This is a genomic window from Segatella sp. (genome assembly GCF_977051555.1).
Genome location: NZ_CDRSSE010000032.1, coordinates 1 through 41,277, shown reverse-complemented (window position 1 = coordinate 41,277; position 41,277 = coordinate 1). Strand labels below are relative to the sequence as shown.

Annotated in this window: 30 protein-coding genes and 1 pseudogene; 8 read left to right on the top strand and 23 right to left on the bottom strand. The window is 47.2% G+C overall.

Annotated features, from left to right (window positions below; genetic code table 11):
- Nucleotides 1-663: 663 nt before the first annotated feature.
- Together ACWJAO_RS08755 and ACWJAO_RS08750 are read right to left on the bottom strand one after the other, a co-directional pair.
- On the bottom strand, nt 664-867 hold the full coding sequence (locus tag ACWJAO_RS08755) for a hypothetical protein (protein ID WP_449139983.1): 204 nt from the start codon (nt 865-867) through the stop codon (nt 664-666).
- A 109-nt stretch (nt 868-976) separates the two neighbouring features.
- A complete protein-coding gene (locus ACWJAO_RS08750; RefSeq protein ID WP_449139982.1) occupies nt 977-2,185 on the bottom strand; it encodes an alpha/beta hydrolase family protein in 1,209 nt (402 codons plus the stop codon).
- 149 nt (nt 2,186-2,334) lie between these two features.
- Between ACWJAO_RS08750 and ACWJAO_RS08745 the strand changes: the two genes are divergently transcribed.
- A complete protein-coding gene (locus ACWJAO_RS08745) occupies nt 2,335-2,868 on the top strand; it encodes an LOG family protein (protein ID WP_449139981.1) in 534 nt (177 codons plus the stop codon).
- Between the two features lie 114 nt (nt 2,869-2,982).
- Here the strand turns inward: ACWJAO_RS08745 and ACWJAO_RS08740 are convergent, their stop codons facing one another.
- From ACWJAO_RS08740 to ACWJAO_RS08720, 5 genes are all read right to left on the bottom strand, one after another.
- Nucleotides 2,983-4,317 carry an ATP-binding protein gene (locus ACWJAO_RS08740; RefSeq protein ID WP_449139980.1) on the bottom strand — a complete coding sequence of 445 codons (1,335 nt, stop codon included), beginning with the start codon at nt 4,315-4,317 and terminating at the stop codon, nt 2,983-2,985.
- A gap of 208 nt (nt 4,318-4,525) precedes the next feature.
- Nucleotides 4,526-5,776 carry an ATP-binding protein gene (locus tag ACWJAO_RS08735; protein ID WP_449139985.1) on the bottom strand — a complete coding sequence of 417 codons (1,251 nt, stop codon included), beginning with the start codon at nt 5,774-5,776 and terminating at the stop codon, nt 4,526-4,528.
- A gap of 217 nt (nt 5,777-5,993) precedes the next feature.
- Nucleotides 5,994-7,244, bottom strand: a complete 1,251-nt coding sequence (locus ACWJAO_RS08730) for an ATP-binding protein (RefSeq protein ID WP_449139979.1) — start codon at nt 7,242-7,244, stop codon at nt 5,994-5,996.
- A 275-nt stretch (nt 7,245-7,519) separates the two neighbouring features.
- Complete coding sequence (locus tag ACWJAO_RS08725) at nt 7,520-8,707, bottom strand: FprA family A-type flavoprotein (RefSeq protein ID WP_449139978.1); 1,188 nt, start codon at nt 8,705-8,707, stop codon at nt 7,520-7,522.
- 254 nt (nt 8,708-8,961) lie between these two features.
- A complete protein-coding gene (locus ACWJAO_RS08720) occupies nt 8,962-9,900 on the bottom strand; it encodes a carbohydrate kinase family protein (protein ID WP_449139977.1) in 939 nt (312 codons plus the stop codon).
- Between the two features lie 119 nt (nt 9,901-10,019).
- Here ACWJAO_RS08720 and ACWJAO_RS08715 point away from each other — a divergent pair, with 119 nt between their 5' ends.
- A complete protein-coding gene (locus ACWJAO_RS08715; protein ID WP_449139976.1) occupies nt 10,020-11,369 on the top strand; it encodes a M16 family metallopeptidase in 1,350 nt (449 codons plus the stop codon).
- A gap of 1,028 nt (nt 11,370-12,397) precedes the next feature.
- Here ACWJAO_RS08715 and ACWJAO_RS08710 read toward each other — a convergent pair.
- From ACWJAO_RS08710 to dapB, 6 genes are all read right to left on the bottom strand, one after another.
- Entirely contained in the window at nt 12,398-14,971 is a 2,574-nt protein-coding gene (locus tag ACWJAO_RS08710) for a hypothetical protein (RefSeq protein WP_449139975.1), read from the bottom strand.
- 278 nt (nt 14,972-15,249) lie between these two features.
- Nucleotides 15,250-16,851 (bottom strand): hypothetical protein, encoded by a 1,602-nt coding sequence (locus tag ACWJAO_RS08705; protein WP_449139974.1) that lies wholly within the window; start codon nt 16,849-16,851, stop codon nt 15,250-15,252.
- A gap of 657 nt (nt 16,852-17,508) precedes the next feature.
- A complete protein-coding gene (locus ACWJAO_RS08700; protein ID WP_449139973.1) occupies nt 17,509-18,126 on the bottom strand; it encodes a WbqC family protein in 618 nt (205 codons plus the stop codon).
- Between the two features lie 188 nt (nt 18,127-18,314).
- Complete coding sequence (locus ACWJAO_RS08695) at nt 18,315-18,755, bottom strand: S26 family signal peptidase (RefSeq protein ID WP_317604535.1); 441 nt, start codon at nt 18,753-18,755, stop codon at nt 18,315-18,317.
- A gap of 14 nt (nt 18,756-18,769) precedes the next feature.
- Nucleotides 18,770-20,218, bottom strand: coding sequence for a signal peptidase I (gene lepB, locus ACWJAO_RS08690; protein ID WP_449139972.1), 1,449 nt, complete (start codon nt 20,216-20,218; stop codon nt 18,770-18,772).
- A 9-nt stretch (nt 20,219-20,227) separates the two neighbouring features.
- The gene (dapB, locus tag ACWJAO_RS08685; protein ID WP_449139971.1) at nt 20,228-20,989 is read right to left on the bottom strand and encodes a 4-hydroxy-tetrahydrodipicolinate reductase; all 762 of its coding nucleotides are present in this window, start codon (nt 20,987-20,989) and stop codon (nt 20,228-20,230) included.
- A 174-nt stretch (nt 20,990-21,163) separates the two neighbouring features.
- Here dapB and ACWJAO_RS08680 point away from each other — a divergent pair, with 174 nt between their 5' ends.
- The 4 genes from ACWJAO_RS08680 (at nt 21,164) to dusB (ending at nt 25,232) form a co-directional block, all read left to right on the top strand.
- Nucleotides 21,164-21,577, top strand: a complete 414-nt coding sequence (locus ACWJAO_RS08680) for an acyl-CoA thioesterase (protein ID WP_117694969.1) — start codon at nt 21,164-21,166, stop codon at nt 21,575-21,577.
- Between the two features lie 137 nt (nt 21,578-21,714).
- Nucleotides 21,715-23,007: a DUF2851 family protein gene (locus ACWJAO_RS08675; protein ID WP_449139970.1), complete on the top strand. Its 1,293-nt coding sequence runs from the start codon at nt 21,715-21,717 to the stop codon at nt 23,005-23,007.
- Between the two features lie 12 nt (nt 23,008-23,019).
- Nucleotides 23,020-24,150: a DNA-processing protein DprA gene (gene dprA / locus ACWJAO_RS08670; protein ID WP_449139969.1), complete on the top strand. Its 1,131-nt coding sequence runs from the start codon at nt 23,020-23,022 to the stop codon at nt 24,148-24,150.
- Nucleotides 24,151-24,242: 92 nt separating this feature from the next.
- Entirely contained in the window at nt 24,243-25,232 is a 990-nt protein-coding gene (dusB, locus tag ACWJAO_RS08665) for a tRNA dihydrouridine synthase DusB (protein WP_449139968.1), read from the top strand.
- A 148-nt stretch (nt 25,233-25,380) separates the two neighbouring features.
- On the opposite strand, the gene ACWJAO_RS08660 is transcribed toward dusB, so the two are convergent.
- The 5 genes from ACWJAO_RS08660 to ruvB all read right to left on the bottom strand — a co-directional run bounded on the left by ACWJAO_RS08660 (nt 25,381) and on the right by ruvB (nt 32,455).
- Nucleotides 25,381-27,414, bottom strand: a complete 2,034-nt coding sequence (locus tag ACWJAO_RS08660; protein WP_449139967.1) for a site-specific DNA-methyltransferase — start codon at nt 27,412-27,414, stop codon at nt 25,381-25,383.
- 16 nt (nt 27,415-27,430) lie between these two features.
- Nucleotides 27,431-30,235, bottom strand: coding sequence for a DEAD/DEAH box helicase family protein (locus ACWJAO_RS08655; RefSeq protein WP_449139966.1), 2,805 nt, complete (start codon nt 30,233-30,235; stop codon nt 27,431-27,433).
- 223 nt (nt 30,236-30,458) lie between these two features.
- Nucleotides 30,459-30,893: an rRNA maturation RNase YbeY gene (gene ybeY, locus ACWJAO_RS08650; RefSeq protein ID WP_006848933.1), complete on the bottom strand. Its 435-nt coding sequence runs from the start codon at nt 30,891-30,893 to the stop codon at nt 30,459-30,461.
- Nucleotides 30,894-30,912: 19 nt separating this feature from the next.
- Entirely contained in the window at nt 30,913-31,398 is a 486-nt protein-coding gene (gene coaD / locus ACWJAO_RS08645) for a pantetheine-phosphate adenylyltransferase (RefSeq protein ID WP_317576126.1), read from the bottom strand.
- Between the two features lie 22 nt (nt 31,399-31,420).
- The gene (gene ruvB, locus ACWJAO_RS08640; protein ID WP_449139965.1) at nt 31,421-32,455 is read right to left on the bottom strand and encodes a Holliday junction branch migration DNA helicase RuvB; all 1,035 of its coding nucleotides are present in this window, start codon (nt 32,453-32,455) and stop codon (nt 31,421-31,423) included.
- Between the two features lie 273 nt (nt 32,456-32,728).
- Here ruvB and ACWJAO_RS08635 point away from each other — a divergent pair, with 273 nt between their 5' ends.
- Nucleotides 32,729-33,700, top strand: coding sequence for a bile acid:sodium symporter family protein (locus tag ACWJAO_RS08635; RefSeq protein ID WP_006848929.1), 972 nt, complete (start codon nt 32,729-32,731; stop codon nt 33,698-33,700).
- Between the two features lie 182 nt (nt 33,701-33,882).
- Here the strand turns inward: ACWJAO_RS08635 and ACWJAO_RS08630 are convergent, their stop codons facing one another.
- The 5 genes and pseudogenes from ACWJAO_RS08630 to ACWJAO_RS08610 form a co-directional block, all read right to left on the bottom strand.
- A complete protein-coding gene (locus tag ACWJAO_RS08630; RefSeq protein WP_449139964.1) occupies nt 33,883-35,466 on the bottom strand; it encodes a S41 family peptidase in 1,584 nt (527 codons plus the stop codon).
- A gap of 137 nt (nt 35,467-35,603) precedes the next feature.
- Entirely contained in the window at nt 35,604-37,493 is a 1,890-nt protein-coding gene (locus ACWJAO_RS08625) for a DNA topoisomerase IV subunit B (RefSeq protein ID WP_449139984.1), read from the bottom strand.
- A 219-nt stretch (nt 37,494-37,712) separates the two neighbouring features.
- Complete coding sequence (locus ACWJAO_RS08620; RefSeq protein ID WP_449139963.1) at nt 37,713-38,864, bottom strand: N-acetyltransferase; 1,152 nt, start codon at nt 38,862-38,864, stop codon at nt 37,713-37,715.
- A 164-nt stretch (nt 38,865-39,028) separates the two neighbouring features.
- Nucleotides 39,029-40,366 carry an acetylxylan esterase gene (locus ACWJAO_RS08615; RefSeq protein ID WP_449139962.1) on the bottom strand — a complete coding sequence of 446 codons (1,338 nt, stop codon included), beginning with the start codon at nt 40,364-40,366 and terminating at the stop codon, nt 39,029-39,031.
- A gap of 243 nt (nt 40,367-40,609) precedes the next feature.
- A pseudogene (locus tag ACWJAO_RS08610) lies at nt 40,610-40,774 on the bottom strand (IS1380 family transposase); the annotation flags it as partial.
- A 154-nt stretch (nt 40,775-40,928) separates the two neighbouring features.
- Between ACWJAO_RS08610 and ACWJAO_RS08605 the strand changes: the two are divergent.
- On the top strand, nt 40,929-41,277 hold a 349-nt coding region (locus ACWJAO_RS08605; protein ID WP_449139961.1), incomplete at its 3' end, for a carboxylesterase family protein.

Below are 41,277 nucleotides of genomic sequence, written 5' to 3'. Positions count from 1 at the left end.
AATACCCCACTGGAAAAATACAGAGACTTACTTCCTGATAGATGGAAAAAGCAGTAACAGCATTTGTTTAATCAGCTGTTACTGCTTTTTTTGAATTATGCAAGGTATAAACGCGGAGCCGCTTACCTTTCTTGCTCACTTCTGAAATCCCATAGAAACAAGCATAAATTAAACGGAAAGCGTGGGATCTCCTCGTTACTCGTCCCACTGATTGAGGCCTTCGCATTGCCCAGGATTGTTGAACGAGCAACGTCGAAGCCCACGCCGATATGTGTACACTTTTCCCTATACGGATATAAGACTTATCGCTTGACGCAATAAGCCATACCAGTAAAGGGATGTGGCTAAAACACATCCCGAGGGCATCTACCGTTGCATTGCTCATGACAATCCTTGAAGTTTGCGAAGTTTCAATCAGTCTAGAACAAAGCGCCAAGTAAACGCTCTATATTATGTCATGATACACCAACCCTCCCAAGTTCTCGTCTCAACTATCTCCCCTTTAAAAAGGAAGAAAAGCATCAACTCGGCGTGAGCGAACGGGTATCTGCGTGCAAAGGTAATGAAAATAATCGAAAAGTTGCATCATTTCCGATTAATATTTTCAAGAAACATAAAAATTCTGTTGTGTGAAGGCACACAACAGCCACAAAAGCACTTTATCTATTCTACTTTGAACAAATCATCCAGCACCACCTCGTTCTGAATGTTTTGCCAACCGGCATTATGCTCTACACCATACGAAGTTATCATCGAAAGATGGAGGGTCTTCTTCGTTCCTGTTGCCTGCTTGAACAACTCCCTGCGCTTGATCAACCAAGCCGCATAATCGGGAATAATGGAATAAGTACACAAGTAAAAATACAAAAGTTTACTACACTAACGCCTTTTTTTTAGGGGTTAGCGTAGTAGACTTTTGCAAATTTATAGAAGAAAGTACAGAAAAACAGCTGTTAACTGTTAACTCTGTTAACCCCTATTTCAGATTCTTATCCAGAAACTCCAGCATTTTCTCCTGCGCCTTCAAACCACAGGAATGAGGGATTTCCCAAAGCTCCGTATCCAGCAGATTTTCAGCTCCCTGACTCTTCCAAACCTTGTGCATTTCGGCAAAAGCATCTTTTACGCCGGGTACAGGGAAGAGCTTGTCTTTCGTGCCATTGATGAAGAGCATCGGTTTCGGACAGGCGAGAGAGGCAATGTGAGGATAATCCAGATATTGGCGAAGACCGGGAATGCAATTCGCAAAACCGCCATTCTCCTTTCTTCCGAATCTCTGGGTAAGTTGCGCATCCGTGGTAATCATCCAGCAGATGGAAGCACCCGCCTTGATTCTATCCGATAATGCCGAGAGCATCCACGAGCGATAGGCTCCCATCGAACAGCCCACGCATCCGATACGCTTCGCATCTACCATTGGCAGCGAAGCCAGGAACTCGGTACAGGAAATATCATCGTAAGTCATGAAGGCAGAGAGATCTCTACCCAGCATCATCATGTTGCCGGCTATCAGGTCGTATTTGTTTCTATCCACGCCCTCCTTTCTGCCTCTTTCTCCCCACATCGGAGCATCTGCCGAAAAGACCACGTAGCCATGCTTAGCCAGGTAATCGCCCACGTACTGACTATCGTAAATCAGTTTCGCCCACGCATCCGCATCATCCAGAATCTCCTGACAGAGCGCTTGCTTCTCAGGAGTATCTTTCTCTTCCGGAGTAAAGAAAGGACGAATCATCTTCTCCTTTCCGATAAAGAGATGAGCGCCATGATCATGAAGCGCATTGACTGTTGGGAATGGACCCTTGCCATCCGGAATCAGGAGATAAGCCGTAATACGGGAATAGGCGTTGATATTAAAGGCGATTTTCTGCGCCTTATATCCGTCTCTCTGTTCCTCGCCCAATACTTCCATATCCCAAGCCGCAGCTGCTTTCGGAGGCGTCATCATGCATTCGAAGACCTTCGCCTTTGCCGCCTTCTTCCACTTCTTGAAGTTCCTGATAGGACTGTTGCCCCAAGCCATCGGATAGGTCAGTTCCTTCTTCAGCGTTTCTACATAGGTAGGAATCTCTCCCTGCCATTCATACTTCTCCCGCTTCTGAAGCTTCGGCTTCGAAGAGGTCTGAGCAAGCGCCACCGATGCCTGCAACAATGCGATGATACTATATGTGATAATCCTTTTCATTCTCTTGTATCGTTTATAAGATTAGTTATTGTTTGCAAAATTAAGAAATTATCCGCAAAAAGAGCCCAATAATCTCAATATTTTTACGTACCTTTGCCTAAAACATTCATAAACAACAGATAAACATCAATCAAATAGAAGATAAAGACATGAAAATAGCAGTATTTTGTTCAGCAAATAAGAATATCGACCCCGACTTCTTCACTTTGACTGAAGAGTTGGGAAAGTGGATGGCAGAGAACGGCCACGACCTGGTTTTCGGCGGCTGCAACTCCGGTCTGATGGATTGCATCGGCAAGGCAGTGAAAGCGAATGGCGGCAGAACCATCGGTGTAGTTCCTACGCTTGTAGAGCGAGGCGGCAGAACCTTCCCTGACCTCGACATCGAGATTCCGTGTGATAATCTCAGCGACCGCAAGGACCTGATGCTTGCCCAGAGCGACATCTTCGTAGCCCTTCCTGGCGGCATCGGCACCCTGGACGAAATCTTCACCATCGCTGCCTCCCACACCATCGGCTACCATCACAAGATGGTGATTCTCTACAACATGAAAGGCTTCTGGAACTCCACCATCGCCCTGCTGGATGACATGGCAGAGAAAAGCATGATTCGCGGCGATTGGCGAGATGTAATTGAAATAGCGGATAATCTGGAAGAACTAGCTAAGCTCTGCGAGGGATAGAAACAACTTTTTGTATATCAACCACAAAAACAAGATTTGCAAATTAAGCATGTTTCAACATGCTTAATTTGCACTAATACAAAATTCCATACAAAGAGTATGGATAAATTTCAATTATTCATTAAACGCCAGGCTCTCCACAAACATTTTCAATTTATCAACCAGATATAATGGAAGATTGAGCAAATCATCGTCCTTCCTCATGTTAAGAGCAGAAAGACGAACTGATAGTTTAGGGAGATATTGCTTGCGATAATACGCCAGGCTCTTCGCCGTAACATTCTTGTCAGCCTTCACCTCGATAGGAATGATTTTACCAGCATCCTGCAACAGGAACTCCACTTCTGCCGTATTGCCAGAAGTCCAATAATAATGCTGACTGCCATACTGGCGAACCAAAGCCTGAAGGACATAGTTTTCTGCCATCACCCCCTTGAACTCCGTAAAGAGATTGTCGCCCATCAATACAGTAGTAGCATCCAAATCAAACTTGCGCCCCAATAAGCCCACATCATTGAGATAAAGCTTGAAGGCATTGTCTTTTTTATAGGCAGAGAGCGGCAAGCGAGGAGTTTCTATCGCCGAAACCCGATGCACCAATCCAGCCAGGCACAACCATTCGATGGCTCCCTCATACTCACGTGCCCTAGCCCCTTTCTGAACATCAGCATAACGGAACTTCTTGTCCTCACGAGCAAGCTGATTCTGCAAATTGCCCCAAACCTGAAACACACGTGGGATATCCTTGTTGCTGATGTGCTTGGCAAAATCAAGAGAATAAGACTGGAGGATAGCATCCTGAACCACTTTTACTTCCGCCCACGAACGAGTGTCGATGTAGGCACTTACCGCCTCGGGCATTCCGCCTAACACAAGATACAACTTGTAAGCATCTATCAGCTGCTGGTGCAACACCTCGGGCACAGCCATCACCTCGTCTATCATCTGATAAGAATGATAGAGCTGGGCATCTGCCACCCTCAGATATTCAGCAAACGATACGGGATGAAGAGTCATGAAGTCAACCTTACCCACAGGAAAAGACGCTCCTGTACGATTAAGAGCCACACCCAGGAGTGAACCTGCGCACACAACAGCGTACTCCGGAGCATCCTCACAGAAATACTTCAAGCTATTCAATGCTTCATTGCATTCCTGAATCTCATCAAGAACAATCAGAGTGGAAGTTGGAAAAATTTTCTTCCCCGTCATCAGCTCCATCGACTTAATGAGTTTCAAAGGCTCCTTGGTACGTTTAAAATCCTCCTTCACGGCTGGCATCGTATCGAAGTTGATGTAAACCATATCCTCAAAGCATTCCCTGCCAAACTTCTTCAATGCCCACGACTTACCTACCTGGCGTGCGCCCTGCAACACCAATGGTTTGCGACGCGGATTCTCCTTCCACGCCTTCAATTTATCTAGTATTTCTCTTTGTATTTCTGCCATAATTTCTTCGTTAATATGATTTTTCGGCAAAAATACACATTTTTCATATCAAAAAGTGGCAAACTTGCACATTTTTAACATTAATTAGGATTAGAACCTATAAAACAGAGAATTCAAATAAAAAAGAAAGGGCGGAAAAACAACTGTTAACTGTTAACTCTGTTAACCCCAGTTGTTCTTCCGCCCTTGATATTTTCTTCAAGACCATCTATTCCTTATTTTCTTTCCCCAAGAGGAAATCGGAGAGGCTCATCATCAGAATGCCTTCTTCATTATAACCCGAACGATACCTATCCCCTACGATTATCAGTTTGCGGAAACCATCGTTTACATTCAATAGAGAAGCCTGCTCCTGATCTACCTTCTCCTTATCAGGCAAGGCGTAAGCCGACTGGATATAGAGACGCTCATCATGACGGTTCACCACGAAATCTATCTCAAGATTCCTACGCTGCAGCTTGCCATTTTCATCCCGCTTGAAGCTCTCCACTACGCCTACATCCACACCATAGCCTTGTTTCCGAAGCTCATTATAGATAACATTCTCCATAATATGAGTGTATTCTATCTGTCGGAAATCAAGCACAGCATTTCGAATACCTAAGTCCTCGAAATAATACTTGGTACCAGCACCTATGTACTTGCGACCTTTCACATCATAGCGCAAAGCCTCGCTGATAATGAAGGAATCCTGCAGATATTCCAAATACTTGCTGATAGTATTGCCACTTATCTCTACTCCACCAGCCGACTTAAACGTATTGGAGATTTTCAAGACATTGGTACAAGAACCTATCGTAGATGCAAGGAGACGTACCAGCTCTTTCATTCCCTCTGGATTCTTCAAGCGATTACGGTCCAAAACATCTTTCAGATAAACAGTCTCATAAATCTCTCGAAGATAGTTTTGCTTGGCTTCAGGGCTTTCCATCTGCACCACAGCAGGCAATCCACCATACAGATAATAAGTTTCCAAAGCTTGTTGCATCTCTCCTCCTACAACCTCGTAGTATTCAGAAAAACTCAATGGGTGAATACGGATTTCCCATCCTCGCCCTCTGAACTCTGTGATTACATCCTTTGACAAGAAACGGGCATTGGAACCAGTTACGTACACCTCAGCATTCTCCACATGGAGATAAGAATTGAGCACATCCTCAAACTCCTTTACCATCTGAACCTCATCAAGAAGAATGTAATACTTCTCCTTGTCAACCATCCGAACATCTATATACTCTAAGAGTGCATCCGGGTCACGGAGTCTCTTGTTTCTGCGGTCTTCAAGATTTACTTGTATGATATGATCTTCCGCAACACCTCTTTCGAGCAAATGCTTACAAAAGATGTTGAAAAGAAGAAAAGATTTACCACATCGGCGGATGCCAGTGATAATCTTAATCATCCCATTGCCTTCGGCAGAGATGAGCTTATCTAGATATTCCTTGCGCTCAAAATACATCATTTCACTGAAAATTTTTGTGTCAAGACACGTATTTTTGCAGCAAAAGTACGTTTTTTACACGACATCACCAAGTTTTATCGGGGATTACACGGAATATTTAAAGGTATTTAAACAAAGAAAGAGCGGAAAAACAACTGTTAACTGTTAACTCTGTTAACCCCCAGTTGTTCTTCCGCCCTTTCTTTTGGCAAAGCCGGCCTTCTTAATCCAGCCTTTACTTCAGCATCCATTCCCAAGCAGGAATTATATGCACCGTCTTCCCATCCACGGTAAGTTCCTCTTTCTCATTCAGCGTAATGATGTAACCCTCTGATAAATCATAGATTTCCATCGCCTCCTGCAGGCCCTCTATCTCACGCTTGCGAGTCTTCTCATCATCCATCTTCACCGTAACCTGGTAAGCCTGGGTAATCCTTACACCTTCTCTCACCACAAAGTCGCACTCTTTCTTATCGGCATGATAGAACAAGTCGCAACCCCTTCGCAGCAATTCTATGAAAACGGCATTCTCCAGTTTCACGCCATTGTTATCCGTGACATTGAACCCCATCCTGCTGATGATGGCATTATCTATAAAATACACCTTCTTCGGACTCAACATCTGGGTCTTTACCGATGGAGCATACTTCAGCAACTGGAATATCATGTAGGTTTGCTGAATATATTCCAGATAGTTCTTGATGGTTTCGGGATGGCGGATGCCCACTATCTTTCCCAGCGAGTTATAGGTAACACGCTTGGTGGCATTACTGGCAAGATAAAACGCAAGCTCTTTAATTTCCTTGTCGTTCGTAAGACCATTGCGAGCCATCACATCCCGGAAGATAATGCTCTCATAAAGTGAGGATAGGTAACTGACGGAACCCGTCTGAAGATATTTCGGGAAACCACCCCTCTCCAAGAAATCACGGAAATGCCCCAACAGCTTGGAACGACTCGCCATCAGATAGAAATCCTTCTGCGAAGGCTCAATATGCTCCAACTGCAGGTATTCGGCAAAAGAGAAAGGATAAACCTCTACAGAGATATAACGCCCTGTGAGATGAGTGCCCATCTCCTTGCTCAGCATCCGGGCATTGGAGCCAGTCACCACCACCTTATTGCCTTCATTATAAAGTCTTCTCACAAAGGTTTCCCAACCCGCAATGTTTTGAATCTCATCAAAGTAATAGGTGTGTTGCTCGCCGAAAAGTTCAAAGAAGCATTCCTGCAAGGTAGCAAAATCTTCAAGCTTAAAGTTGACGAGACGCTCATCGTCAAAATTGAAGAAGAAATCTTTCTCCTCCAACTTATCACGCAGTTGCTGCAGCAACACCGACTTTCCACATCGCCTTACACCAGTTATGATAAGGATTTCCGAGGTGGTAAGCCATTCCTCTTCTATGTGTCGAGGGATAGCATCCTGCATAAGATGCTTGCAGTTTTCCTGCTGCTCAAATATTATTTGTTTCAACAGTTCTTTCATTGCTCTACTATTTTATGATTCGTGGGCAAAAATAAGAAAAATATCTGAAAGTAGCAAGAGAAAAACAAAAATCTTTCATTCTGAATGAATAATTTTCCAAAAACCTTTCATTCGGAACGAATACTTTCGTTCAGAATCTTTCATTCTGAATGAATAGATTTCGATTAATACTTTAAAAAACAAAGAAAAGAGCGGAAAAACAGCTGTTAACTGTTAACTCTGTTAACCCCAGTTGCCTTTCCGCTCTTTTATAATAATCTCTAACAAGAAATCTTTTACTCCGCCAGCAGCTTCTCGGCCATAGCCTTACCCAGAGCCTCGCACTGCGCCTTTACCTCTGGAGTAATCGCCTGCTTCATATCTACAGGCTCGCCTACTGGCTCGTAGTGGAGCTTGGTTTCGTTCCATTCCTGAATCTTTGCTACAGCCTTGCTTGCCCAGCAATGAGAACCGTACCAGCCAAGGAGGTGGTTCTTGATGTCCTTATTGGCAAGCTCGGAGAGGAGAACCTCCATCTCGTGATAAAGACCGGCATTGTAGGTTGGAGCACCCACGATGAGACCCTTGTAGCGGAAGATGTCGCGCAGGATGTAGCTGTGGTGAGTCTTCGAGATATTATACATCACGATGTTCTTCACGCCTGCCTTGCTTGCTGCACGGGCGATGATTTCTGCCATGCGCTCGGTGTTGCCGTACATGGTGCCGTAGCAGATAACCAAGCCCGGCTCCGTCTCATACTTCGACATCTTATCATACATGCCGATAACCTTCTCGATGTGCTCGTGCCAAACAGGACCATGGGTAGAGCAGATGTAATCCAGCTCCACGCCAGCCAACTTCTTCAACGCATTCTGAACAGGAACGCCATACTTACCCACAATGTTTGAGTAGTAGCGAACCATCTCCAGCCAGAAAGTCTCGCAGTTGATTTCCGTATCGATGATTCCGCCATTCAGCGCACCGAAGCAGCCGAACGCATCGCCCGAGAAGAGCACCTTGTTCTTCGCATCCAGAGTAACCATGGTCTCTGGCCAGTGAACCATAGGGATGAGAACGAAGCTCAGCTCGTGGTTGCCGAGAGAAAGGGTTTCGCCATTCTTCACCTCTACCACATCATCAGTTACGCCATAGAAGCCTTCGAGCATTCCCAGGGTCTTCTTGTTGCCCACAATCTTGATGTTAGGGTAATATTTCTTGATGAGGGCGATGGAGCCGCTGTGGTCAGGTTCCATGTGGTTGATGATGAGGTAATCGATTTCGCGGTCACCAATCACCTCGTGAATGTTCTCGAGGAACTGGGTGAAGAAATCTACCTCTACAGTATCTACCAGCGCTACCTTCTCATCGTCAATGATATAAGAGTTGTAGCTCACTCCGTTAGGCAAAGGCCAGAGGCCCTCAAAACGATGCTTGTTGCGGTCGTTTACGCCTACGTAATAAATCTTGTTTGTAATTTCTGTCATAATCTTTATCTATTATTTATTCTTTCAAGTATTGTTTTTTGTCAAGTATTATTTTTTTGTCAAGAATTTAAGAATTAGAGAATTTTTCTTTTGAATGATTGAGAATTACAAGAGGTTGACTTTGTCAACCCAACTTCCTGAAATTCTAAACAATTCATTGGAATATCAGTTCCCAAGCAGAATGAAATTCTCTAATTCTTAAATTCTTGATTAAAAAAAATCGTCCTAAGCAGAATGAAATTCTTGATCAAAACTTATCTGAGTTCCTTCTTCTTTTCTTCTCCGAATTCCTTGGAAACATAATTGTAGATGTCCTTGCAGCATTCGGTGGAGAATTCTTGAGCCGAAACAAGGAGACTGTCCCATTGCTCCTCTGTCAATCCACGGTCGATGTCCTCGCGGGTGATTCCATCCTTGATTAATCCGAACACGAAGCCCGCGTTGAAATTATCGCCGGCTCCGATGGTACTCACCGGTTTCATCTTCTCCGAAGGATAACTCTTGGCAAAGCCGTTCTCGGCACGAACCTCTACAGGCTCAGCACCCTGGGTGCAGATAAACTTCTTGCAGTAGAAACTGATTTCAGCATTATAAACCTTATCCGCCTCCGGTTTCTTGTAGAGGATTCCAAAGTCCTCGTGGCTTCCGCGTACGAAATCAGCCATCTCCAGGTTCTCTATCAGATTAGGCGTAATCTTCATGATTTCGTTCTGATGAGAAGCACGGAAGTTGATGTCGTAATAAAGAATGGCGCCGTGCTCCTTCGCATACTCCAGGAAGCCGGCAACCTGAGGACGGACCACAGGATTCAGGGCGAAGAACGAACCGAAGAGCACGATGTCGCCAGGATTGATTTCCGGTGTGGCAAACTCCAGCTGGTCGTGAGGATGATCTTTATAAAAGATGTAGTCGGCATTGTTGTTCTCGTCGAGGAAAGCCAGCGAGAGCGGCGACTTGGAATCTGGGAAGATGCTCACATTGTCAGCATTCACCCCATTATCTCTCAAAAACTGAATCACATACTCTCCTATGCGGTCGTTGCCAGCCTCGCTGATAAACGAAGCATTCACGCCCGCACGTCCCAACGAGATGACTGCATTGAATGATGAGCCACCCGGTACTGCCTCTATCGGCTTGCCGCCCTTGAAGATGATGTCAAGCACGGTTTCTCCTATTCCTATTACTTTGCGCATTGTTTTTGTTGCCTTTTTTTGTTTTCAGGGAGCAAAGATAAGTCTTTTTGGCGATAATGCAAAATAAATGACTAATTTTTTGGATAAATTACATTTTCCATGTAACTTTGCACCTTGAAATGAAATACATTACTTATACACTCGATAATGGACTCCGCATCATCCACCTGCCTTCAGACAGCAAGGTGGTGTATTGCGGTTACCAGATTAACGCCGGCACCCGAAACGAGGAGCCAGGCGAAGAAGGACTTGCCCACTTCTGCGAGCACGTTACCTTCAAGGGCACAGAGCGCCGAAAGGCGTGGCACATTCTCAACTGTCTGGAGAGCGTGGGAGGCGACCTGAACGCCTACACCAACAAGGAGGGCACGGTTTATTACTCCGCCATCCTCAAGGAGCACATCGCAAGAGCCGTAGACCTGCTCACTGACATCGTTTTCCATTCGGTTTATCCGCAAGCGGAAATCGACAAGGAGGTAGAGGTTATCTGCGATGAAATAGAGAGTTACAACGATTCTCCTGCCGAACTGATTTATGATGAATTCGAAAACATCATCTTCAAAGGTTCGCCGCTGGGACATAATATCCTGGGAACTGCCGAGCAGGTTCGCCACTTTACCACAGAGGATGCATTGCGCTTCACCAGGAAGCTTTATCGGCCGGATAATGCGATATTCTTCGCTTACGGGGATATTGATTTCAAGAAGCTGGTGAAGCTTATCGGGAGGGCGCTCGCAGATGATGAATCGGGCAAACTTGCTGAAGAAAATCTCCCACAGATTTCACAGATTACACAAATCTCCGGGGATGAGAATTCCATTGCTGCAGAAAAATCTGTGAAATCTGTGTCATCTGTGGGACCTAAAAATTATTCATCTGTGGGACCTGAAAAATATCCATCTGTGGGGAATGAGATTGCTGGGCAAACAATCGTGAAGCAGAAGAATACGCATCAGGCTCATGTGATGATTGGAACCCGGGCTTACGATGTGAACGACGACCGCAGAATGCCGCTCTATCTGCTCAACAATATGCTGGGCGGACCGGGAATGAACGCCAAGCTGAACCTCGCCCTGCGCGAGCACAACGGACTGGTTTACACCGTAGAGAGTACGATGGTGGCTTATGGCGATACGGGCATTTGGAGCATTTATTTCGGCTGCGATGAGCACGATGTGAAGCGCTGCCTCAGACTGGTTCGCAAGGAACTGGATAAATTCATGCAGAAACCGCTGAGCGAGGCGCAGCTCAAGGCCGCCAAGAAGCAGATTAAGGGACAGGTAGGCGTGGCTTGCGACAACCGCGAGAACTTTGCCCTCGACTTCGGCAAGAGCTTCCTTCACTATGGCTGGGAGAAGAATGTAGACCGACTCTACGAGCAGGTGGATGAGATTACTGCCGAACAGATACAGGCTGTGGCCAAAGAGTTGTTTGATAAAGACAGGCTCACCACGCTGATTTTCAAATAAATAAGAAATAAAGAAGGCAACAACTTGGGTCGTCATGCGACTTCCCTTGTTGCTGCCTTCGTAATTTAATGAATTAAAACTGTTTTTTCTAAAACAACTAACAATTAACCTAAAAACTTAAACCTAAAAACCTAAAATGAAAATCTATAAAACCTAAAACGAATTCTTAACAATCTATATATGAAATCCCCAATCAGAATTTATCACGAAAACTCCCAGGGGACAAGTATGAATTTCAAATGAAAAGGAGTTTTTACTCTCCTCTCTGATTTCGGAAGCCCCTTTGGCTCCCTACTGTGTTTTTTACTCGGCCGTGCATTGCTGCCAGCCATTTTTTTAATCTCGGCTCTTTTGGAGCCCTTCGCATGGCTAATCTCCGATTAAGCCAACTTGTTGTTAATAGCACCAACTTCAGCTACACATGCAACAACTACTGCGATAATCATTCCTAATACTAACATAATTTTTTCCTTTCTTAAATTTGTTATCTTAAATATACAATCTTGTAGTTTTACCTAACAAAATCTTAACTCTCTTTATTTCTTACCTCCCGAAGGAGGATTTCTATGCTCTCTTAGCTTCGTAGCTTATTTGCCGCAGTTCATTCCGAGGTTCATACCTGCGCAAGCAACTACTGCGAATGCTACTACTGCTACTGTCATTATCCCGAACATTACCATAATCTTTTTCCTTTCTTTTAACCTCTTAATCAGTCTCTTCGAGATTTTCTAGAAGTCCTCGTCCGAATCTCAGAACCAGGTTCCGAACCGGTCTCAAACTTGTCTCGAATCGATTTCATAAGTTATCCTTACTGAATCAATCTTTTATCCTTTTTTCTTTTTCTGGTGCAAAGGTACAACTTTGTGTGCGCACACACAAGCTTTTTAAGAGAAAAGTTTCAAAAACCCTTGTTTTCTTGATTAAGGTCAAGAACATTTACATTCTCATTACAAAATCAGGCTATTTTTAAGTTTTTTGCCCTTCAGGGCGAGGGGCGTGGCATTTTACCACACCCCTCTTCACTGGCTCTATGCTGCCATTTCCGGCATTCCGTAGTGCCCGTACTTGGCGATGAAACGGGCGGTCTTGGTGTAGGTGCCGTCCTCGTTCTTCATGATGAAGCCACGCTTCTTCCAGTTGCACAGCAGGATGGCAAGCTTCGTCTTGGTGCCATGAACCTGACAGATGTTCTGAATCTCAGTCTTATCAAAGGTGTCGTGAACGAAGAGAAGAAGATTGCTCACGCCGGGAGTATGACAGATAGAACGGTTGTCTGCATCTATTGCCTCCTGCATCTGATTGCCGAAGAAACGCATCTTGCACCACAAATCATACTTCACGCTCCATACGATGAAATCCTCTATCGCCTTCTCCCACTTCTCGCCATTCGCCAGATAAAGCACCATCGCGCGGCGGAAACCATTCGCCAAACCACGCTTGGCAAACTCGGCGTAAGGCTTGTTGTAAGCCAGCTGAGCCATCTCCATGATCTCATTCTCCAGACGCTCGATGAGCTGGCGAGCCTTACGGCACTCCTTGAAACCGCTGGCTGCGTTCAGCTGCTGGATGTAAGGAGAAAGCTGCGACTTGAACTGCGCATCATAACTGCCCACCTCCGGACGCGGAGCGAAATCGGGACGGATGATGGTGGCAAGCGAAAGTCGGCTCACGGCTCCATCAGCCACCTCACGAACCGAGAAGAACTTCTGCGTAACGGCAATGGTGCTCGAAGCATTCCAGTTGAAACGGGTCTTTACGCGGGCTGTAACGCTCTTGGTTCCTACGCGCTCCTGACCGTCCTCTGAATTGTCCCAGCAGAGGCGAATCAGCTGGCTAGGGTCGTTGAACTTTCTGAGCATGTCTACCTCGTCCATCTTGCAGTAGAGATAAGCATCGCCAGCCTTCTGCACATCGTCGAGGCGCTGGATGTAGGCAGCGCGCGTCAGGTCGGGCGAAACGATGCGGATGCAGATGTCTTCAGGGCGCACAGGCTTCTTCTTGTTGTCGCCCATGGTGTTCACCTCGTCCTTCCATTCCTGCTCCTTCTGGCGGTTCACCTTATCCATCTGAACCAGATCTTCGATGATGCAGTCGATAGGTCCGTTAACCAGCGATTTGCCCGACGACATGGCTGCAATGAGCAGATTCATCATCGCCGCCTCGTGCACCTGATTATCCGTGTAGCGGAAGGTTACGCCCTTGAGATGAGCGGCAAGCGGAGGGAAGACCGCCATTGCCACAGCCGCCTTGAAATCGGCAGGCACCTTGCTGGTGAGCAGTTTGATGAGCTTAGGCAACTTGGCTGGCAACTGAGGAGGAACATCGGCGTAGATTCCCGCCTTCTCGGTGGTCTGCTTGGCAAGATGATTCTTGCGGGCAGTCTCTACTGCCAACTTCACCATATCCGGAATCACGGTAGATTGTGCCACCTTGCAGGCATTCTCTACGGTGGCGAACGCCTTCGCCTCGTCTTCTCCGAAGGTTTCTATTACCTGCTTGATCCAAGCCGCCTCACTATTACAGATGTATCTCAGCAGGCAGGCTTCGCGATAAATGAAGTTGTTGCGGTTGCCGTGGGCAGGAGCGCCGCCCATCAAATCTACCAGCACCTTCACAATCTCCTCGTAAGGAACGCCGTCGTAGGTCTGCTCATACTGCACGGCATTGGCAGCCCGTCTCGCCTTCTCCTCCTCGCTCTCTATAGGTTCGAAGTCTACGGTTGGAGCGGCAGATGCATTCTGAAATGACTGGCTCTGAGAAGATGCATTCGAAGATGCTGAGCTCTGAGAGGCTCCTGACCGGGCAGAATCAATATCCAGCGGACGGCCGTCAATATCCAGTCCTCTCTTGCGGTAAGCCTCACGGTATTCAGCCACAGCTTCCTTATCCAGGCGCTTGTACCAGTCGTTGGCAGTGTAAATCTGGCTTGCCGCATCGGTAATGAAGATGATGCGCTCAGGGGTTACGCAGCTAGAGTCTTCGGTGGCGTGGATGAGTTTGCAGAAGGCACTCTGAGCCTCAGCGATGGTCATTCCTACCGGGATGCGGATGTCGATGTGGGCCTTGTTGCGGGCTGAGCGCTCGATGTGGAGCACCTTTCCCTTCCAGAGTTCGATGTCTTCGGCTGAGAAGATTTTCTCTCTGAAGAATTTCTCTGTAGGCTCATCAAACATTCCGTTCAGCAACAGGGCGTTCTTCACCGCCGGCTCAACCTCCTCAGGGTTATCAATATCCACGGTTGTCTGGAAGGTGAAAGCCTCTGGGTCGATGAACTTCTGGGCGCGATGATCTTCGAGGAAGTGGAAGTAGTGAGGCGAGCGGAAAGGCAGCTGCTTCTTGAGGTCAGTAATCTTGCGGTCGAGCTGCTGGTAGGTTTCGCCTGCCTTCATCTCCTCCTGCTTCATCTGGTTTTGCTGGGCGGTGAGTTCACGGATCTGACCTACGAGCTGTGCGAGCCAAGGCTGCTTGGTAAGCTCGGTGTAGTAATCGAGGAGATGGGATGAAATCTGTCCCATGTTCGCTCTGCGGTTAGGGTTCATTGCGATGATGCGGCTGCTGAGCTGCTTGCATTCATCAAAGGTCATTGGTTTGTTTTCTTTCATTACACATTTTTTATTTTTAGTAGTCATTAGACAGGCTCTTTGCAGAAACCTGCCGCCTTCCAGTCTGAAAAGCGGTGCAAAGATAATAAAAAAAAGAGCCGTTTGCAAGAGTTTGCTCGAGCAAAAAAGGGCGCGGTATAATGGAAGAATGAAATGGTATAAAAGATTTAGAAAACGGTATAAAAGGGGTATAAAAGATAAGAGAAAAGGACAAATAACGGGACTTGCAAGATAACTACAACGCACGCTATATTGCAAGATTACACCCACACGCCCTTTCAGGGCGTATGGGGTAAAAGATCCTCTAAATATAAATGCTTTTTATAGGCTTGTTCATTCATAAGGTTCATGAAGGCTTCTACAATATCGCAATAATGATAGAACTTGTCGGCTCTTACCTTGCCCCAGTCCTTCTGAGTAAGAGTCGCCCACTTCAGAGCCTTATGATCGCTAAACGGAACTACATCTGTTTGCGTCAGATCCTTTCTATGACAGTGTGGAGCCAATTCTATCGGATGTAAGCCTATCCTATCATATAGACTTGACAAATGTTCGCAGAAGGCAGTCTGACTTCTAGAATCAAATATCTCAAAATCGTTCATTAAGCGAAATACCGGATACCAGTCGGATTGACTCCTAATTAGCGTATCATGATCATTCTGTTTCCGATAAGCTGCCATCTTCTGGATGGCTTCATCAGCCAATTCCTTGAGCAACTTCTTACGCACTTCACCCGAAGGCTTCGCCCCCACAATCTTCATCGCCCGCAACGACTTCTCATCACCGTGCTTGCCCCACTGCTTCACATCGTTCACCCTGCCGTTCATAATCATCAGCACGATGCCCGAGAGCAGCTGGAGCATCTTCTTTCTAGGCACACGCTTATAAAACACCTGACGGAGGAAATCTACAGGGTCGGTCTTGAACGTTGGGTAGAGATTGTGGGGGAAGGCGTGCAGCTGCTGTTCTATGGCGTCCAGCTGGTCTTTATAATCGTAGGTGCCCGTCTGCTTCTTCTTGATGGCATTCGGGGCCTCTACGAAGAAAGAATAGGCCGCACGCTCGCGGTAAGCCGAACTGGTGATAAATCCCATCTCGGTAAGCAGAACGGCCCGGAGGCGCTGCAGTTCATCATCATCTATCTGCTCCAGCTTATGAAGGATGCGGTTTCTTGCCTGCGTCATTTCGCGGGAATAATCGCTGCGCTGGATTTCGAGGAAGCTGCTGAGCCGCTCCCTTGCCTCAGAAAGGCAGTCGGCAAGCTCCTCGCGGAGCATCGCCTCAGTTTCTGCATCAAGAGAACGGTTCTCGGTCTCAGAAGAGGTTTTATCGGATGCAGAGGAACCTTTATCGGATGCAGAAGAGCCTTTATCCGAAGCGCCTTCAGAGAGCGTATTCTTGAGGCGGATGATGCTGTTGATGACGCCTTCGAGCATCATGGTGCAGTCGCTGAAGCGGGTGAGCTGTTCGATGGGCAGCACAGGACCGGAATATTTCCAGTCATCATAAATCTTATCATCATATATTTCGCGGCGCGCCTGCTCTATCTCCTCATCAGAAACATCAGAGAGTGCCCTCACCATGAGCTGCAATCCAGCCTTATCGCCCTCATTCTTGCTGTTGCTGCCAATGCAGCGGGTGCGCAGATTCCGCTCCTTACGGGCGATGATGAGGGCACGCACGTCCTCGCCTTCCAGGGCTGAAACATAGCCTATGAGCTGCTGTTTGTCATAAGCTTTCACCGCCAGCATGTCGAAGGTGTTGGCGTCATCGGGGACGAGGCAGATGGTTCTTCCCTCTGCTTCTTTAGCATACTCTACCTCATGGCCTTTCACGTCATTATGGGTGAGTCCTACGATATGGAATGTGAGATTCTTCATTTTATGTTGTTATTATTGTTTTTACGTTGTTTGCCGTCAGCCTACAAAAGTAAGGTTTTTCGGTGAAACTACCAAGCATTCTTGTTTAAATTTCCTAAAAGCAGCTGAGGGGTTAACAGGGTTAACAGTTAACAGCTGTTTTTTGCATGGTCCCCCTCGCGTACCTTATTATATAATAATATATATACTTATTTTTATATAAGTGTGTGGATGGAAGTATGCATTTTTGGGGTGTTAACTGTTAACCTGTTAACCTTTCCCTCCCGGAACGCCCCCTCTTGCATCAGAACATTCTCTCTCCCGAAGTCCGTTTTCAGATGGCTGGCTGAACCATGGAAGAAAAAGCCCAAAAGCCCTGCTAGAGCCCGTTTTACGGCCTTATATGATGACTGGCGAGAGGCATAAATGATGACTGATGCGAGGCATAAATGATGGCTAAAAAGGGGCTAAATGACGTCTCACGAGGGGATGGTTCATGCGTCGCGACGGAAGAAATATTGCGTCGCGATGGAACAAGGAATGCGTCGCGACGGAAAAAAATCTGCATCGCGAAGCAGAAAAAAGGCTCTTTAGAGCAGTAAAACTATGAGTTTCGGGGCAGAAAGCTATGAGTAAGTTTTGTTAACTGAAGGAAAGCAACAAGGCGATACTCTTCTCTTATAGGAAGAATATCGCCTCGTTGCCTTCATTGAAAAGGAGGTCTAGGATGCTCATATTGGGCTGAAAACCGTATTTTTGCTCGTAAACCTGGTAATAGCGCTTCGACTCGAATTCGGGATCAGGAAGGGGTTTCTTAGGGCGAATCGCATCGCGGAAATCCTTGATTTCATTCTCTGCTCCCATTTCTTCACGCTGAATGTACTCTTCGGTAACGCTTATCTTGGGACGGATGTCGAGGAGTTCTATCATCTTCTCGGTTGTCTCCATGTTGAAATCGAAGAGGAACTCGTATTTCTTCTCGTAGAGGGGGCGGATATCGTCCTGGTAATACTCGAAGAAAGGACTCTCGCCATAGGCGGAAAGGAGCGCATTCCAGTGGACGTGGCGCCAGTTGGCGTGGTCGGAGATGCGGATGTCCTTCATCGACAGGGAGATGTCGTGGTTGGTGGGGATGGTGAGCGAGAGGGGGCCGTTGGTGGTAGGGATGAGCATGCGGTTACGATAGGTTTGCTTGATAAAGCTCTCGTGGCGCTCTATCAGGCATTCATCGTAGCGGTTCAGCTTCTGGTACCACTGGATGGGGCCGAAATATGTGGAGGAAAGAAGGGCTTTCAATTTACTTTGAACTTTGAGATTTGAACTTTGAACTTTATGATTACTTGGAACTGGGAACTTTGAACTTGAAACGTTGAACTTGAAACGTTGAACTTGAAACGTTGAACTTGGAACTTTATGATTAGCAATAAGTTGCTTGAGTGGCAGCATATCATAAAGTTCAAAGTTCCAAGTTCAATGTTCAATGTTTAAAACAGCTTATGGGCTTTGCCTATCATCTGGTGCTTATGAACGAGCTGCTGGCCGGTTGGCGTCTTCAAGAGATAGAAGCGGCAATCCTTGCAGCCGCAGCGCTTGCAGCATACGGTTGGGATGATGAACTGCACGGTGTCGATGCGCAGCGTATCGCCCGGAAGCTTCTCTATCCTGCCTATGAAATGAGACTCGAAGACGCGCTTGCGACGCTGGTTCTTGGGCTGGTAAACCACCGTATCGGTGAAAACAACCACATCACCACGCCCGAAATTTTCGCAGTCAATCCTGTTCACTATCACCCGGTTGCCTGCTTTCAGCTGCGGAGGAAGCCCGCCCTGAGGCACCGAGAAGATAGTGAAGACATAGGTGCGCACTGCCCAAGCCAGGAGCAGCGACAACACCAATGCTATTAGGAATTTGACGGCAGTCTTCAATTCTTATTTTTTTCTTACTTAATATTGTCTACGAAAGTGAAGAGGCGATTCCAACGAATGCCCGAGAAGCCCGGATGATCTGGACTGTGGCTCCACCAGATGAAGATTGGCTTGCCCACGATGTGGTCCTCAGGCACGAACCCCCAGTAGCGGCTGTCGGCTGAGTTGTGGCGGTTGTCGCCCATCATCCAGTAATAGTCGAGCTTGAAGGTGTAACTCTTCGCCTGCTTGCCGTTGATGAAGATGCGGCCGGCGTTGTCTACCTTCAGGTCGTTGTGCTCGTAAACCTTGATGCAGCGCTCGTAAACAGGCAGATTCTTCAGCGTAAGAGCGATGCTCTCGCCCTTCTTCGGAATCCAAACCGGACCGTAATTATCTCTTGTCCAGCCTGTATAGGCGTTGAGCGGATAGAGGTCGCCGTAGGTTGCATCAGTATTGATAGAGATGCTCTCTACGAGGTTCTTGTTCGCCTTCAGCGCCATGTAAGCCTTCTTGGTGAGCGGAATCACGCCGCTCTGATTATACATCAGCAGGTCTTCGTTGGTGATTCCCAACTCATCGGCAAGGTCGATAGGGAACTCGCCCTTGAGCTTCATCTTATAAGTATACTGCACGTTATCAGGCTCCTTGTTTGCCTTTCCGTTCAGATAAACGATGCGGTTCTTGATCTGCAGGGTCTGTCCTGGCAAGCCCACGCAGCGCTTTACATAGTTCTCGCGTCGGTCGGTAGGACGGCTGATAATGTCGCCATATTCGCCCGGCATACTGCTGATGTAGTTGCGGCCAGTAGCATAAACCTGCTCAAAATAGTGGCGCTGCTGCAATGGGCTCATCGCGCGCACATCCTTTTCCTGTCCGTTCTGCTGCATCAACTGGTCGCCGATGCTGTAAACCATCTGATAGTAATCATTCGCCTGATAGCGCTCCTCATTGACGAGCGTATCGCCTGCAGGATAGTTGAACACCACGATGTCGTTGAGCTTCACGTTGCCCAAGCCCTTTACGCGGCGGTAATCCCAGTGAGGCCACTCTATGTAGCTCTTCACGTTGACCAGCGGCATGGTGTGCTGGGTGAGCGGCATGGTGAGCGGAGTTTCAGGAATGCGAGGACCGTAGCTTACCTTGCTCACGAAGAGATAATCGCCCGTAAGGAGACTCTTTTCGAGAGAGGAAGACGGAATCACATAGTTCTGGAAGAAGAAGAGGTTGATGAAATAAACCGCTACGAGAGCGAACACCAGCGCATCTACCCAGCTCATGATGAAACGGATAGGACCTTCCTCATCCTTCCACCACTGCCAGTGAATCTTCTTGGTGATGTAAACGTCGAAGATGAACGGAACCACAATGAGTCCCAACCAGCTTTCTACCCAAACCAGAAAGAGGAGATAGAGGGCGAGAACCACTGCGAACTTCGCCCACTGTACCTTCATATTGAGTTTTTGTTTCTCTTTATCTATCATAACTTCTACTTAGAACTTAAATAAATCAGATGTGGTGAGCAAGCCGGAATGGTTGGCTGTAAACTCGGCTGCGAGAACGGCTCCCAGGGCGAAACCCTTGCGTGAATGGGCACTGTGCTCGATGGTAATCATATCAGCATCGCTGTCATACATCACGGTGTGGATTCCCGGAACCTCACCATCGCGTACGCAGTTGATGACCAGGTCTTCATCAGTAATGTTTGCATCGCCCTCATCGTGATGGCCATCCTCAGTCCAGTAAGTTACGCCACGCTTCCAGTCCTTCTTTCTGTCGATATTGTCGATGATTTCCTCGGCAAGGGTGATGGCTGTTCCAGATGGCGCATCGAGCTTATGAACGTGGTGGGTTTCCTGCATGCATACTGAGTACTGTGGAAAACCGTTCATGATTTTAGCCAGATAGCGGTTTACGGCAGAGAAAATGGCCACACCGATACTGAAGTTAGACGCCCAGAAGAGGGTCTGCTTACCATCGGTGCAGAGTTTCTCCACGTCTTCCTTATGGTCTTTCATCCAACCGGTAGAACCTGAAACCACCTTCACGTTGTGAGAGAAAGCCTTCAGATAGTTGCCGTAGGCAGCAGTAGGGTTGGTAAACTCAATGGCAACATCGGCAGAGCAGAATTCCGGGCTGTCAATGTCTTGAGGGTTATTCACGTCAATCTTACAAACGATTTCGTGGCCACGCTGCAGGGCGATCTCCTCGATCATGTGTCCCATCTTTCCGTAGCCAATCAAAGCAATTTTCATCTTTATCTATTTTTATTTTTGTTCTTATTTCTAAACCTTTCGGCAAAAATACAATTTTTTCTTCGAAAAACCTTGAAAAATCCTTGTTATTATAATAATAAATAGAAAATTTTGGTTATTTTTGCAGTGATTTAAGGCTTTTAGCCTCATTTAGTAACTAAAAAAGAAAAAATTATGAGCAGATATATTTTTGAGACGAAGATGGAAGTAAGAGATTATGAGTGCGATATTGAGGGCATCGTGAACAATGCCAATTATCTGCACTACATGGAACATACCCGCCATCTCTTTCTGAAGGAATGCGGCCTCAGCTTTGCCGAAATGCACAACAAGGGCGTGGATGCTGTGGTGGCGAGAATGAACCTGCAGTACAAGGTTCCGCTGCAATGCGATGATGAATTCTTCTCGCGTCTGTGGCTGGAGAAACAGGGCGTGAGATATGTTTTCCATCAGGACATCTTCCGTGCCAAGGACGAGAAACTCTGCCTCAAGGCAACCGTAGAGCTCGTTTGCCTCATCAACGGAAAGCTGGGCAACAGCGAGGACTACGATAAGGCATTCGAGAAATATTTCTCATCCCAAGGTTAACAGGTTAACAGTTAACAGCTGATTTTTCAATACCCCCCTTCCGCACACGAGCGAAGAACTTGCATCCGCCAAGGTCAAGCATTAGAACTTGCGTTCCGAAAGAGGCAATCTTATAACCCTAATAAAGCCGAACAATTATGGAGCAACTCCTTCACTACGTGTGGAAGCACAAGCTCTTCCCACTCACCCCACTCACCACTACCTGGCACCAGGCTGTGGAAGTAATTGACCCCGGACTGCACAACCGCAATGCAGGGCCCGATTTCTTCAATGCCAAAATCAAACTCAACGGAACCCTATGGGTGGGAAACGTGGAGATTCATGACAAGGCAAGCGACTGGTATGTGCACGGACATGCTAAGGATGAACGCTACGACAACGTTATCCTGCACGTTTGCGGAACCATCGATGTAGAAGCCAAGAACTCGAAAGGCGAGCCCCTCGTGCAGTTGCAGCTCGACATTCCCGAAAACGTATCGAAACATTATCAGGAGCTGCTGAGCATCGACCAGTATCCTCCCTGCTACCAGATTATCCCATCGCTCACCCGCCTCACCGTACACAGTTGGATGAGCGCCCTGCAAACCGAGCGCTTATCGCAGAAAACCGATGCGATAGAGGCGCGCGTAAAGCAATGTAACGGCGATTGGGAAAACGCCTACTTCGTGACCCTGGCGCGCAACTACGGATTCGGAATCAACGGCGACGCCTTCGAGCAGTGGGCTTACCATCTGCCGCTGAGAGCCGTAGACCATCACCGCGACGACCTCTTCCAGATAGAAGCCATCTTCCTGGGGCAAGCCGGACTGCTGGAACTGAACACCATTCCCGAAAGATATCAGAAAGATGCGCTGAACGACGGGTATTTCTCCCGGTTGAGGAACGAATACCTCTATCTCTCGCATAAATTCTCGCTGCAGCCGATGGATTACAAGCAGTGGCGCTTCCTGCGCCTGCGTCCGCAGAACTTCCCTCACATCCGCATCTCGCAGTTAGCCAATCTTTATTATAACCGCCGTGCGGGGCTGAGCCAGCTGCTGGAGGCAAGCACGGTGAAGGAGGCAAAGCAGGTGCTCTCAACCAGCGTTACGGAGTATTGGGAAACCCATTATACCTTCGGCAGCACGAGCATCCGGAACGAGAAGCATCTCTCCCCTTTCTCGCTCAATCTGCTCATCATCAACACCGTGGTTCCCATCCTCTTTGCCTATGGCAGGCACCGGGGCGAGGAGAAATACTGCGACCGCGCCTTCGACTTCCTGGAGGAGCTGAAGGCTGAGAATAACCACATAGTAAGGATGTGGAAGGAATGCGGGCTGCCGGTGGAGAACGCCGGGGATAGCCAGGCGCTCATACAGCTGAAGAAGGAATACTGCGACAGGAAGGAATGCCTGAGGTGCAGGATAGGTTACGAATACTTGAAGAGATAAAAGATAAAAATTATGGCTGACCAACAAGAAATACTGAACACCATCCTCCTGACAAGGCTCAATTACTTCAGCCTGGCAGGAATGCTGGAGCTATACAGAAAGGTAGGCTCCGCCACGCTCATCCTGGAGCATAAGAACAACCTCAGAGACATCCTCCCCGATGCCTCGGATAAACTCGTGAGCGCTATCCAGAACTGCGAAGAAGCCCGAAAACGCGCTGAGGAAGAACTGGAGTACGACATACGCTACGGAATAGAACCCATTCCGATGAACGACGACCGCTATCCGCAACGCCTCAAGGATTGCGATGACGCACCCCTCATCCTCTTCTATAAAGGCAACGCCAACCTCAACCAGCAGCGCGTCATCAACATCGTAGGAACCCGCCACTGTACACCTTACGGCGAAGACCTCATCCGCCGCTTCATCACCGACCTGAAGCAGCTCTCGCCCAACGTGCTTATCATGAGCGGACTTGCCTACGGAGTGGACATCGTGGCGCACCGCCAGGCACTCGCCAACGGCTACGAAACCATAGGCGTGCTAGCTCACGGTCTGGATGACCTCTATCCCCGTCAGCACCGGGAAACGGCGGCAAGAATGATAGAACAGGGCGGACTGCTCACCGAATTCCTTACCCGTACAAACGCTGATAAGATAAACTTCGTGCGCCGCAACCGCATCGTAGCGGGAATGTCGGATGCCTGCATCCTGATAGAGAGCGCAGCTCACGGCGGCGGCCTCATCACCTGCGATATTTCGCAATCCTACGGTAGGGATGTCTTTGCCTTCCCGGGCAGAATAGGTGATTACTACAGCGAAGGCTGCAACAACCTGATACGCAACAACGGCGCCACGCTCATCACCAGTGCCGAGGACTTTGTGAAGGACATGCGCTGGCAGGATGATACAACCCTGATGCGAGCCAAGCAGCAAGGCATCGAGCGCAACCTCTTCCCCGAGTTATCGCCCGAGGAGCAACTCATCGTAGAAGTCCTCTCCAAGACCAACGACCTGCAAGTGAATCTCATCTCCGTAAAGACGAATATCGACATTTCTCGCCTCACTTCCCTCCTCTTCACATTGGAGATGAAGGGAGTCATCAAGACCTTTGCAGGGGGAATGTATCATCTTTTGAAGTAGTATTTTCTTTATTTTCAGAAAAAAGCAGTAACTTTGCAGCCGCAAAAAAGAAGATATACATCATAGGAATAAGAAGATTTCACTCGAAACTCATGAAAATAGGAAATATAGAATTTGGGCCTCAGCCCCTCTTCCTCGCTCCGATGGAAGACGTAACAGATATTGGTTTTCGCATGCTCTGCAAGCGATTCGGAGCCGCCATGGTTTATACTGAGTTCGTATCGGCGGAAGCCTTGGTGAGAAGCATCAAGAGCACCGTCAGCAAGCTTACGATAAGCGATGAGGAGCGCCCTGTGGGCATTCAGATTTACGGCAGAACCACAGAGGATATGGTGGAAGCTGCAAAAATCGTAGAACAGGCGAATCCGGATGTGATTGATATTAACTTCGGCTGTCCGGTGAAGAAGGTTGCCGGAAAGGGTGCAGGAGCCGGAATGCTCCGGAATATCCCATTGATGCTGGATATTACAAGAGAGGTGGTAAAGGCGGTAAACGTGCCGGTAACTGTGAAAACCCGATTGGGATGGGATTGCGAGAACCTCATCATCACCGACCTTGCCGAGCAGCTGCAGGATTGCGGAATCCAGGCGCTCACCATCCACGGCAGAACCCGTAGCCAGATGTACACCGGAGAAGCCGACTGGAGCCTTATAGGAGAGGTGAAGAACAATCCCCGCATCCATATTCCTATCATCGGCAACGGCGATATTACAACCCCGGAAGAAGCCAAGCTTGCCTTCGAAAGATATGGTGTAGATGCGGTGATGATTGGCCGCGCCACCTTCGGAAGACCATGGATTTTCAAGGAAATACGCGATTATCTGGATAATACAGGCGCAACTCCATTAACCGTAGATGAGAAGATTGACCTCCTGGAGGAGCAGCTGCGCATCAACGTAGAGCGCATCGATGAGTACAGAGGCATTCTCCACACCCGTCGCCACCTAGCCGCCTCCCCTATCTTCAAGGGCATCCCCGATTTCCGCCAAACGAGAATCGCCATGCTGAGAGCCACTACCGTGGAGGAACTGAAAGAAATATTGAAAGAATGCCGGGAGAGAATCAAGGCGATAGAAATCTAGACTTGCTTGCGGCGGATGGCAAATCCGCCGAAACCATAAGATAAGTAAAGGGAGACTCCAACGATGATGGTTGAAATCTCCCTTTTTTATTCGCAGTTAACAGGTTAACAGTTAACAGCTGTTTCTTCTATACTTCCACCACTTTCGCTTATAGAACGAAAATGGTTTCATCTCCGCAAATATTACGAATTTTCAAGCGCAAAGGCTTATCGTCTGATACAATGCTAGCATCCCAATAATCCTGGGTTTTCTTTCCGTTGATGGTTACGGTTCCCATCTTCTCTATCTTCACCTCCATATCACTGTGCCAAGGAGCATTTTTCTCAGCATTGACGCAATCTACAGAAGCCCATTCGATGGTTTCCAGCCCTTCATCGCTGAGTTTTATTTTCGAGAAGTTGGCACTCTTACCGCTTGCTCGTTTCTTGTTTGCCTGCAGAACACCTTTTTCGTTGAAATCATGAACTTTCTTTGCTACTCGGTCGCTATGGAATGATTTCAGTTGAAGTTTCCATCCCATCGACAAGCCCAGCGGATCCTTGGCTTCCTGCAAATCCCATTCAGCCTCATCTTCCATTATCACCTCGTCGAGCACCTGCTTCAAGTCTCTCAACTCAAATTCTATCAGCGTCTGCTGGTTTTCGGCTTCTATGAATTGGCGCAACTCGTTTATCTCTTCCACATCCACGTAATAGATGATGACACGCTTCACCTCATCAGGCAAATCAGGCAGCGCCTTATGGATGATGTTCATCATCTCACTCTTATCCAGCACTCGCTTGCTTCCATCGAGTAGATTAGGCAGATATACGGGCATCATACCATACTTGCTGTCCATGATAGAGCCTGCCCAATATTGGCTGTCCAACTTGGCATTGGCAGTTAAGCCCGGTATCAGGTTGTCGCGTAGCTTATCCATCGTCTGTACAGGATTTCTGAAGAGACGCACGCCATCTTTCACTTCCTTTATCTCAAACTCAGCTCCGGCATTAACCAGTCGGTCGCGAGCCGTCTGGAGGCTATTGATATTCACGTCGCCATGAATAAAGCGGCGGTTGAGCTTATGAGCCACGGCTGCGGCTACCCCGCTTCCGCCAAAGAAATCAGCCACGAGCATTCCTTTGTTGGATGAAGCCTTGATAATACGCTCCAAAAGGGCTTCCGGCTTCTGAGTGGCGTAATTGACACGTTCCTCGGCTTGGGAGTTAACAGCATTCAAATCTGTCCATAATGCTTGTGAAGGCATTCCACTTAATTCATCCAAATACACTTTTGAACGGATTCCTCCTTTTGTAGTAAAATGTAAACGTCCTTCTTTATCCAATCGCTCCATGGTTTCTTTTGGGCAACGCCACAGAGAACGAACACCTTTATATTCATACTCATAACCACCACCTTGCAATCCTTTTGCAGTTAAGTTTCCACTATCCCATTTTCTGCCATCAGGATCAACGTGGGTAAAACGAGCCAAATAACTTTCGTCATAATCCTGAAAGACTGTATTAAAAGTATAACCTTGTCCTTTGGTATAAAAGAATATCATATCAAAGTTGTTTCCATAAAACCCTGCATCTGCATGAGTTGTACTTCTTTGCCACACAATCTCATTTCTGAAATTTTCCTCTCCGAAAATCTCGTCCATAAGAATCTTCACATAGTGTCCGATGTGATAATCCAGATGCACATAGATGCTTGCATTCTCGCTCATCACGCTCTTGATTGCCATCAGATTCTCGTACATCCAGTTGAGGTATCTTTCCTTGTCCCAGATGTCTCCGTACATTTTCTCCTCAAACTCTTTCATTTCCTCATTGTCGAGATTCTGCTCCGCTTCTTTCATTGCCTTTTGCACAAGCGGATTGCGGCGGATATAGATTTTCTTGGCATAATCGGCTCCGCTGGCAAAGGGCGGGTCGATATAAACCAAATCCACCTCTATGCCCTGCTCCTTGAGATAGGCACAGGTAGAAAGGCACTCACCATGCATCATCAGGTTATGCTTCTCGTTGGCGCCTCTCTTTTCGAGAGATTCCACCTCATAGAGCGGCATTCCTCGCTTAATATGCTCCACGATGCGATCGTTGTCACGATAGCGGAGAATGCGACGGGTGCGCACAAAATTATCCAGAAGGGCTTGACCCTCCAGGGTATTGGGATAATATGAAATATATTTTGTAGCCATTATCTTTATTCTATTTTTATATGAAAAATTCCTTGATCATCTGTAGGGTCTTTGCCATTCTTTCTTCAGCAGAAATGGTGTCCTCCAGATAAAGGAACTGGAATCGCTTGCGATGAAAAGCCTCATTGTTCTTGGGCACAAACACATCTCGCATAAACTCCAGGCGCTCCTTGAACTTGGCAGCATATACCTCGCCCTTCGTCTCTATGATGCAAATGCGGTCGATCTTGCCCTCTGCATCACGGCTGAGCACCAGGAAGTCGGGATAATAAAGTCCATCATACTGCCAGTGCTTGCCCTCCCTGCGATAGCAGCGAATCTTGAACTCTGTAAGCGTATCATCGCCATTGAAGTAATACTCCAGCTGCTTATCCTTCATCAGCGGAATCAATCCGTTGGCAAAGTATTCCTTCTCCAGGTTACTGTCGAAGCGGTAAGGCAGATAATGGTAAGTCTGATTGCGCTCAGGATATTCATCCTTAGGCAGCTTGTCTTTCACCATCATCTGGATGTCAGTATCAGAGAATCCGGCAGCCTTCATCTTTTCCACAACTGCCTTCACTTCTGGCGGGAGTTCCATCTTGCCCGGGTCATTATCCCATGCCAGGATTTCCTTCACCACTTTCTCGCTTGGATAGAAACGGCTGTCGTCTTCCACATCAAGAGGCATAGGTTGCTCCACCGAGAGGATGGTTGCCGTATCAGGAACCACCTCTTCTGAGATGCGGAAATCACGCTTAGGCACAAAAGCCTTCCGGATGTTGGCACGTATCTGATAATGGTCATACTCCATATTCTCTGTACGATATTTCCCATCCTGCTCATCAGCAATCGTAATTTCATCGAACAGTTTATGCAGCTGAGTCTCATACTGTTTCAATTCTTTCATACTCAGCGCCCCCATACTTTCCTTGGCTATTTTCTGCAACCACCAGTGGTAAGTGAAGCTCTCTCCATTCTCTTTTCTCAGCTCCTCATAGCCGAGCATGTTTCCTTCAAAGTCTTGAACATAAACCAGCGAGCGGTTAGCCTTCTGCTTCAAACTTTCGTCAGCAAGCAGCGTGGCAGTATCTGGCTGTTCTTCGATCACCTGAGTTTCATATTCCACTTTCAGTTGGAAGAAATCAATGGGTGGCACCTGCTGCTTATCCATACGTGAGAATCGCTCTATGCGCTTCTTTGCAGGTTCCGGCTTCTTGCTGAATTCCTGGAGTGTGATGTTCTGCTGCTGCTTCAATTCCTTGTTGAGTTTGTCGGCATTCCACCTGTTCATCCAAACCAAGGCTTTTTCCTGTTCGCCCCGAACCACCTGTCGCAGGCAGCGGCAGGAAGTTTGCAGCACCATGTTCTTAGGGCACGCCCCTTCATGAGGCAGCACCACGCCCGTAAGGCTCTTGCAATCCCATCCCTCCTTTCCTATCTGCACCAGCAGCACGATACGGATTTTAGAGGTAGGCGAATCGAGCATGGCGAAAGCTGCCTCTGAACCTTCGGGCTCTGCATATTTTCTGGCACCTGCCTTAGAGGAATTACTACCCTTATGGCGCTTCAGAATCACCTCTGCAGGGTTCAATCCATATTCCGTTACAATCTCGGATACGAGAGGATAGATTTCTTCTTCGAGAGTTGGAATCTGACCGCAATATACAGCAAGCTTCGCACAGGTTCCATCAGCATAGGTTGTATCCTTATATTTATCGAGAAACTCATACACTCCGCTTCTCACAATGGTCAGCATATCATGGTTCGTAAACTTTACTTCGGGACGCTTCAGGAAGTTGTCGATACCCTCCATCAACGTATAGAAATACACCACATTGGTGATATTGGTATTCTTGATATTGAAACTTCCGCCCAATGTCACCTTCTCTGCTTTTTCCAGATAAGGAGTGCCCGTAAAGCCAAGCACATTGCAGAAATTACAACCTTGAGTAGCCCATCCTGTAACCACCTGACGGAGTTTGATTTCACCATCAGAAGCATGATGCACCTCATCGATAAAAATAGAAAGAGAAGGTATTTTACATATCATATTGCGCAGCTCATTAGCCACATCCACCAGCCGGCGTTCATCATCCGAAAGAAGACTCTGGTCTTTCCCGTTCTCCTCCCATCTGTCTAAGATAACCTTCTCTGCATTTGTAATAGCCACCAATCCCATCATCGTACCTCCATCCCAATGCTGGTTAATCTTAAACGCATTGGGATTTCTGATTACATTGCTTTTCCTGGCACTTTTTTGCTCATCAAGGATTTCAAATTTTACGAGCCTCTTCAGCTGCATGGCTGTAGCTGCCGGGAAAAGCCAGGTAACGTCAAAGTTCTGAATACTACGAAGACTAGGAACAATGCTTGACTTCAAGCCGGATGGTGCCAATATCAGAAAATTATGTGCCCATATCGGATTATGCGGCTCATTCTGAGCAAAGTATAAATCTATATAAATGAATGCGGCCATCAGATAGGTTTTTCCCGCACCCATAGGAAGACTGAAAAGATAATCCGAATAAGTTACCTGGTAAAAGATATCCTTCAACACTTTCTCGTAATCAATCTCCCTGGCATGATGACGGATAAACTGCTCCAGCTCTGGAGCTATCTGCTTGCCGTTGCGGTCTTTCTGTCTACTATACTGATACAAGGCCAACGCAGCAGGATTCTTTGTCATCACATCCCGTGCCTCTGCATTGATTTCCTCTGCATCAACGTCAGTTTCATTAAATTTGCCTTCTGCAAAAAGTTGCCAAAGCGGCTTGCCCTGACAGGCTATTTTCAAAAACAGATAAGTCTTGATAGCATCAATCTGGGCATCACGCAACATACCTCGCTGATCAATATAATCAACGAGGTATAAAACCGTACAATCAGAAGATTGAAACCATAAATCTCTTTTCTTTTGTATAAGTTGATAGAACATCTTTCTTCTTTTGTATTAACCATCAACCACATTCAGAAGTTAACAGGTTAACAGTTAACAGTTGTTTTTTCTATACTTCTACCTGAAATTGAAGAAACCTAGCTTCCTCAAATTATAGAGAAAGGCTTTACTTCTTCAATATTGAAGCACCTTCGAGCAGGGCGAGCGCCTTGTTCTCGTTCTCCTCCATGATTTCGCGCTCTCCCGGACCTTTGTCGTTAATTCCGCAGAGGTGCAGGATGCCGTGGATGATGACGCGGTGAAGCTCATCATCGTAGGTCTTGCCAAACTGCTCGGCATTGGTGCGGACCGTATCCAGCGAAATCACGATGTCGCCGTTAATCACATCATCCTCATCATAATCGAAGGTGATGACATCGGTATAGTAATCATGACCCAGATACTCATTGTTCACTTCGAGAATCTTCTCGTCATCTACAAACATATAGCCAATCTCACCCACCTTGCGGCCATGAGAGGCAGCTACCTTACGAATCCAGGCACTCGTATCACGCTTCTTGATCTTTGGCATTTTCACGCCATCTACATTGTATGTTATCATACGCTTCTTCCTCCTATTTTTATTTTATTTTTGGTAAAAATTCATCTACTTCTTTTCCGAAAAATCTCAATTCCCTGACCAACGTAGAGCTGATGCTGCTGTATCTTGGGTCGGAAAACAGCAGGATAGTTTCTACGCCGCCCAACTGCTTATTGATGTCAGCCTGCTCTCTTTCGTACTCGAAATCCTTGGCAGAACGGACGCCACGAACCAGAAACCTGGCTCCCAGGCGATGCGCCAAATCGATGGTAAGATCATCGTAAGAAACCACCTCAAGGCGATAACCCTTAGATGCATCTTCCGCATCTACCAGTTCCGAACATTCCTTCGGGAAAACAGCCTTAATATCCTCCACACGCTTCGAGATTTCCTCGCTGGCGTGCTTCAGCTTGCTCACCGCCACTGCAATCACGAGCTTGTCGAACATCGGCAGAGCACGCTCGGCAATGTTCTGATGTCCTATCGTAAATGGGTCGAATGTACCTGTAAATATTCCTATCTTCATGTTTTTCTTCACTCTTCGTTCTTTACTCAAACAAGTCTCCCTGCATAATATTGCTTGTATACGGATTTCTGCCAAGATGCTCGTAGGCAAGCGACGTTGCCATTCTGCCTCGCGGCGTGCGCTTGATGAAACCCTCCATGATGAGGAACGGCTCGTAAACCTCCTCTACGGTGCCACCATCCTCGCCTATTGCCGTGGCAATGGTGCTTACGCCTACCGGACCGCCACGGAACTTGTCGATGATGGTGGTGAGAATCTTATTATCAATCTCATCCAAGCCATACTGGTCGATGTTGAGTGCCTTGAGCGCCATTTGGGCAATATCGTAAGTGATGGTTCCGTTGCCCTTTACCTGGGCGAAATCACGCACTCTTCTGAGCAGAGAGTTGGCGATACGAGGAGTTCCGCGCGAACGGCGGGAGATTTCTACAGCCGCCTCATCCTCTATCGGCACCTTCAGGAGCATCGCACTTCGCTTGATAATCTTCTGAAGCGTAGCCGGGTCGTAATATTCCAGATGCAGATTGATTCCGAAACGGGCACGGAGAGGAGCTGTAAGCAGACCGCTTCTCGTTGTCGCTCCCACGAGGGTAAACGGATTCAAGTCTATCTGTATGCTGCGAGCCGAAGGACCCTTATCTATCATGATGTCGATGCGGTAATCCTCCATCGCCGAATAGAGATACTCCTCTACGACAGGCGAAAGACGGTGGATTTCATCGATAAAGAGCACATCGTTGGGCTCCAGCGAGGTAAGGATTCCTGCCAGATCGCCCGGCTTATCAAGCACAGGACCCGATGTAATCTTGAATCCTACGCCCAGTTCGTTGGCGATGATGTTGCTCAGCGTGGTCTTACCCAATCCCGGCGGACCATGGAGGAGCGTATGGTCGAGCGGTTCGCCACGATATTTGGCAGCCTCAACAAAGACCTCGAGATTTTCCACCACGCCATTCTGTCCGCTGAAATCAGAAAACTTCAGCGGGCGCAGCGCCTTCTCGAATTCCTTTTCGGCAGGCGAAACCATTTCTTGTCTTATATCAAAATCTTCGTTCATTCTATGACTATTATCGATAATATGGGTGCAAAGTTACACATTTGTTGCGGAATTAAAGAAGAAAAGCCGAATTATTTTGCCCATGATTTTGCACAATCCCAAAAGATTCGTGCAGATTTGTAAGCGTTATCCCATAAAAATGTTATAATTTATCATTTTCTTGCAGAATAATTTGTTTATCCGATAGAAAAGACATACTTTTGCACTCGATATTGAAAGCGAGGAAAGAAATAAATAAGAGAGAAATATCAGGATTTTAAAAGAAATAGAATTATGCTTAAGTTATTCCAAGGGCTCAGCAAGCTGCTGGCCAATTACACATCTATCTTCGTGATAGGTGTTGCAGTGTTCACATTCTTCTTCCCACATACCTTCGACTGGGTGCGCGGAACTACTCAGACCGTCATTCTCGGCATCATCATGCTCACCATGGGTCTGACCTTGACCACCAACGACTTCAAGATTCTGGCTCAGCGCCCGCTGGATGTCTTCATCGGAGCCTGTGCCCAGTTTATCATCATGCCTGGCGTGGCTTACACCCTGGTTCATGTGTGGCATCTTGACCCAGCCCTGGCACTCGGAATCCTGCTGGTAGGTTGCTGTCCGGGCGGCGTTTCGAGCAACATTATGAGTTATCTGTGTCATGGCGACGTAGCTTTCTCCGTAGGAATGACCTGCGCCTCAACCATTCTTGCACCGGTGATGACTCCGCTGCTGATGAAGATTACGGCAGGCGAGATTATCCATGTAGATGCTGTGGGAATGTTCATCAACATCCTCATCGTAACGATTATTCCTGTAGCCATCGGCTGCGCCCTCAACTATATTTACGGCAAGAAAGACTGCTTCCCTACCATCCAGAGTCTGATGCCGGGCATCAGCGTTACGTGTCTGGCAATCATCGTAGGCGGTGTGATTTCTACGGTTCATGATGACCTCGTTGCTCGCGGCTTATCGCTTTTCCTCTGGACTTTCGCCGTGGTTTTCTGCCACAACACGCTGGGTTATCTTCTCGGTTGGCTTGCCGGCAAATGTGCCGGATTCAATACCGCTAAGAAGCGTACCATCAGTATTGAGGTCGGCATGCAGAACGCCGGTCTTGCCACGGTACTTGCTGGCAATTTCTTCGCAGCCCAGCCTCTCGCCGTATTGCCTTGCGCCATCAGCTGCGCCTGGCACAGTATTTCGGGCACCATCCTTGCAGGAATCTATCTGAAATGGGACCATCTGCATGAGAAGAAGTAAATGACTTCTGAAAAAGATAAATACGAAAAAAGGTCGTGAGATTTCTGATTGAACCTCACGACCTTTTCTTATATCATTACCTCACGGGGTTAACAGGTTAACAGTTAACAGCCGTTTTTTCTATGGTTACATGAGCAAAACACTTGAATTATTCACTCATCGTTCTTCACTCTTCACTTAATCTACTTCCCCGTAGTCAGCAGCTGCACGGCTCGCTGAACTATCTCGTTTGTCTCGTTCCAAACCTGGAAGTACTGGCTCATATCCCAGATATCTCGCGCTACAAGGGCTTTCAGCTGCAGGGCGAGGTATTTCTTGGTCTGAGTTAATTCAGCCTCATCCTTCGGCTCTATCTTCTCCTTCTTGCCCTCGGCGATAATGCCATCTATCAGCGAAGAAGGAACCTCGTAAGTGGCGAGGAACTTGTTGAAATCCTTATACTGGCTCTTGAGTTCCTTGCGATGCGCATCGATGAACTTCAGACTCTGGTTGATGACGATGCTCTTGGCAGCCAACTGACGGTGCATCTTGGTGTACTTGGTTGTATCCAGCGGAACGAAATAATCTGGCATGATTCCACCACCACCATAAACTACACGATGCTTGCGCAAGGTGTAATACTTCAGACTGTCTGAAAGATGGATGCTGTCCTGATTGGTGAACTCGCCATGCTTGTAACGCTTGTCCAGATCCATCGCATAATCCAATCTGTCACCTTTCTTATATGGCTTCTGGATGCATCTGCCGCTAGGCGTATAGTAATGGGCGATGGTGAGACGAATCTCGCTGCCATCATCAAAGGTCAGCGGACGCTGCACCAATCCCTTGCCGAAGGTTCTGCGACCAACCACTACGCCACGGTCCTGATCCTGGATGGCTCCGGAAACAATCTCGGCGGCAGAAGCGGTAAACTCATTGGTGAGCACCACCACCTTGCCCTTGCGCCATCTGCCGTTAGCCTGTGCCTTGTATTCCTGGCGAGGCGCTGCACGACCACTGGTATAAACGATGAGATCGCCCTTCTGCAGGAACTCGTTGGCAATCTGAGCCGCAGCCTGAAGATAGCCTCCGCCATTATCCTCAAGATCGAAGATAAGGTCCTTCATTCCTTTCTTTTTCAGCGAATCCATCGCTATTGTTACCTCTTTATGACTGGTAAGACCGAAGCTCCCCAATCGGATGTATCCGATGCCCGGACGAATCATATAAGCCGCATCCATCGTAGTTACCGGAATTTTATCGCGCTTTACCTTGAAGATGAGTTTATCCTTGATGCCATGGCGCACGATGGTAAGGTTCACCGTGGTTCCCTTAGGACCACGAAGGCGCTTCATGATTTCCTCCTTGCTCATCTTGACGCCCGAAATGGCAGTATCGTTTACCGCCACAATGCGGTCGCCGGCAATGATTCCCACCTTCTCAGAAGGTCCGTTCGTAACCGGCTGGATAACGAGCAGCGTATCATCTACCATGTTAAACTGCACGCCAATGCCATCAAAACTGCCGTTCAGCGGCTCGTTCATCGCCTTGGTTTCCTTGGCTGTAGCGTAAGAAGAATGAGGATCGAGCTTTTCGAGCATGCCTCGGATGGCGTCCTCTACGAGCTTATTCTCATCCACACTATCCACATAGAGGTTGGTAATGGCAATTTCCGCCCTTCCCAACTTCTCTATCGGGCTGTTCTTGCCCATCTTGATGCGCAGCTGGGCACTGGCAGAAGTTACTGCCAGGAATGCTACCAGTGCTATGAATAGATATTTCTTCATTTCTTAAAACTTAAAGTTTATGAAAGAGAGAAATCCTTCAAGAGTTAACAGGTTAACAGTTAACAGCGCTTTTTTCAATGGTTACCCCCCGAAAGCACTTGAATTCTTCACTCTTCGTTCTTTACTCTTCACTTCATTTAATCCAGCGGCTCAGAGTCTTCCTCCGGAATATCCTCTTCTATCACCAGATTTTCGATGATGAAGTTCTGGCGCTCCATCGTGTTCTTACCCATATAATATTCCAGCAGCTTCTGCACCTGATCGGTTTTATGCAGCGTAACCTGCTCCAATCGCATGTCGGGACCGATAAAATGGGCGAATTCATCAGGCGAAATCTCTCCCAATCCTTTGAATCGGGTGATTTCAGGATCAGGGCCCAAATCGCGAATCGCCTGCTGGCGCTCCTCATCGCTGTAACAGTAATGCGTGATGAAATCGCTCTTTTTCTCCTTTCTTCCCAGTTTCGCATCCGCATCAGCCACCGCCTGCTTGTTCTTGATCTTGGTTCGCTTGTTGCGCACTCGGAACAATGGGGTCTGAAGCACGTAGACATGGCCCTTCTTGATGAGATCTGGGAAAAACTGAAGGAAGAAGGTGATGATGAGCAGGCGGATGTGCATTCCGTCGACATCCGCATCGGTTGCCACAATCACCTTGTTGTAACGCAATGAATCCAAGCCGTCCTCTATATCGAGAGCCGCCTGAAGCAGATTGAACTCCTCGTTCTCATAAACCACCTTCTTGGTAAGACCGAAGCTGTTGAGCGGTTTACCACGCAGAGAGAACACCGCCTGGGTGTTCACATCGCGGCTCTTGGTGATGCTTCCGCTGGCAGAATCGCCCTCGGTGATGAAGATGGAACTCTCCTCCTTGCGCTCGTTCTTGGCGTCGCTGAAATGGATGCGGCAGTCGCGGAGCTTGCGGTTGTGGAGATTCGCCTTCTTGGCACGCTCACGGGCGAGTTTGGTAACGCCCGCCATCGCCTTGCGCTCACGCTCGCTCTCCTTAATCTTGTTCTCCAGAATCTCAGCCACATCCTTGTGGATATGGAGATAGTTGTCTACTTCCTTCTTCAGGAAATCGCCCACATACTTATTGATGGTTTCGCCACCATTCGGCGTCATCGTAGTACTTCCGAGCTTAATCTTGGTCTGACTCTCGAAGACCGGTTCTTCTACGTTGATGGCAATGGCAGCCACCAGTCCGTTTCGGATGTCAGCATACTCATACTTGCCGTAGAACTCCTTGATAGTCTTGGCAATATGCTCCTTGAAGGCACTCTGATGCGTACCTCCCTGGGTGGTGTGCTGACCGTTGACGAAGGAATAATACTCCTCGCCATACTGGTTGGTATGGGTGAAGGCAATCTCGATGTCCTCGCCCTTCATGTGGACGATGTCGTAGAGACCTTCGTTGGTCATATTATCGCTCAGCAAATCCTGCAGACCATGGCGGCTCAAGATGCGGCGGCCATTGTGCATGATGGTGAGTCCGGTGTTCAGATAAGTATAGTTGCGGAGCATCGTTTCCACGAAATCATCGTGGAAGGAATAGTTCTTGAAGAGTGTATTATCCGGCTCGAAGAAGATAAAGGTACCGTTCTCGTCCTCAGTATCTTCCATCGTGTCGCTCTTCAGAATACCTTTCTCAAACTTCAGATGGCGCACCTTTCCGTCGCGGTACGACTTTACCTCGAAATGGGAACTGAGGGCATTGACCGCCTTCACACCCACACCATTCAGACCTACGCTCTTCTTGAACGCCTTGCTGTCGTACTTACCACCGGTATTCAGCACACTTACAGCCTCAACGAGCTTGCCCTGAGGAATACCACGGCCATAGTCGCGCACGCTGACACGCAGATTGTCCTCGATATCGATTTCCAGACGGACACCTGCGCCCATCTTGAATTCATCGATAGAGTTGTCTACCACCTCCTTCAAGAGCACATAAATACCATCTTCCGGCAGATTTCCATCTCCCAGACGGCCGATGTACATACCCGGACGGGTGCGTACATGCTCCATATCGCTCAAGTGGCGGATGTTATCATCGGTATATTCTACCGGCTGCTGCTCCTGAGGGGCATTGGTAAGCTCATCAGCAGCATTCAATTCGCTGTTACCTAAGTTTTTATCTTCAGACATGATTTCCTCCTTAGTTATTCTTATTTATTTTCCTATAACATAGCAAATGATGTTGCAATATTCTGTTTATCAGATAATTGCCAACATAACAATTACTATTTACCTGATACTCTTAATATAGCAGTTGCGGCGCTTGTGAAGGACTGGATCCAAGACGCCCCATTGTCCCTGCACGGCAGCATTATCTTCCATTTCCACCTGTGTTTCTCCCCACTCGATTCCATACTTCTGATAGATAGGAATCAGGTCGGCAAAGAGCAGCGCATTGGCACCCTTAGCACGGTATTCCGGCTGGATTCCGATGAGCAGAAGGTCGACAATCTTGGTTTTATGGAACTTGATGGCGCGCAGCAGATGCCACCAGCCAAAAGGAAGCAGCCTGCCCCTATAACACTTCTGCAGAGCTCTGGAAAGGGAAGGCATCGTAATACCGATACCTATCATCTTATGATCCTCGGTAGTCCAGTCTTCTATGGCTGTTACAAAGTTCAGGTCGAGCAAAGACAGATACATCTTGATGTACTGGTCTATCTGCTTCTGTGAAAGTTCGGAATAACCATAGAGATGCTTGTATGTATCATTGATGAGGTCGAAAATCTTCTGTCCGTATCCGCCCTGATAAATATCCTTACGGGTAAGTTTGCGGACATGGAGATTGTATCTTTTCTCTATCATCGCCGCTATCTTGGAATATTTCTCCGGGATGGTATCTGGCACCATCAGTTTATACTCTACATACTTATTATCTACGGTAAAACCCTCCAGAGCCTCAATGTGCTCAGGATAATATGAATAATTATAAATGGTAGGCATGGTGCCTAGCTGGTCAAAGCCCCAGGTAAGCATGCCTTCTGGATCCATATCGGTAAAACCCAGCGGACCTACAATATCTTCCATTCCCTTCTCCTTACCATATTTCTCTACAGCATCGAGAAGAGCCTTGGAAACCTCGCGGTCGTCAATGAAATCAATCCAGCCGAAACGGACCGACTTCCTGCCCCATTTATTGTTTGCCTTATGATTGATAATGGCAGCGACGCGACCTGCCAGCTTGCCGTCCTTATAGGCAAGAAAATACTCTGCCTCGCAGAACTCGAACGCTGCGTTCTTGTCCTTGCTCAGAGTATTCATGTCGTCGCTGAAAAGATTAGGCACATCATATTCGTTGCCTTCGTAGAGGTCGTAATGGAAGTCGATGAATGTCTTCAAGTCCTTCTTTGTTTCAACCTTTTTAATTTCTATTAATGACATGATTTTCAAACTAGTTTGCAATATTATAAATGCAAAAGTAGCAATATTTTGGCAAATTACCAAATATTGCTACTTTTTTTGCAGTTTTTTAGGGGTTAAAATTTAATTACAGCCCCCAAACTAGCCTATATCACCCATTTACTGGCTTTTTGACGGAATCAGTTTTACTTAACAAGATGCTCTTTTATCCAAACCATCTGCTGATAATTTGTATCGGGTGTAGTCCAATGCTCATTGATTGGAGTGAGCAAAGCTTCCTTCTTACATTTCAACGTATTCCAAACAGCATAGCTGGTAGTTGGCGGACAGGTATTATCGTTATATCCCCATGTAAGATAAGTTGGGGCCTTTACCTTGCGGGCAAAATTCACCACATCATAATAAGCCATCGTGTTGAGACAATCCTTGTTCTTCAAGATCTCATGATATTTATTGAAGTGAGGATAACCACCCGTTCTTCCCTTCTCTGCATAACCAGCCATATCGCTGAGCGCCGGATGATTGGCCACGCACTGGGTTACTCTGCTATCAAGACCGGCTGCAATAATAGCCAAGGCTCCACCCTGACTTCCGCCCTGCACAGCCACATTCTTTCCGTCCCACTCTGGGAGAGAGGTTAGGAAATCGATGCAGCGCACCAGTCCCTGATAAACATGGCGCATGTAGTAGCGGTTCTTATCTTCCAATCCATTGGCAAGATAACCACCGTTTGCATCGTTGAATCCCTTGCTTATCTCCTGGAATGTTTCGGCTGGGAGACGTGGGTCGAGACCATGAATCTCTATCTCGAAGCGGATGAATCCGTTCTCGGCGTAATATTTATTGCGCATAGGCTCCTTGATGGTTTTGATGCCGGCTCCTGGAGGTGTGAGAACCACAGGATGGCTACCCTGCTTGGCATTCTTGGGATAGAAGAGATAGCCATACATCGCATGACCTTTCTTATCTATCTGAAGTTTAACGAGATAACAGTCTATCTTGTCGGTACAGTATTCCTTGGCGAGTTCCTTGGTATAGCTCATCGGCACATTCTTCAGTTCGTCCTTTGCCTGCTGCCAGAATGCATCAAAATCCTTAGGCTCCTGGGTATAAGGCTGAATCTTATCTACCGAGAATCCTACTTTGATATGATGCTGATAGGTCTTGCCATCGAGTTTATAGAATAATCTCAAATCGCGGAAGCCCGGTGTCTTTCGGGTTCCCATGTTCACGATGGCGCGTCCATTCTTCAGCTTGAAGCTTCCTTTCTTGTCAGCCTTCAGCATGTCATCGCCTATTTCATAGTTCACCTCGCCGTCACGGGGAATTCCATACTTATAGAAACTTACTTCCACCTTAGCCTGTTCGCCCGTCTTATAGAGCCAGTCGGCATGGTCAGGCACGGTTAGCCAAAGATAATCACTGCGATAGGGATAGTTCTCCGCCATCACACTAAACACACTCGTCATGTTCATCACCAGGATAAACAGAAGCGATAGATAGATTGTCCTTAATCTGTTCATAATTTTATAGTTTGTTTTTTAAATTATAATATTCAACTATCATATATGAGCGCAAAAGTACAACATTCCATTGAGATAACAAAATGATTTCAAGGATATTTTTGTTCAAGATACCCTCAATAGGCATCTTGAACAAACAAATATCCTTCCCGATAGTTTTAAGCACTGGCGGAAAACTAACACTCTCCAAGGAATCACAATAAGAAAAAGCTCGATCATCTATTCTCTCCAACACTGGCGAGAAGTGCGAAGTGTCGGATGAAGCGAGAGATGATTCATCAAATGAGTAGTGAAATTCTGAGGGTGGAGTCGATTACAGAAGACAATATGGAGTCAAATTGCTCCATGACCCGAAATTATTCTTCCAAAAGGAGTGAGTTTCTCAGATTTAATTAGTATCTTTGCCATGTCATATCAGAGTTTTGCTTGTTTTCTTTTGCAACACTAAGATAAGTAAAAATTCTGACACAGTAAAATCCTGAGCAACTTTCTGTTGCTCAGGTGCTTAAAAAGTTTAATTAATAATAGTGTTGCGGAATTAATGGAATAACTAGAAATGAGATTGAAAAGACATCTACTGACAGCCGCCCTGGCACTCTTTTGCCTATCGGCAGCTAACGCCCAACTGCTAAGAACAACGGTGGAGCAAGGAGAAATTGAAGGTGTGGAACATGAAGGATTCGCCCTATACAAGGGAATCCCATACGCTGAAGCACCAGTGGGCAACCTCAGATGGAAAGCCCCTGTGAGCAAGAAGCCTTGGAAGGGAGTATTCAAAGCAGACAAATGGGGAGACCGTCCACCACAGCCCATCGACCCTAACCAAAATGGTGGAGAGCTGGGCATGAGCGAGGACTGCCTATACCTCAGTGTGGAAACGCCAGCCAAGAGTAAGAATGACAAACTCCCTG

Bases quoted from the DNA above. Each gene is read 5' to 3' on its own strand.
- ACWJAO_RS08750 (WP_449139982.1), bottom strand. From the start codon at position 2,185: ATGAAAAGGATTATCACATATAGTATCATCGCATTGTTGCAGGCATCG.
- ACWJAO_RS08745 (WP_449139981.1), top strand. From the start codon at position 2,335: ATGAAAATAGCAGTATTTTGTTCAGCAAATAAGAATATCGACCCCGAC.
- ACWJAO_RS08740 (WP_449139980.1), bottom strand. From the start codon at position 4,317: ATGGCAGAAATACAAAGAGAAATACTAGATAAATTGAAGGCGTGGAAG.
- ACWJAO_RS08735 (WP_449139985.1), bottom strand. From the start codon at position 5,776: ATGTATTTTGAGCGCAAGGAATATCTAGATAAGCTCATCTCTGCCGAA.
- ACWJAO_RS08730 (WP_449139979.1), bottom strand. From the start codon at position 7,244: ATGAAAGAACTGTTGAAACAAATAATATTTGAGCAGCAGGAAAACTGC.
- ACWJAO_RS08725 (WP_449139978.1), bottom strand. From the start codon at position 8,707: ATGACAGAAATTACAAACAAGATTTATTACGTAGGCGTAAACGACCGC.
- ACWJAO_RS08720 (WP_449139977.1), bottom strand. From the start codon at position 9,900: ATGCGCAAAGTAATAGGAATAGGAGAAACCGTGCTTGACATCATCTTC.
- ACWJAO_RS08715 (WP_449139976.1), top strand. From the start codon at position 10,020: ATGAAATACATTACTTATACACTCGATAATGGACTCCGCATCATCCAC.
- ACWJAO_RS08710 (WP_449139975.1), bottom strand. From the start codon at position 14,971: ATGAAAGAAAACAAACCAATGACCTTTGATGAATGCAAGCAGCTCAGC.
- ACWJAO_RS08705 (WP_449139974.1), bottom strand. From the start codon at position 16,851: ATGAAGAATCTCACATTCCATATCGTAGGACTCACCCATAATGACGTG.
- lepB (WP_449139972.1), bottom strand. From the start codon at position 20,218: ATGATAGATAAAGAGAAACAAAAACTCAATATGAAGGTACAGTGGGCG.
- dapB (WP_449139971.1), bottom strand. From the start codon at position 20,989: ATGAAAATTGCTTTGATTGGCTACGGAAAGATGGGACACATGATCGAG.
- ACWJAO_RS08680 (WP_117694969.1), top strand. From the start codon at position 21,164: ATGAGCAGATATATTTTTGAGACGAAGATGGAAGTAAGAGATTATGAG.
- ACWJAO_RS08675 (WP_449139970.1), top strand. From the start codon at position 21,715: ATGGAGCAACTCCTTCACTACGTGTGGAAGCACAAGCTCTTCCCACTC.
- dprA (WP_449139969.1), top strand. From the start codon at position 23,020: ATGGCTGACCAACAAGAAATACTGAACACCATCCTCCTGACAAGGCTC.
- dusB (WP_449139968.1), top strand. From the start codon at position 24,243: ATGAAAATAGGAAATATAGAATTTGGGCCTCAGCCCCTCTTCCTCGCT.
- ACWJAO_RS08660 (WP_449139967.1), bottom strand. From the start codon at position 27,414: ATGGCTACAAAATATATTTCATATTATCCCAATACCCTGGAGGGTCAA.
- ACWJAO_RS08655 (WP_449139966.1), bottom strand. From the start codon at position 30,235: ATGTTGCGTGATGCCCAGATTGATGCTATCAAGACTTATCTGTTTTTG.
- ybeY (WP_006848933.1), bottom strand. From the start codon at position 30,893: ATGATAACATACAATGTAGATGGCGTGAAAATGCCAAAGATCAAGAAG.
- coaD (WP_317576126.1), bottom strand. From the start codon at position 31,398: ATGAAGATAGGAATATTTACAGGTACATTCGACCCATTTACGATAGGA.
- ruvB (WP_449139965.1), bottom strand. From the start codon at position 32,455: ATGAACGAAGATTTTGATATAAGACAAGAAATGGTTTCGCCTGCCGAA.
- ACWJAO_RS08635 (WP_006848929.1), top strand. From the start codon at position 32,729: ATGCTTAAGTTATTCCAAGGGCTCAGCAAGCTGCTGGCCAATTACACA.
- ACWJAO_RS08630 (WP_449139964.1), bottom strand. From the start codon at position 35,466: ATGAAGAAATATCTATTCATAGCACTGGTAGCATTCCTGGCAGTAACT.
- ACWJAO_RS08625 (WP_449139984.1), bottom strand. From the start codon at position 37,493: ATGGAGCATGTACGCACCCGTCCGGGTATGTACATCGGCCGTCTGGGA.
- ACWJAO_RS08620 (WP_449139963.1), bottom strand. From the start codon at position 38,864: ATGTCATTAATAGAAATTAAAAAGGTTGAAACAAAGAAGGACTTGAAG.
- ACWJAO_RS08615 (WP_449139962.1), bottom strand. From the start codon at position 40,366: ATGAACAGATTAAGGACAATCTATCTATCGCTTCTGTTTATCCTGGTG.